The organism is Vibrio sp. Y10_XG_PY6 (genome assembly GCF_024181795.1).
In the GTDB taxonomy this organism is placed as follows: domain Bacteria; phylum Pseudomonadota; class Gammaproteobacteria; order Enterobacterales; family Vibrionaceae; genus Vibrio; species Vibrio diabolicus.
In genome coordinates this window covers 57,672-99,717 of record NZ_JAMZAQ010000007.1, presented here as the reverse complement: position 1 = coordinate 99,717, position 42,046 = coordinate 57,672, and the positions used below count along the sequence as shown (strand labels likewise).

Below are 42,046 nucleotides of genomic sequence, written 5' to 3'. Positions count from 1 at the left end.
AATTTAAGATTTTGTTCGGCTCAATGAATACTGAACATTACATAAAGTAATGTTTGAATTGACTGTGCTGAATCCGAAGATTCAATGGTCACTTCGTTTCATTGAAACCTAATTTGAAACCCCTCTTTATTAAGAGAAATTTCTAATTGGATTATCATCAACGAGTGCCCACACAGATTGATAGGTCTATATTGTTAAAGAGCTTGCTTATCGAGAAGTTTTTCTCTCAAAGCGGAGGTGCATTCTAGCGAGATAATTGAGAGTGTCAAACACTTTTTTCAACTAATTTTCGTAGAAGCTTTTCACCTCTTCGACCCTGCTGAAGCCTTGTGGCGTCTGCCGTGTCGATGGATGCGCATTATAGGGAGAAGATTTTCTTTGGCAATACTAAAAGTACATTTTTTCTAAAAAAACATGCCAAGTGGATACTTTCCATCCAACCCAAAAATTACCCCGAAATAACACTCAAGATTTCTACAGCTTACCCACAAAAACCTGTGGATAACTACTCATCACTATCGAAGAAGTAAGAAATGCGTGAACGCGGATTAAGATACTCTTTGATTTTCTCCGGCAATTTAGACGGATGAATCGCGTTAACTATCTTTATATCCTTTGCTGCAAGATCAATGATTGGCGCCTGCGTCCTTGGCACTGATGGGTCGTAAACCAATACATTTGGGAATAATAGATGCGATGCATTCACTGAGATAACCAAGCCCACCATATTATTGGAAAGCTGAACCACAGTGCCTGGAGGAAACACGCCCATAAACTTAATCAGGATATTCAGGTTTTCTTCTTTATATAGGTGTTTACAGTTCTTATATAAATGAGAGAGTGCGGTATAAGGAATTTTTTGCTCTGAGACTATAGGTGTATGACACAAGTTATCAAATGCGTTAGCTACAGCAATAATTTGAGCAAACTCGTTGATCTCATCTCCTTTCAGACCTTTGGGATAGCCAGACCCATCTCTTAGTTCATGGTGCTGTGCAATCACAACTCTCGCAACCTCGGGAAAACCTTCTATTTGACTCGCAAGGTCTACTCCATATTTGGTGTGCAACTTTAAGTAGTTAATTTCTGGTTCCGTCAGCGGTGCTTGCTTTCTTAATATTGCGGTAGGAATTTTTATTTTACCGATATCGTGGAATAGCGCTGAAAATGAAAGCTCTTTCAACTGCGCAGCTGAGTACCCGTTAGCACGGCCAATCATCATGGCGATAACAGCAACGTTCAACGAATGGAAATAAATATCTTCAAACTCATTTTTACCGTTCATCAGATGTAGAGTGACATTATCATCACACATTAACTTCTCGACGATATCTTCAATAAGAAGCTTTGCTTCATCAACGGCAGCTGTTGGACGATTGCGAATTTTCGTCATGACTGAGCGCATACGCGCAAGAGAGCGCTCAAACTCTTTTTCGCACTGAATAACGCGTCGACGATACGCACTTAACTTTTCTATGCGGTTTTGTTTTTCTTGCCAAAGTTTTTGAGTTTCATGATCTAGCGACGCTTCATTCGTTACTCTATCAGCTTGTATCTGGTCGACTGGAAGTGGTGCGGCATCACTTTGCTCTGGATTAAAGTAAACGAACTTTACACCGAGGTGACGGATCATCTCGACTTGTTCTTGATCTTTAATCTTAAAACTATTGAGTAGAAAAGGGTGATCGTTCCACTTTAGCGGAAGACGGATATGTAATCCGGGTTGAATACGATCGACCGTAAGTTTAATGGCTGCCACTTATTCACTACTGATTTACGTTGCCTAAGAGAGTTAGAATACTAGTAAATTTTGTGAATAAATTCATCAGTAAGTATCAAAACATCAGATGGTCATTTCTAATTACTCATTTAATGAGCAAAAGCAAGCTACTTTAAGGTTCGATCTGCTTTGCGTATTTTAAGCTGAGCCTCGAACGTTGGCTTATCTATTATTTCTTGACCTTTGACTAATCCCATTAATGTTTGTACCGCTACACGGGCCATATCACTGATAGGAAAGTGCACTGCCGACACTGTAGGATAAAGGCTTTCACAAAGGTCGACACTGTCAAAGCTAGTTAAAGAGATTTGCTCCGGTACTGAAATATTGTGCTCGTGTAAGTACTGCATTGCACCGACCGTCATTTCCTCACTGCAAGAAAAGACTGCAGTAACTTCAGGGTGTCGTTGTAAAATTGCAGCCATTGCATCATAACCACTTTGCCGACCATAATTCCCTTCTTCACACCAGCTTTCGTCAATATCGATACCTGCGTCCTTCATCGCGTCAACGTACCCAAGCTTTCTTAATAAACTATTATGACGTTGGGATGGACCGGTAATACAGGCGATTTTTCTATGACCACCAGCTAAAAGATGCTCGACGGCAATACGGCTTGCATGATGATGATTAAAAGTAACGCAACGCTCTTCTATTCCTTCAACATAGCGATCCAGAAGAACGAAAGGCGTAGGCTGTTTTGCTAATTCACGTAAATCATCATCTGACAAATAACGACTATGGAGGACATAGCCATCACAACGCAGATCATTAAAACGCTGAATGGCTTCCTTTTCACCTTCTGCAGAATGATGTCCTTGAGCGGTAATCAGAAACTTTTTATGAATATCCAGCTCAGTCTGAACCTGCTCCATCATCTCGCCAAAGAAGCCCCCCGTATAGTAAGTCACCAATAAGCCAACCATATTACTGGATGAGGTTGCGAGTGAACGAGCAATCGCACTCGGGCGATAATTCAGTTGCGCCATAGCTTGCTCTACTTTTTTTCGAGTTTCTTCGCGAAACTTCCCCTCCCCATTAATGATTCGAGAAACGGTAGAGCGATTTACACCGGCGAGTTCGGCGACATCTTTAATCCTTGCCATAATGCTATTGGGTCCAACTGCAATTGTTATTAAATATCCGTTTGTGTAGAACGGCTGCCAGCAATTCGTAAGGTGCTTATAGGGGGCGAAGCTGGCAGCCTTTAATCATACACCGACCATTTGATTGGTAGAAACGAGCTCAGAGTAATCCGTGACAGCTATACCATGTTGAGCTAACTGTTCTTTTAAAATGGGAGAGGTTAGAACTTGTAACTCTAGCTCTCGCTGAAGCGCATAACCACTCTTTAAAATCAGCGCTTGATCGGCCTCTGCCGGGTGGCACATCACCTCAACCAAATCATAGTTTGTCTTTAGACTCAATAAATGCGCCATCAAACCATCTAAACTTACTTTTTGATCGTAAAACTCGTCAGTAAAGACATACCTTGTTGTCATAGATTCTTGACACAAGCCAGTGCCCCGCAGTGGCACTCGGTATTCACTCGCTACTTCTTTAATAACGGGCAAAATTTGAGGGTGAGTATGCGCGTGATGATGGCTATCTAAGTGGCTTAGCTCTAACCCAAGCGATAAAAAATGTTCCACCTGAGCTTTTGCTTCGTCATAAATGACCTGAGTTTCGAAGTCCTGCTTACCCCACAGTTCGTCGTATTTGATAAAATGCGCTCGACCGTTGGTCAAATTAGGGTGCCCAGTTAGAGGCACTCCCGCTGTAAACCTAAGATGAACGCCAATTCTCAAGTCTGGATTATGGCGAGCCAACTCTAAAGCATGTTTCTCAGCATCCATACCGACCATCATGGTGGTTGAATGAACAACACCTTGCTGATGAGCTTTTACGATGCCGTTATTTACACCTCTCGTTAAACCAAAATCATCAGCATTAAAAATGACTTTCATTGGCGTCCTTCCTTAGTACTACAACGTCGTTAGTTTAAATTGAGGTAAATACGGAGCGTTCACCGCTAGAATATCATCCAGAATTGACTTGGCACGACCAATGTCTGGCACCAATGGGTTGTTGGTTAATGCCATGAGCGCTTTGTCATAATTACCTTCCACAGCAGCGTCTATTGTCAACTGCTCATATGCTTTGACTTGATAGAGTAATCCTTTGATATTGTTTGACAGCTCACCAACCGCAAGAGGTTTCGCGCCCCAACTACCAATCACCGCGCTACACTCAATCACAGCATCATCAGGGAGGCCGTTAATCGCTCCGTTATTTAAGACGTTAACAACATGAATACTATTACGATTGTTATAAATTGAATCAACCAAGTTTAGTGATGCATCTGAATAATAAGCCCCACCCCGCTCTTCTAACTCTTTCGGCTTATGATCGAGATTAGGATCTTGATAGAGCTTGAATAGCGCATTTTCTGTTTCCATTACCTGCTCAGCACGAGTGCCCTTTTCACCCGCGCTTTGTTTCTCTTCAGCGAGCATAGCATCGGTTTGATAGAAATAACGATGGTAAGGACATGGTATCGCCCCCAGCGCTTTTAGAAATGCTGGATCCCACGGTTCTTCCCAGATGTTCTTCATGCTGAAGTTAGCACCATCACCGACTTTCTCTAATACCGTTTGAGTAATATCTTCTCCATTGAGCCATGCTTTGTGCACCCAAACGAGATGGTTTAATCCGGCAAACTCCAGTTGTAGCTCTTTTGGCTCGCACTCCATCATTTCTGCGATCATCATTTCCATCGAAACCGGCACATTACATAAACCAATACTCTTTACTTTGGTGTACTTACTGACGGCTTCAGAGACCAAACCCGCAGGGTTGGTGAAATTGAGCATCCATGCATTGGGTGCCAACTCTTCAATATCTTTACATATATCAAGAATAACCGGGATGGTTCGCAGTGCTTTAGCAAAACCACCAGGGCCTGTTGTTTCTTGGCCAATGACGTCGTATTTAATTGGAATTCGCTCGTCATTAGCACGAGCAGCAAGGCCACCCACACGGAACTGCGTCATCACAAAGTCCGCATCTTTTATCGCAGCACGACGATCAAAGTCTGCTTTTATCTCAATCTTTGCACCTGCTTTGTCAACCATTCGCTGCGCTAGACCTTTGATAATCTCAAGCTTCTCAGCTCCTGACTCAATGTCCACAAAATGAATCTTCTTAACGGGTAAATATTCTAAGCGCTTAATAACCCCTTCAACCAGTTCAGGGGTATAGCTACTACCACCGCCAATAATGGCAAGTTTGATCGCCTCTCTAGACATTTTTCTCCCCTTATTTGTTCGAGATTTTTTTGTTCAGTGCAACGATTTCTACAGCCATTTCTTGAGCCAAAATCGTGGTCATTAAGTGATCTTGAGCATGTACCATCACTAACGTCATCGGGACTTTCCCTTCCCCCTGATCTTCCTCAATCAACTGAGTCTGAATTAAGTGGGCTTTGTTAATGCACTCTCTTGCTTGAGAGAGCTTCTCCTCAGCCGCATCAAAATCTTGTTCTCTAGATAAACGCAATGCCTCGTAGCTCAAACTTCTAGCTTCGCCAGCATTGCAGATGATCTCCATTACAACCAATTCTTGTTCCATCATTTTCTCTCCGAAAATCGGGCCGCGGCAATTACGGCCCATTAAGCACCGTTAAGCAGTAACACCTTCGCCTGAAGGTTGCGCCTCATCTTTAGTTTCTTTCGTCGTTGGTAGTTCTTGCTCCAACATTTGCTTCTCAAACATTTTGAAGAATGGAAAGTAGATAATTAGATCAAGAATCAATAAACCAATGACGAGCAATACTGGAGCAAAGGTCCAACCGCTACCCCACGAAGCACCTATCAGTGCTGGTGTTGTCCAAGGCGTTGTAGCGACACCCATACCCACAAAGCCAACATGCACAGCAAAGTACGCAATCGTAGCGTTGATGACTGGAGCGAAGACGAACGGGATAAACAAAGTCGGGTTCATCACAACTGGGCTACCGAAGATCACAGGTTCATTGATTTGGAAGAAGCCAGGCACCGCACTCATTCGACCAATACTCTTAAGGTGAACAGAACGGCTAAATGACATCAGCATAACAAGAGCAAGTGTTGCACCAGAGCCACCGATAAAGATGTAAAAATCCCAGAAAGGCTGAGTAAATACGTTTGGAATCGGTTCACCTGCAACAAAGGCTTCGATGTTGGCACCAATGTTGGTCAAGAAAATTGGAGAAAGCAGCCCCACAACAATTGCAGCACCATGGATACCCGCAAACCAAAGTAGTTGGCAAAGCAATAGAGCGCCAATAATGGCAGGCAATGAGTTAGACGCACTAATTAAAGGCTTAAAGACTGCCATGACCGCATCTGGAATCAGCATGTCGTACTGGGTTTGCACGAAAAGGCTAAGTGGATATAAGGTAATGAATATCGCTAAGACTGGTAACAGTACTTCAAATGATCGTGCAATCGCCGGTGGAACTTGCTCTGGCATGCGAATCGTAATGTTGTGTTTTTTCATAAAACGGTAGAGCTCTACCGAGAAGAATGCACACATCACAGCAGTGAAGATCCCTGTTCCTCCCATATGTGACATAGACAACGCGCCATCTTTAGCAGGGGCCGCGATGAGTAAAAAAGACATCAGCGACAATACAGCACTCGTGATCCCATCCATCTTGTAAGCCTTAGCTAAGCTATAAGCAACGCCGAGCGAAACAAAAATGGTCATGATCCCCATCGACATGTTGTAGGGCATCATTATGGTATCAAAATGTGTGGTGGCGAAATCGAGCCAAATTCGACCAAAAGTAAAGGTCGTGTCTTCGGCAAATGGTGGGAATGCAAAAATCAAAATGAAACTACCGACAATAATAAACGGCATTGCAACTATAAAACCGTCTCTCATTGCTCGAACATGGGGCTGATTCCCCACTTTTGCTGCTATAGGGGCTATATGCTTTTCGACTGCGCCTATAATTGCGTCATAAAGCTTCATAGAATCCATCCTTATTTTAGGAAAAAGAATCCCGCATCAAATATTTATATTTGATGTACAGTTATCTTTTTTAATTTAAAACTATGGTTTAGTTAATTAATTCTAATGCTTGCTCTAGTACTTCCTCTCCCTTCATCATTCCATAATGCTGAGGAGAAATCGCATCAATGTTTTTACCATGCTCTTGCGCCGTTTTTCTTAGCTCTTCTAGCTGAAAACGTACTTGAGGCCCGAGAAGACAAACATCGTACTCTTTAATTGCATCTTCAAATGCATTCACTGACATCGCATCAATTTTGCACTCAATTCCTTTATTTTCAGCAGCTTGCTCCATTTTTTTAACAAGCATACTGGTTGACATCCCTGCGCTACAGCATAAAAGGATCTTTTTCATAGCCTTACTCCCGTTGTGTAAATTTCAACCTGCAAAAACTGTAGCAAAAATAACCAAGACAAAAAAGCGCAACCGGTTGCATTATTCGTGAACACAATCCCAATTTAGAAAATACGACCTGTTTTTTAGTAATTATTTAGGTCTAGGATAAAAGTCAGGAAATAAATTAAGACACTACATTAGGTTTCAAATTATCAATATATTACTACTGACAACGTCGTTATTAATTTCTAAAAAGGAATAGAGAATGAAATTTAATAAATTGGCTATTGCAACGCTTGTAAGTGCCGCACTATCACAATACTCATTTGCTCAAACCGACTCTAAAGGCACCATTTATCTAACGTTTGATGATGGACCAATCAATGCTTCTATTGACGTTATTCAAGTACTTAACCAAGAAGATATCAAAGCGACGTTTTACTTTAATGCTTGGCACTTAGACGGAATTGGTGATGAGAATGAAGACCGTTCGCTAGAAGCCTTAAAGCTCGCATTAGACACTGGTCATATTGTCGCGAACCATAGTTACGATCATATGGTTCATAACTGCGTTGATGAGTTTGGACCTAATAGCGCAGCAGAATGTAATGCTACCGGCGACCACCAGCTTAACTCGTACCAAGATCCTGTTTACGATGCCTCAATGTTTACGGAAAACTTATCTGTGTTAGAGAAGTATTTGCCTAACATTACAAGCTACCCGAATTATAAGGCAACAGAGTTTGCTAGACTGCCCTACACCAACGGCTGGCGCGTGACTAAAGACTTCAAAGCAGATGGATTATGTGCAACGTCTGATGACTTTAAACCTTGGGAACCAGGCTACGTTTGTAATATCAACGACCCATCAAACAGTGTGAAAGCCTCAATTGCGGTACAAAACATTCTGGCTAATAAAGGCTATCAAACACATGGTTGGGATGTAGATTGGGCACCTGAAAACTGGGGGATAGCAATGCCAGCCAACAGTCTAACAGAGGCAGAACCTTTCCTAGGTTACGTAGATGCAGCATTGAACAACTGTGCTCCTACCACCATCAACCCTATCAATTCAAAAGCACAAGAGTTTCCATGTGGTACACCACTCCACGCAGACAAGGTCATTATTCTAACGCATGAGTTTTTGTTTGAAGACGGTAAGCGAGGAATGGGCGCAACCAAGAATTTACCTAAATTAGCGGAATTTATCCGACTAGCAAAACAAGCTGGCTATGTATTCGATACGATGGATAACTACACACCAAACTGGCAAGTTGGTCATAGCTACAACGCTGGCGACTACGTCCTACATTTAGGCACCGTTTACCAAGCAGTGACCAGCCATAACGCACAGCAGGACTGGGCACCTTCCCCAACCTCTAGCCTTTGGACCAATGCTGATCCGGCAACAAATTGGGAAGTGAATGTTTCATATAAAGAGGGAGATGTTGTGACGTACTCTGGCAAACGTTATCTCGTCAACGTGCCACACGTATCTCAAGCCGATTGGACACCTGACTCACAGAACACCTTGTTCACAGCTCTATAAGCTGTTCCCTACTATTATCATGTAGTAGCTTGCGCGAGGTAATCCCTCGCGCTTTTTTATTTTTAGAAAAGTAAAAATGGAAAGCAGTAAAGAGTGGACTGACTGGGCCTGGCATTCCTGACGCCACGCTGGATTTGAATTCACAAACCCTAGATACAACAAAGCCCCGACTTACGTCGAGGCTTTATCATATGAATTATGGTACCGGTGGGCGGACTTGAACCGCCACGCCCGAAGGCAACGGATTTTGAATCCGTCGTGTATACCAATTTCACCACACCGGCATCTTTGGGCTATTGCCCTTTGATGGTTGGCATTATACGGAAGCTTTTGACCTGCGCAAGCAGAAATACCTTAAATAACTATCGTTTGCTGATAATTTCGCCACAAAGTGTGACAAAGCTGTACTCATAAGAAACGTACACTCCATTTCCTACTACTGATCCAGGTGAAAATGAGTATACGCAACTCTTTTTAAATTCTATTCACTGTAATATCAGAAACATAACCATTCCCAATGCTCGACAAAGCCGTATGGAGCATCTCGGCAGCATCTTCCGCTTGCATGAAGTGACTCGTGTCCATCGTGTTGCCGCTTGTCTTCCAGAATTCCGTATCCATACCACCAGGATAAACCGCGATAATTTTCATCGGCTTTCCTTTTAACTCCAAACGAACCGACTCGATTAATCCTTTGACAGCCCACTTCACAGCACAATACGTAGACTCTTGCGCTTTTGGTTGTTGAGCGGCTGTGGACATGATCATGACCACTTTTATCGGTTGATCTTTGTAACGCTTTACTAACTCTCTTAACACATGAATCGCAGAATTCAGGTTATTATCAATCAGTTTTTGAATCTCTTCCGGCTCCTGCTCTTCCAGTTCGCCAAAATAACCACTTCCTGCACTATGAATGACCATTTCAGGCGGCTGTTTCATCCCATCAAATAGGTGTTTCACATCTTGATGCAGTGAGAGGTTGCAAGCTTGATATCCGACGTTATGAGAGAGTTGTTTAGCTAATGCGGATAGTTTTTCTGTGTTTCTTCCTATGATATACGTCTCTTTGTCTTCCGCATCATAACGCTTTGCCAGCTCTGCCCCTAAACCGCTACTTGCACCTGTAATTACAATCATAGCTACCTCTTTTCTATCACATACTTTTAATGTATCTATCAATTAAGGTAACAGAATCTTGGTAATTCACACCTCAAGAACACCGTTCTTTGAAGCAAGCGGCTTTCTTACTCTCATGATGCATGAAATTCCAAGTAGAACGAGGAAGATTTAACCTATGCTTAAGCAAGAATAACTTTCTGAATTTTCTATCGACTTTCGAGTAAGAGCCTAATAGGAGCATACGAATGACTGGGTCAAAATGGCAATGGTTACTGAAGCAAATGACGCGCAAATTGTGGGTTCGCACGTCACTTTATGCCTTACTTGCTGTCGCCACCGCCCTAATATCCATTGTTTTAAACAAGTTCATTACTCTGCCTCCTGCAATCAACGTCAGTAAGGATTTGCTTAACAACATATTAAATATCCTCGCGACTTCCATGCTTGCGGTGACCACATTCTCGCTCAATATAATGGTCTCAGCGTACAGTGCCGCTAGTGCAGGGGTAACGCCACGGGCCACCAAACTGTTGATGGAAGACAGCACAACGCAAAATGCTTTGGCAACCTTTCTTGGCTCTTTTTTATTTAGCTTGGTAGGCATTATCGCGCTAGGCATTGGTGCCTATCATCAACAAGCACAAATTTACCTATTCATCGTGACCATCGCCGTAATCGTGATGATCATACTCACTCTGCTACGTTGGATTCAGCACCTTTCCGTACTAGGGAGGGTCAGTGAAACCACGTCATACGTGGAGCAAGCCTTGTTAGATGCGATAAGAAAACGGGGCAAAGAGCGTTGGCTAGGCGCTCACCCATGGAGCCATCCAGAACATAAACCCAGAGGAAGCAAGCCTATTTTCAGCCAAGAAATTGGCTACTTACAGCATGTTGATATGCATCATCTAGATAGTATTGCTGAAGCAAACCAATGCACCATCTATCTTGAACGACAACCAGGAAGTTTTGTGTATGTGAGTCAACCATTGGCTTGGGTTTGTGGAGCGTTGCCAGACGAAAACGAAATAACTGCGGCCTTCACGATTCGAACGGAGCGTTCCTATGATCAAGATCCTCGTTTTGGATTAGTCGTCATGGCGGAGATCGCCTCACGAGCTCTCTCCCCCGCCGTGAATGATAACGGTACCGCGATTGATGTTCTTGGGCGTTCTGTACGAGCGCTTTCATTATGGGGAGAGTTACTCAGCGAGCCGCCTACCAAAACTCGATACCCTAGGCTATTTGTGCCCGCATTAAGCTGCCAGGATTTGTTTGATGATGTCTTTTTGCCAATCGCGCACGATGGTGCAGCGCAACTCCAAATACAGATTCGCCTACAAAAAGCCTTGCTGGCTCTTTCTAGTATGCACCCCAAGTTGTTTTTATCACCTGCAACCAAGCTATCAGAAAAAGCTTTAGAGCTCTCCTTGAGCCAGCATTATACCGAAGATGAGAAACACCAACTCTCTCATCTGTCTAATCTAGTTACAGACCAAAAAGCTAATGGTTAGACAAGTAAAGTTCAGTTGAAATAGATTACTGAAAGGCCTTGTACATCATGATATGTGTTCATAACACACTGCAGAAAAGTCACTTCGTTTATGCATAATTAAAGACTCTGTGCGTTAGGTCTCTTTTCTCTTGGTGAGGGAATCTATATTCTGACGCACAATTTTTAAAGGTAAGTGATGGAATAATGACAACGTCTACAACTCTTCCACCTGCTGGTCTCTTTCGTCGACTTGCAGCGTTGATTTACGACACATTGATTATTATCGCAATTGAAATGATGGCCGCAGGTATTGTTATGGCCATTGTGTTTGCACTAAATGCTGCAGGGCTGTTGAGCTATGGCGAGTACGCAGATGCCGCTGATATGCTCGGGAAGCACCCTGTATTAAGCCCTCTGTTTACACTGTATCTTGCGGTTGTGTGGATATACTTCTTTGTCTTCTTCTGGACGCGAGCAGGACAAACACTTGGGATGCGCGCTTGGAAACTTCGAGTTCGCAATGCCAAAGACGGCGCGCCGATTACAGTCACTCAAGCCCTGATTCGCATTGCAACATCTGGCTTTGGTTTGGCAAACCTGACTGTACCGATTGATCCCAAGAAACGTGGGTTCCACGACATTTGGGCAAAAACAGAGGTTGTTGTGTTGCCTAAGGCAAACTAACTTATCCGGGAATACAAAAAAGGAAGGCATAATGCCTTCCTTTTACATTTAGTCCGATGAAACATGGTTTATTCGGTGATACTTCAGCTACAGCTTTCTTCTCAGCAGCGCAATCGCAATGGCTAAGAACACCAGGCTCGGGGCCAATGCACCAAACACAGGGGATATGCCATACACCAAGCTTAATGGGCCAAAGAACTCACTGGATATATAAAAAGTAAACCCGGCAACCACGCCCGACAATACCCTTGCCCCCATGGTCACACTTCTGAGTGGACCGAAAACAAACGATAGCGCCATCAACATCATCACGGCAATTGAAAGCGGCTGTGTCAACTTACGCCAAAACGCCAATTCATAGCGAGACGCATCTTGCTCAGATGCTTTCAGATAGGTCACGTAATCATACAAACCGCTCAGTGACAGTTCTTCAGGCTTTACCGTCACCACAGCTAGCTTATCTGGAGCCAATGACGTATGCCATTCCATCTGTTCAATGTCTTGCTTCGAAATCACGTTTTCATTTTTCATATCCGTGATTTGTACGTCGCGCATCAACCAGTTGTTATCTTGTTGATAGTCGACTTCTTCGGCGAAAATAACTTTTTGTAGATTCTTATCATCATCAAAACGCCACATATTTAAAGCATAAAGCTTGTCGTCTTCGACTTTACCTATAAAGATAAAGTCGTTTGCGTCACGAGCCCAAACTCCAGAACGAACTGAGACAATACTACCTCCCGATATCGCAAACGCACGTAAGTCACGCGCCATTTTTTGTGCTTCTGGAGCGCCCCATTGCCCTAACGTCATAACGATAAGCATAAGTGGCACTGCCGTTTTGAGCACGGATAACCCGATATCCAACTTTGAGAAACCAGCAGCTTGCATCACCACCAGCTCAGAGCTTGACGCCAACATACCCAAACCAATCAGGGCACCGAGTAATGCCGCCATTGGGAAGAACATTTCGATATCACGCGGCACACTGAGCAACACAAAGTACAACGCATGAGTGAGGTCATACACGCCTCGCCCTACTTTACGTAACTGTTCTACGTATTTGATGATGCCCGATAAGCCAACAAACGTCGCTAAAACCAAGGCAGTGGTAGAGATGATGGTTCTACCGATGTAAAGGTCTAAGATTTTGAACACAGCTTACGCGAGCCTCTTCTTACGGAATTTGTCTTTTATTCGTCGAGCAGCAACGCTGTCCATCATATTTGCCATGATTGCGACAATCAGTAACATCGCATTAATAGGCCACATGCCGATTGCCGCCGGAATGTCACCATCTTCTAATGCAGATTTTGTTGCACTAATCGCCAGGAAATACGCTAGATAAATAAGAATCGCGGGCCCCATTTTGGCAAATCGTCCCTGACGCGGATTCACCGCTGACAAAGGAATAACCAACATCGTTAAGAGTGGAATACACACAAATAACGAAATTCGCCATTGCAGCTCTGCTTGCGCTTCTGGGTCTGGGTGTCCAATCAAATCGACCGTTGGGTACGCTTCCCAATCTCGCCCTTTCTTTTTGACCTCACGCTGGCCGATAACGCCTTCGTATTCATCGAATTTTGTGATCATATATTCAACGCGAGTAGGTACTCCTTCATAACGCGTGCCTTCTTTCATGGTGATGACCTGACGGCCGTCCGACAGTTCTTTTACTTCACCAGAAGACGAGAACATCACACTCGGTAACACTGAATCTCGAGGACGCATCTGCGCAACAAAAACATTGCTCAAGGTATTGTCTTTAATGTCATCAATGAACACAACCGATGAACCATCTGGCGTGCCTTGGAATTGCCCTTTCTTTAGCAAGTCAACGCTGTTTTCTGCTGCCACTTGTTCATAAAGTTGCTCTACACGGTCTTGAGACCACGGCGATAACCACAATGCATTAAAAGCCGCCACAGCAGAAGTAATCAGCGCTAAGTACAAGGCCGCTTGTACCAAGAATTTGTTACCAATACCTGTCGCGTTCATCACGACAATTTCGCTCTCTGCATACAGACGACCAAATGTGATCAATATGCCGATATACAGACTTAAAGGCAGCATTAATAGACCCATTGCTGGCATATTCAAACCAACAATCGAGAAAATCAATCCAGCAGGAATATCCCCATCAGAAGCATCAGCAAGAACACTTATGAATTTCTGGCTTACAAACACCAAAAAAAGTACGAAAAAAATCGCAAATTGGCTCTTGAGTGTTTCGCGGATCAAATATCTAACAATAATCACGCTGAAATTACCTATACAAAACTTGTTTTTTTGGTCGAATCACTATAGTTTCCCGTTGAACCATTTATTTTTTTAAAAATTATAAACTAGATGTTAGTCGCTTAATCAGCTCTGCATGTAAGCCTGGAGCTAAAATTCAACAAGTAAGCGATCATTATCTAACATTTAGAGCAATTTGTCTTCAGGATGTAGGAGTACGCATGGAGTTCAGTGTAAAAAGTGGCAGTCCAGAGAAACAACGTAGCGCATGTATCGTTGTTGGTGTGTTTGAACCACGTCGCCTTTCTCCAGTAGCCGAACAACTTGATAAAATCAGTGACGGTTACATCAGTTCACTACTTCGCCGTGGTGATCTAGAGGGTAAACCTGGTCAGATGCTGCTACTGCATCAAGTACCAGGTGTTTTGTCAGAGCGCGTTTTACTTGTCGGTTGCGGCAAAGAACGTGAACTTGGCGAGCGCCAGTACAAGGAAATCATTCAAAAGACGATCAGCACACTTAACGAGACAGGCTCAATGGAAGCGGTATGTTTCCTAACTGAACTTCATGTTAAGGGTCGCGATACATACTGGAAAGTACGCCAGGCTGTAGAAGCGACTAAAGATGGTCTATACACATTTAATCAATTCAAGAGCGTTAAACCTGAGACTCGCCGCCCACTGCGCAAGCTTGTTTTCAACGTACCAACGCGTCGTGAATTAAACTTGGGTGAAAAAGCAATCACTCATGGTCTCGCTATCGCATCTGGTGTCAAAGCCTCAAAAGACCTTGGCAACATGCCGCCAAACGTAGCTAATCCAGCTTACCTTGCTTCTCAAGCTCGTCGTCTAGCGGACGATTACGAAACCGTAACCACCAAAATCATTGGTGAGCAAGAGATGGAAAAACTGGGTATGACCTCTTACCTAGCAGTAGGCCGTGGTTCTAAAAACGAATCTATGATGTCTATCATCGAGTACAAAGGTAACCCTGACTCAGATGCAAAACCTATTGTGCTAGTAGGTAAAGGTCTAACCTTCGATTCAGGCGGTATCTCTCTAAAACCGGGCGAAGGTATGGATGAGATGAAGTACGACATGTGTGGTGCGGCATCGGTATTCGGTACAATGAAAGCGCTAGCGAAGCTAAACCTACCAATCAACGTTATTGGTGTTCTAGCGGGCTGTGAAAACATGCCTGGCAGCAACGCTTACCGTCCAGGTGACATCCTTACAACCATGTCTGGTCAAACCGTAGAAGTTCTGAACACGGATGCGGAAGGTCGTCTTGTTCTTTGTGACGCACTGACTTACGTAGAGCGTTTCGAACCAGACTGCGTGGTTGACGTTGCAACGCTAACCGGCGCTTGTGTTATCGCACTAGGTCACCACATCAGTGGCGTTATCTCTAACCATAACCCACTGTCTCACGAACTAGTGAATGCTTCCGAGCAAGCAAGTGACCGTGCATGGCGTCTACCAATGGCAGATGAGTACCACGAGCAGTTAAAGAGCCCGTTTGCGGATATGGCAAACATTGGTGGCCGTCCTGCTGGTACTATCACTGCGGGTTGCTTCTTATCTAAGTTTGCTAAAAAGTACAACTGGGCTCACGTCGATATCGCAGGTACCGCGTGGAAATCAGGCGCAGCGAAAGGCTCAACGGGCCGTCCTGTCTCAATGCTTGTCCAATTCCTTTTGAACCGCAGCGGCCAAGAGACAGAAGAGTAATTTCTGAACAAAATCTAAAAGGGCCGCAAGGCCCTTTTTTATTATCCTAATTTTCTAAAATGAAAATGGGATTTAAGATGGTCTTAGGAAGAGACCCAAGGCAAGTAAGAGAATGATGCAAACTGCAACCTTCTACATCATTAACGAAGAGAGCCCGCAAGCAACGGTGGCTGGCTTTGAAGAGTACATTGTGTTTTTGGCGCAGCACTTTGCCCGCCAAGGCGCTAAAGTGTATTTAAACTGCCAAGACAAACCACACGCCGAGCAGCTCGCTGAAGCCTTTTGGCAAGTTGATGCAGACAAGTTCATGGCACATAACCTCGTAGGCGAAGGACCGAAATACGCCACCAATATTGAGATCGGCCATAACGGTGTAAAGCCGTCTTGGAATCGTCAATTGGTAATTAATTTGGCGGAAAATGAGACAACCTTTGCGAACAAGTTTGCTCAAGTGGTAGACTTCGTGCCCTGCGAAGAAAAAGCTAAACAACTCGCAAGAGAAAGATATAAAATTTACCGTCAAGCAGGTTACCAGCTGCAAACGATCGAAATTCAATATCCTTAACGGTCAATCCTTATAGTTAAGGCGATCTTGTTAAGATCCCTCACTTATAAAGATTGACTAAGATTCAACCATCAACGTATCCATTAAAAGAGCGCTATGGAAAAGACATACAACCCAACTTCAATCGAACAAGCTCTGTATCAGACTTGGGAAGAGAAAGGCTACTTTAAGCCACACGGTGACACTACTAAAGAATCATACAGCATCATGATCCCGCCACCGAACGTCACTGGTAGCCTACACATGGGCCACGCGTTCCAAGATACGATCATGGATACGCTTATCCGTTGTGAACGTATGAAGGGTAAAAACACCCTTTGGCAAGTAGGTACTGACCACGCAGGTATCGCTACTCAGATGGTTGTTGAGCGTAAGATCGCAGCAGAAGAAGGCAAAACTAAGCACGATTACGGCCGTGATGCGTTCATCGACAAAATCTGGGAATGGAAAGGCGAATCTGGTGGCACAATCACTAAGCAGCTTCGTCGTCTTGGTGCATCTGTAGACTGGGATCGTGAGCGCTTTACGATGGACGATGGTCTATCTAACGCCGTTCAAGAAGTGTTCGTACGTCTATACGAAGACGATCTAATCTACCGTGGTAAGCGTCTAGTTAACTGGGATCCAAAGCTACACACAGCGATTTCAGATCTAGAAGTAGAGAACAAAGACACTAAAGGCAACATGTGGCACTTCCGCTACCCATTAGCAGATGGCGCTAAAACAGCGGATGGCAAAGACTACATCGTTGTTGCTACGACTCGTCCAGAGACCATGCTAGGCGATACGGGTGTTGCAGTTAACCCAGAAGATCCACGTTACAAAGATCTTATCGGTAAAGAAATCATCCTTCCTATCGTTGATCGTCGCATCCCAATCGTGGGCGATGAGCACGCAGATATGGAAAAAGGTACTGGCTGTGTGAAAATCACACCTGCGCACGACTTCAACGACTACGAAGTTGGTAAGCGCCACCAGCTACCAATGATCAACATTCTGACTTTCGACGCGAACATCCGCGACGCAGCAGAAGTATTCAACACTAACGGCGAAGCAAGCGACGCTTACAGCACTGAGCTACCAGCTAAATACCACGGTATGGAGCGTTTTGCCGCTCGTAAAGCTATCGTTGCTGAATTCGACGAGCTAGGTCTACTTGAAGAAGTGAAAGATCACGATCTACAAGTTCCTTACGGCGACCGTGGTGGCGTGGTTATCGAACCAATGCTAACTGACCAATGGTACGTACGTACTGCGCCTCTAGCGAAAACAGCAGTTGAAGCAGTAGAAAACGGCGACATCCAATTCGTTCCTAAGCAATACGAAAACATGTACTTCTCTTGGATGCGTGACGTTCAAGACTGGTGTATCTCTCGTCAGCTATGGTGGGGTCACCGCATCCCAGCTTGGTACGACAACCAAGGTAATGTTTACGTAGGTCGCACTGAAGAAGAAGTTCGCAAGAACAACAACCTAGAGTCAGTAATTGAGCTGCACCAAGACGAAGACGTACTGGATACATGGTTCTCTTCTGCGCTATGGACGTTCGGTACTCAAGGTTGGCCAGAGCAAACTGACGATCTGAAAGTATTCCACCCTTCAGACGTTCTAGTAACTGGTTTCGACATCATCTTCTTCTGGGTTGCGCGCATGATCATGATGACCATGCACTTCGTGAAAGACGAAAATGGCAAACCACAAGTACCATTTAAGACAGTTTACGTTACCGGCCTAATCCGTGACGAAAACGGCGACAAGATGTCGAAGTCGAAAGGTAACGTACTTGACCCAATCGACATGATCGATGGTATCGACCTAGAGTCTCTAGTAGAGAAGCGTTGTGGCAACATGATGCAGCCTCAGCTAGCGAAGAAGATCGAGAAGAACACGCGTAAGACGTTTGAAAACGGTATCGAAGCATACGGTACAGACGCACTGCGTTTCACCCTTGCAGCAATGGCATCAACAGGTCGCGATATCAACTGGGATATGAAGCGTCTTGAAGGTTACCGTAACTTCTGTAACAAACTATGGAACGCAAGCCGTTACGTAATGATGAACACAGAAGAGCAAGATTGTGGTTTTGGTGAAGGTGAGATCGAGTACTCACTAGCAGACAAGTGGATCGAGTCTCAGTTTGAACTCGCAGCGAAAGCGTTCAACAACCATATCGACAACTTCCGTCTAGATATGGCTGCAAACACGCTATACGAATTCATCTGGAACCAATTCTGTGACTGGTACCTAGAGCTAACTAAACCCGTTCTATGGAAAGGTACTGAAGCGCAACAGCGTGGTACTCGCCGTACACTAATCACGGTACTTGAGAAGACGCTACGTCTAGCTCACCCTGTGATTCCTTACATCACAGAAACTATCTGGCAAAGCATCAAGCCACTAGTTGACGGTGTTGAGGGCGAGACAATCATGCTACAAACTCTGCCTCAGTTTGACGAAGCGAACTTCCACCAAGAAGCGCTAGACGACATCGAATGGGTGAAAGCGTTCATCACTAGCATCCGCAACCTACGTGCTGAGTACGACATCAACCCTGGCAAGCCTCTAGACGTTATGCTGAAAGCAGCGAATGAGAAAGACGCCTCTCGTCTAGAAGCAAGCAAACAAGTATTGATGTCTCTAGCGAAGCTAGAAGCAGTACGCGTGCTTGAAGCTGGCGAAGAAACCCCAGCGTGTGCAACGGCACTGGTTGGCAAGTCTGAGCTGATGATCCCAATGGCGGGTTTGATCGACAAAGATGCAGAGCTTGCTCGTCTAGATGGCGAAATCAAGAAGACGCACGGCGAAATCAAGCGTATCGAAGGCAAACTGGGCAACGAAGGCTTTGTAGCGAAAGCACCTGAAGCGGTTGTTGCTAAAGAGCGTGAGAAGCTTGAAGGCTACAAAGAGACACTAGCTAAGCTAGAAGAGCAGAAGACAACGATCGCTGCACTTTAAGCCTCAGTGAAAGAGAAGAACTAACACTTCTCACTTTGAATCCAAAGGTTGTCCATCATGGTCAACCTTTTTTGTATATCTTTCACCAAAAACCATCATCAATAGCTTTCCCCTATCGCAACAATACTCATCATCCATTAGCGTTAATGGGAATTATTATCAATAATAAACTCATCGAAACAAACACGATTGAGTAATTATCATGAAAAAGACACTAACTTTCGCAGCACTGCATTTTACTATCGCATTTAGTGTCGCTTACGTACTCACAGGCGACGTTTTAATTGGTAGTTTAATTGCCATGATTGAGCCTTCAGTGAACACCGTAGCCTTCTACTTTCATGAAAAGGCATGGGCAAAAGTCCCAGCACTTAAAGCTCGTCAGTGGATGACCAAATTAAAAACCGCAAGCTTTGCGACCGTGCACTTCAGCGTCGCTTTTACCGTGGTTTACTTACTAACAGGTGATGCATTTGTCGGCGGCGTAATGGCGATGCTAGAGCCGAGTTTGAATACGGTGGCTTACTACTTCCACGAGAAAGTATGGATGCGTAAATCATCAGCAAAAACTCCAGCACCGCAGTTTTGTTTACATCACCACGCTTAAACATGGAGGCTCACTACATCTCCTAACGAGCCAAATGACATTTATCATTGACAAAGTTGCGCACCGCAATTAATTTAATTGCGGTGCGCAACTTTATTTTTAGAGGTAAGTGATAATGAACGCTCGTCAACTCCGACACTACTCCCGTCAAGCCGTCCGATTGCTTGGTATGCTCGATAAACAATGCGGCGATGTCGCTCTTACCCCGGTACAAGCGCACGCGTTAGGTGAAATCCAATTGCAGCCATTGACCATCAACCAACTGGCGCAGCAGCTTAGTGTCGACAAGTCCAATGCAAGCCGCACCATTACTGGTTTGATTAAATTAGGTTTGGTTGAGAGCATCGAAAACCCGAAAGATAAACGAAGCCAACTCGTAGCACTCACAATTCAAGGACAGCAGGCGTTAGCGCAACTAGACCAACAACAAAACAGCTTTTTTGAGCAGTTACTTACACAACTTGATGACTGTGAGCAAGAACAACTCAAACTTGGTTTAGAGACTTACCTAAAAGGGCTAACAAAAGTGTGTCAGGCAGAGGAATACACCCTTCGACCTCTTACCAAAGCAGACAATCCGCAAGTGGCAGACGTAATTCGTAAAGTCTCCGCAGAATACGGCTTAACCGCAGACAGAGGTTATGGTGTGGCAGATCCAACGCTTGATGATATGTATTCGGTGTATAATCAAAACGGGGCCGCCTATTGGGTCATTGAACATCGCGGAGAGATCGTTGGTGGCGGTGGCTTTGCCCCTTTAGCTGGTGAGCCAAATGTGTGTGAGCTGCAAAAGATGTACTTCTTACCTCAAACACGAGGACACGGTTTAGCCAAACGCATCGTCGCATTGAGCTTACAACTGGCGAAACAGCTTGGGTATCAGCAGTGCTATTTAGAGACAACAGAATGTCTAAGAGAGGCGGTAGGCTTGTATGAAAAGCTAGGCTTTGAGCATCTCGATGCCCCGCTTGGGCAAACAGGGCATGATGCATGTGAAGTCGTAATGCTTAAGGTACTGTAATAAAAAATATTATCAGACGTTAAAGCACAACATGGGTAACGCAAAGCTCCTGGCTCAATGCAACAGTGAAGTTTTGGCGTTGTCCATCCAATTCAACAGACAACTGATAGAGATCATTTGGAGCAGGGTCATTAAGATCAGCATACTTTGGCGCTTCAATCTGAAAGAGTGCGCTGGCGTGATCTGCACGAACGTCAATTGGGATATGGTAAGTCATGCCATTAAACTTTACCGCTGCTGACACTAGCCCTGGTGCAAATGTCTGGTAATACAAATCGACCTTAAATTCACACCCGCCACCATGGTGCCAAATCTGCTCGGTTGCCACGCGCTCTAAACGCACGTTGCGAATAAACTGCAAGTACGGTTCTTGCCACACGCCCAGTCGCTCATCACTTTTCTTATATTGATGTTCAGAAAGCGGGCACAGCTCTGGCTTATCCTCATCGAATAAAAGATCTTCTTCTTCCTCTAGGAACAATATCTCAAAGCGATTACGCCCCATTTGCATGTATGGGCGAATGTCTTTCTTATACACACTTTGCGAGCCATCACAATCAAACACAGCCACGCCGTTCAAACGTACCTCCGCATGGTAATCAACACCACCCATTACCATTTCCACTGCAGGAAATGCCATCATCGCCTCATCCACTTCAATGTCATGCATCAGGTGCCATTCTTGTTGACGGATCGCTTCCTCCGTCAATTCATCAGGCAGGACCAGACTTAAAGGGGCGGGAAAAGTGATGTCATCCTGTGGAATCGAGAGGTCCGTCAGTGGAGAGACTTGCCATAAACCGGCGAGTGAGAGTTGCATATACACCTTGCGCTAGATCAATTTTCACGCATTATAGGGAGAAATCCCCTATAAACTCAATGTGAATTATTTATCACCTCCACATTCATCTGTTGTTGGATGCCATTTTCAAGGTATAAAAAAACCAGCGTTAAACGCTGGTTTTTCTAAAAGAGGTGAGCTTTGATTACTCGTCGTCTTCATCTTCTTCAGGGTAAAGCGCATCTTCGCCTTCGTAGTACGTACCCCAACCGTCGTAGATGATGTCGTATTTTTCTGCCAAGTGAATCAGTTTTTCAACTTGCGCATCAATGGCTTCTGCGTCTAATGCTGATTCCATGGTTGCGTCACAGCAAAGCAACTTGTTGCCATCTTCATCTTCAGTTTCTTCCGCTTCAAGCACTTCAAAGCCCATCTTGAATGCTTCAACTACCGCTTTTTCTAGCGTGTCAAAATCTTCTGCAAACAGGTGGTGCTCGATTTCGTATAGCGAATCTGGATCGCTGCCATCTTCTAGCAATGCTGCAATGATATCGCGAGTCTCTTCCTTTTGAATCTCAATTAATTCTTCTACTGATAGATATTCATCTTCGTGAGACATGTTTTGGCTCCAGATTAGTTACTTGATAGAAACACTATACCCGATACTGAGTATGCTGATCCGGTGAAATATGGCATGGATTGCGATGAAAAGCCACAAACAAACATCATACCACCGCGATTCTTATCGGTTATTTGAATATAAAGATTAAACCGACCACGCAAAGAAACAAAAAATTAACAAAAAATGGCATTTTTTAATATTCAGAACATCCTAACTGACACTTAATGCGGTTATTTTCTCTGTCTGTGCGTGTTTATGGCGCTTTCTTGAATACACTCACGTGTAAAACGAAGAAGCATAACGAATAAATTCACTTTAATAATGCATAATTGAGAATAAAAATGCACGTTTTATGCACTATGCATGTATTCTTTCTCAACGGGGAAATTAGAATAAAAACGCACGCTCTCCACATTTCACAAAATAGAATTTAAACCTAAACCAAGACTTCATAAGAAAAATATCCAAAACTAAAATCTAAAAAATAATAAAAACTCAGAATATAGACAAAGTCTAGTGATTTGCATCTTTCTAGGAAGCTTGTCATAACTAACGGCTGGAAAATTTGTAAGGATACAAAATGAGCAAGCTGTACGTTGGATCAGAAGTTGGTCAACTTCGACGAGTTCTATTAAATCGCCCAGAGCGCGCCCTAACCCACTTAACTCCATCAAACTGTCATGAATTACTGTTTGATGATGTTCTTGCTGTAGAAGCGGCAGGTGAAGAGCACGATGCGTTCGCACGCACGCTACGCGATCAAGATGTAGAAGTGCTTCTCCTCCACGATTTACTGGTCGAAACCCTCGCCGTTCCAGAAGCAAAACAGTGGCTGCTAGATACTCAGATTTCTGACTTTCGTTACGGGCCAACCTTTGCGCGAGACCTACGCCAATATTTTTCAGAAATGGATGATGAACACCTTGCCAGCATCTTTTTAGGTGGCTTAGCTTACTCAGAGCTACCGATCACCTCATCTTCTATGCTGCCAAAAATGAAGCGTCCGCTGGATTTTGTTATTGAGCCGCTACCTAACCACCTATTTACGCGTGATACCTCATGCTGGGTTTATGGTGGTGTATCGCTCAACCCAATGATGATGCCTGCACGCCAACGTGAAACAAACCACTTACGTGCGATTTATCGTTGGCACCCAATTTTTGCTGGCCAAGACTTTATCAAATACTTCGGTGATGATGATCTGCATTACGATAACGCGAATGTCGAAGGCGGTGATGTGTTGGTTATCGGTAAAGGTGCGGTGCTTATTGGTATGTCTGAGCGCACGACCGCGCAAGGTGTAGAAAACCTTGCAGCGAGCCTGTTTAAGGCAGGACAAGCGACCGAAGTGATTGCGATTGATCTGCCTAAACACCGTTCATGCATGCATTTAGACACCGTTATGACCCATATGGATGTGGACACGTTCTCTGTTTACCCAGAGATCATGCGCAAAGATCTCGACACATGGCGCTTAACACCAAAAGGCAATGGTGAAATGCATGTTGAAGCATCTCATAACTACCTACATGCGATTGAATCTGCTCTTGGCTTAGATCAGCTGAAAATCATCACCACGGGTGGTGACAGTTATGAAGCTGAGCGCGAACAATGGAATGACGCCAATAACGTTCTTACCGTAAAACCGGGCGTTGTGATTGGTTACGAACGCAATGTATACACCAACGAAAAATACGACAAAGCTGGTATCAAAGTACTGACAGTCCCAGGTAACGAGCTTGGCCGTGGCCGTGGTGGCGCCCGCTGCATGAGTTGTCCGATAGAACGAGACGATATATAACCAATTCGTCCTTTTACATTAAATGAATAAAAACTAAGGTTGATGTGAATGCATCAACCTTTTTTAGTTTTACGTAAAAATAATAATTCACAAATAAAGCATTTATATGCTTTAATGCATTCTATTAATTCAATCACACGTACTAAGGGACGAGCTATGGCTTTCAATTTACGTAACCGCAACTTTTTGAAGCTATTGGATTTCTCAACCAAAGAAATCCAGTTCTTGCTCGAACTGTCTGCAGAGCTAAAAAAAGCAAAATATGCAGGAACAGAGCAGAAGACACTTCAAGGTAAAAACATTGCACTCATCTTTGAGAAATCTTCGACTCGTACCCGATGTGCGTTTGAAGTCGCAGCTTTTGATCAAGGCGCTCAAGTCTCTTACATCGGCCCTTCTGGTTCTCAGATTGGCCATAAAGAATCAATGAAAGACACCGCGCGCGTACTTGGCCGCATGTATGATGGCATCGAATACCGCGGTTTTGGCCAATCCATTGTTGAAGAGCTTGGCACTTATGCTGGTGTTCCAGTGTGGAATGGTTTGACTGATGAGTTCCACCCAACCCAAATCCTTGCCGATTTCCTGACCATGCAAGAGCACGGACGCGGTAAGCAACTGCATGAAATGACCTTCGCTTACCTAGGCGATGCACGCAACAATATGGGCAACTCGCTCATGGTGGGGGCCGCTAAAATGGGCATGGATATTCGCCTTGTCGCGCCAAAAGCGTTCTGGCCTGAAGAAGGTCTGGTGGCAACTTGCCAAACTATCGCGCAGCAAACTGGTGCAAAAATCACATTAACCGAAAGCGTGGAGGAAGGCGTGAAGGGTTGTGACTTCCTTTACACCGATGTTTGGGTATCTATGGGTGAATCCGCTGAGGCATGGGATGAACGTGTGGCTTTAATGACACCATATCAAATCAATATGGACGTGATTAAACAAACGGGTAATCCACATGTGAAATTCATGCACTGTCTTCCGGCTTTCCACAATGATGAGACCACCGTTGGCAAAGAAGTCGCTGAAAAATACGGCATGAAAGGCCTTGAAGTAACAGAAGAGGTATTTGAGTCAGAATACTCCATCGTATTCGACGAAGCTGAAAACCGTATGCACACCATCAAAGCCGTGATGGTAGCGACATTAGGAAGCTAAACTAGCAAGCCAAAACAGCCGCTAAAAACCATGATGTAATCGCTTGCGCTCACGAAAGTTAAGCGTATAATGCTCGGCAATTTGTCTGAGGATTAAGAAATGACCAAGCTAATTGCCGACATGAAAACGCGATTTGCTCTAGCTAAGCGACTACGCTTACGTGGTGTTATTTTCGTTAATTCTATTGAATTTTAAAACCTCCCCATTTGGGGAGGTTTTTTTATGTCCAAAATTCCTTTCGGCAATTTGGATGTAGTCATCAATGTTATAGGGAAGAAGATCATGGCGAACTCGCTTTACCAGAAGCACATCATCTCTATTCCAGAGCTTTCACGTGAAGAGCTGGAACTTATCGTAGAAACAGCAGGCAGCCTTAAAAAAGCACCTCGACCAGAACTGATTAAAAACAAAGTCGTTGCCAGTTGTTTCTTTGAACCATCAACGCGTACTCGCTTGTCGTTTGAAACAGCGATTCAACGCATTGGTGGTGACGTGATTGGCTTTGATAATGATGGTAATACCTCTCTGGCGAAAAAAGGCGAAACACTCGCAGATTCAGTGCAGGTCATCTCTTCTTACGTCGATGCCTTTGTGATGCGCCATCCACAAGAAGGCGCCGCTCGCTTGGCCTCTGAATTCTCAAATGGCGTGCCAGTGATCAACGCTGGTGACGGTGCAAACCAACACCCAACTCAAACGCTACTCGACCTATACACCATCGCGGAAACACAAGGTCGTCTAGACAACTTGAACGTCGCGTTCGTCGGTGACCTAAAATATGGCCGCACGGTGCACTCTCTGACTCAAGCATTAGCGAAGTTTAATAACATCCGCTTCTTCTTTGTTGCACCAGAAGCATTGGCAATGCCAGATTACATCTGCGAAGAGCTAGACGAAGCTGGCATTCAATATAGCCTACACACGGACATGGAGAGCGTGATTCCTGAACTAGATATTCTGTACATGACACGAGTACAGAAAGAACGTTTTGACGAATCGGAGTACGCGCACATTAAATCGGCGTATATTTTGACAGCGGCATTACTCGAAGGGGCGCGCGAAAATCTAAAAGTACTCCACCCACTACCACGTGTGGATGAAATCACAACCGATGTTGATAAAACGCCTCATGCTTATTTCTTCCAGCAAGCTCAAAATGGCGTATACGCTCGCCAAGCACTGTTGGCGCTTGTTCTAAACGAAACACTGTAATCGAGGAGAAAACCCATGGCTAAAGAAACTCAATTGCAGGTAGAAGCAATCAAAAATGGCACGGTCATCGACCACATCCCTGCGCAAATCGGCATCAAAGTACTAAGACTGTTCGATATGCACAATTCATCACAGCGCGTTACTATTGGTCTGAACTTGCCATCATCAGCACTCGGTCATAAAGATCTACTCAAAATCGAAAATGTGTTTATTAATGAAGAGCAAGCGAGCAAGTTGGCGCTGTATGCTCCTCACGCGACCGTGAACCAAATCGAAAATTATGAAGTGGTGAAAAAGCTCGCATTAGAGCTTCCAGAGCGCATTAACGATGTCTTCGAATGCCCAAATTCAAACTGTATTTCTCACAATGAACCAGTAGAAAGCAGCTTTAGCGTATTCGAAAAGAAACAAGAAATCCGCCTAAAGTGTAAGTACTGCGAGAAAGTGTTCTCACGTGAGATCGTAACCGAACGATAAACACACCGTACGACTAGGCGTGATACGTTTAAAATACCCCGCAATGCCGGGGTATTTTACTCTTTACCTACCACGGGTTTAGAGGCAAACTGAGAATCTTTATTCCCTACAACTGATGGAAAAATCAAATGACGAAAGTACTTCACACTGAATCTGCACCAGCAGCAATCGGTCCTTACGTTCAAGGCGTAGATCTAGGTAACATGGTTCTTACTTCAGGCCAAATCCCAGTAAACCCAGCGACAGGTGAAGTGTCTGCTGATATCGCAGAGCAAGCTCGTCAGTCTCTAGAAAACGTAAAGGCTGTAGTTGAATCTTCAGGTCTTAAAGTATCTGATATTGTAAAGCTAACGGTTTTTGTTAAAGACCTAAACGACTTTGGCACAGTGAACGAAGTTTACGGCAAGTTCTTTGATGAGCACGGCGTAGCAAACTACCCTGCACGCTCTTGTGTAGAAGTGGCTCGCCTACCAAAAGATGTTGGCATCGAGATTGAAGCAATCGCTGTTCGCAAATAATTGCACTTGCTGACAAACATAAAAAAACGGGTAGCTCAGGCTACCCGTTTTTTATTGTCTTTTCGTGATGATATCGCAGTAAAACTTAAGCAGCGTTGCGCTGTTTGACTTCTTCATCTAACGATTCAAGCTTCTCTTTCATCTGTTCACGACAGATATTTGCTAGCTCGCGAATGCCCTCTTTACCATAGCCTTCAGTGCTGATTGGAGGTAGCATTTCAACAATCACATGACCATTGTTCCAACGGTTCAGCTTAATTTTATTCGTCGAGCTACATACGATAGGAATGATTGGTACGCCTGCTCCAATTGCCGCATGAAAAGCACCTGTTTTGAATGGCAGCAAACCACGTCCACGAGAACGCGTGCCTTCAGGGAACATCCACACCGAAACATCACTTTCTTTCATGCTGCTCACTACCTGATCGATAGTACCTTTTGCTTTCGAGCGATTCGCTCGGTCAATCAGAATGTTACCCGTAAGCCAGTAAAGCTGACCAAACAGTGGCATCCAAGCCAAGCTCTTTTTACCTACTGTCACAACTTTCGGAGTCACAGCAGCAGAAACAGTAAACATGTCCCAGTTGTTCTGGTGGTTAGCAATGTAAACATGTTGTCCGCGTGAATACGCATCTTCAGGGATACGCAGCTCTAACTTAATCCCAAATACACGAGACATCTTGGCAAACAAGCGGCCAAAAGTGAAAACGTGCTTAGGGTTTCGGGGGCTTAATAGGCAGTAACCACAACCACCAATAAACATAACAATCGCAAAGATAGCGACAGCAAATACACGTAACAGTGCAATCATTCTTGTTCTCCAGGAACCGGCTTTTGCCAGATACAGCTATTAATTTCTCTCTTTCCATAAAGGATAACTATGGTCATGAGAGTGATATAAAAAAGCCGAAACTCAGGTTTCGGCTCTCTTGATATCCAAGTTACCTGCGGTGCAGTTTAACTTGCCTCGCTCACTCGCTCAATATTTGCGCCAAGTGCAGCCAGTTTATTTTCGATTTTGTCGTAACCGCGGTCGATATGGTAAATACGATCAACGATGGTTTCGCCTTTAGCAATACAGCCCGCAATTACCAAACTAGCCGAAGCTCGTAGGTCGGTTGCCATGACTTGAGCACCACTTAATGACTCAACATCACCACAGATAACGGTGTTGCCTTCAATCTCGGCTTTCGCGCCCATACGCATCAATTCTGGTACGTGCATAAAGCGGTTTTCAAAGATAGTCTCTGTGATCACGCCGCCGCCTTTCGCCATCATGTTTAGTAGCGTAAATTGCGCTTGCATATCGGTAGGGAAGCCTGGATGCGGCGCTGTACGTACACTCACTGCTTTCAGCTCGCGATCAGTCATATCAACTGAAATCCAATCTTCACCCGTTTCGACAAGCGCGCCAGCTTCTTCTAGCTTGGCTAAAACCGCTTCAAGCAAATGAGCGTTAGTATTACGACATACTACTTTACCGCCAGATACCGCAGCAGCGACAAGGAATGTTCCTGTCTCAATACGGTCGGCAACCACGTTGTGTTTACAACCACCTAGGCGCTCAACACCTTCAATCGTGATCGTATCTGTGCCTGCACCAGAAATTTTTGCCCCAAGCTTATTTAGGAAATCCGCTGTATCTACAATTTCAGGTTCACGCGCCGCGTTGTCTAGCGTTGTAGTGCCTTCAGCAAGTGCTGCAGCACACATGATGGTGATCGTCGCGCCTACGCTGACTTTATCCATCACGATGTGCGCACCTTTTAGACGACCATCAACCTCAGCTTTAACGTAACCATCTTCAAGCGTAATCGTTGCGCCAAGCTGCTCTAGGCCAGAAATATGCAGATCAACAGGACGAGCACCGATAGCACAACCGCCAGGTAGAGAAACCTGACCTTGACCAAATCGCGCTACGAGCGGACCCAAAGCCCAAATAGAAGCACGCATGGTTTTCACTAAATCATACGGTGCGCAGTATTCAGTAATGCTACTTGGATCGACGTGAACAGAACCATTACGGCTTACTTTCGCGCCTAAACGCTTAAGCAGTTCCATGGTTGTATCGATATCACGAAGGTGTGGCACGTTTGCCACTTCTACAGGCTCTTCCGCCAAGATAGACGCAAATAAAATCGGCAGTGCTGCGTTTTTTGCACCGGAAATGGTCACTTCACCAACGAGTGGTTTATCTGACCCAATAACTCGAAACTTTTCCATCAATAAACCTTAAAGCGACATCAGTTTCTTATCACGAGCCCACTCTTCTGGTGTGAACGCTTTAATTGATAATGCGTGAATGTCGTTACGCTGGATGTATTCCATCAGAGGACCATAAATTAACTGCTGCTTCTTAACGCGGCTCATTCCATCGAAACAAGCATCAACAGCAACCACCTCATAGTGGCTACCTTCACCTTTTACATGCACTTCTTGAAGGTTTAGTGCTTCTTCTAATAACTGTTGTACTTTTGCGCTATCCACAATTTACCCCTGATAATTCTGTATGTGTTTGGCCACTAAAGATTCAACATTGCTCAGTTGAAACAAAGTGCGCAGTTGCGCCGGCACGAAACTGAGCATTATATGACAGTTTTGCTTTTTTGCATGCTCTAATAAGTGGATTAACATCACCATTCCTGCAGAGTCGACGCGCTCTATCTCTTTTAACGAGCATTCCAGCTCAGCTTGAGCTGGTTGCCATTGCTGAGCATACGCCCACAATGAGGGCACTGTATCTCTATCAAGTGCCCCTGTTAGCTTAAGAATGTTTTGATCTAATTGCCACTGAGCGGGAGTCTGGGCCATTATTTCTTCGCCTCAAAGCGAATCGGTTCCGCAGCTAATTTTTCTAGATCTTTCGCGACAGATAGAATGCCTTCTTGACGAATTTTGCTATTCCATTCCGACTGTTTGCTAGAGAGTAAACTAATGCCTTCCGCAATCATATCGAACGCTTCCCACTCACCAGATTTGTTGTCTTTACGCAATTTGAACTCTAGCTTGATGTTTGGACGCGGCGTATCGATGATATCAACTTTAATGCTGGTGATACGCTTAGAGTCATCAATGCTAGGCTCAGGACCAAATTCAATTTGTTGGTCACTGTATTGCGTTAGCACTTGAGCATATGAAGCAATTAAGTACGCGCGAAATGCATCGATAAACTCAAGTACGTCTTCACGTTTCGCTCCTTTTAGGTTTGGACCTAGGAGCTTTAACCCAGCATAGCGGTAGTTGACGTAAGGCATTAGCTCTTCTTCAACAATCACCTTGAGTAAATCTGGGTCTTGTTTGATTTTCGGCTGCTCAGCTTTTAATCTTTCGAACGTGACTTCAGCCACTTGTTTCATCATCTTATAAGGTTCAGTTTTATCCACTTCTGCTGCACTTGTACCAAACGCGCTAAACACAGCACAAACTGAAAGTAATAATCTCGCTAACATAGTTATTCCTTACTTGAATCGTCTGAACCACCTACGCTGTAAAGCACTTGACCAATTAAGTCTTCAAGCACGAGCGCTGATTTGGTGTCTTCGATGGTATCGCCATCGACCAGCATGACTTCATCGTCAAAAACAAAGCCTGGCACTAAACCAATGTATTGCTCACCAATCAAGCCAGACGTCAAAATTTGTACGCTCGACGTTTCTGGGAATTGATTGTATTTGCTATTGATCGATAGAGTTACAACAGGTAATAAGTTATCTGGGTTAAGCGAAATATTGCTTACCCGGCCAATCACAACCCCACCCACTTTTACTGGCGAGCGAACTTTTAAACTACCAATATTATCGAACTCAGCTTTGAGGGTGTAAGTATCACCAGAGCCAATGCTTTTTACGTCAGCAACTTGAAAAATCATCACAAGAATCGCGCAAATTCCCGCTAATACAAAGCTGCCAACCCATAATTCAGTTTTACGTGTTTGTTGCATGATTAATTCCCAAACATCAATGCGGTCAGTACAAAGTCTAGTCCTAGTACTGCTAAAGAAGAATGCACAACAGTGCGCGTAGTTGCTCGGCTGATCCCTTCCGAAGTTGGAATAGCATCATAACCATTAAATAGAGCGACCCAAGTAACCGTAATTGCAAACGCAAAGCACTTGATCATACTGTTACCAATATCCTGTCCTAGTTCAACTGAGGACTGCATCGCTGACCAAAAACTGCCATGGTCAACACCTTTCCAGTCAACACCAACAAGCTGGGCGCCCCAAATACCCACTGCCATGAAAATCATAGCCAGCAATGGCATTGAAATAGCACCAGCCCAAAAACGTGGCGCGATCACTCTTTTCAAAGGATCTACCGCCATCATTTCAAGGCTAGAGAGTTGCTCCGTCGCTTTCATCAAACCTATCTCTGCAGTTAACGCAGAGCCTGCGCGACCAGCAAACAGAAGTGCAGTGACAACGGGCCCTAATTCACGTAGCAATGAGAGCGCCACCATTTGCCCCAAACTGCCCTCTGCGCCGTAATCCACCAGCACAACATAGCCTTGTAGGCTCAAGACCATACCAATGAACAACCCAGATACGACGATAATCGCCAGAGACTGGACGCCTACGGAATAAAGTTGTTTAACGAGCAGAGGAAAGCTTTTAAGCGGTTGTGGCTTAGTAAACAGTGCCCCAATCAGCATGAAAGTCGCACGACCAAATGCTCCGCAGATGGAGAGCGTTCGTCTACCTAGTGAGGCGACAAAATGCATAAAGTTATCGACCATCAAATAAGTCCTTTTCGATACTTTGAGAAGGGAAGCGAAACGGTACAGGACCATCAGCATCACCTTGTAAGAACTGCTGAACGCGAGGGTCAGGATTCTGATTAAGCTCTTCTGGTGTGCCAAAAGCGATAATTTTGCCATCGGCCATCAGATAAACCCAATCGGCAATACTCATCACTTCAGGCACGTCGTGAGAAACGACTATAGAAGTTAAACCTAACGCTTGATTTAGATTACTAATGAGCTCAACCAAGACACCCATGGTGATTGGGTCTTGTCCGACAAATGGTTCATCATACATGATTAAATCAGGATCCAGGGCGATCGCACGCGCCAACGCAGCGCGTCTAGCCATGCCACCCGATAGCTCGCTCGGCATCAATTGTGCCGCGCCGCGTAGACCGACGGCTTCAAGCTTAAGCAACACCATGGTACGAATCAGCTCTTCAGATAAATTCGTATGCTCTCGCAATGGGAAGGCGACGTTATCAAAGACATTCAAATCAGTGAATAAAGCTCCTGATTGAAACAACATGCTCATTTTCTTTCGAGCATGGTAGAGTTTTTTACGCGAGAGAGAGGGAATATTGTCGCCATCAAACCAGATCTCTCCTTGCTCGGGATACAACTGACCACCAATTAAACGCAGCAGTGTAGTTTTACCTATTCCCGATGGTCCCATAATGGCCGTCACTTTGCCCTCAGGAACATGCAGATCAATACCATCAAAGATCTTGCGCTCTCCCCGTGAAAAAGTGAGGTTGTTCACGGTGACTAAATCGTTGTTCGACATATCATCTCTTCTACTGTCGGAGCGTTGCAACTCACGGCATCATCAACCAGACACACAACGGAGTTGAATTTCACGTTTAATAAAGTAACGTCGGTACATTTATTAGGCTGCAATCATAAGCACATTGGCTTTGAATTTAAAGCACTGTTCAATTAAATAAAGTCGAGTATATACCTGCAATTTTTTGTGGATTACGATCAAATCAGCGCAAAGTGTTTAAATCCTAGACAAGAATTGCTGATTTAAATGAACGACATTTGCATACATTTTCGTTACTAACCTTTAATTTATTCGTCGTTTATCTTCCATTTTAGGCCGCAAAAGGTCAAAATTAGCGGTTATTCATTTTACTTATTTAATACTTAGGAATTCTCATGCTCGAAGCCGTAGCGTTGCTTATAGTCGGTCTTGTTTTGCTCGTATGGAGTGCAGATAAACTTGTTTTTGGTTCTGCAGCGATAGCCCGCAACGTCGGTATTTCACCTCTTGTCATCGGCATGACAATCCTTGCGATGGGCTCTTCTGCGCCAGAGATGATGGTTTCTGCAACCGCAGCCTGGGACGGAAAAACCGATACTGCAGTGGGTAACGTTTTAGGCTCAAACATCGCGAACATCGCGTTAATCCTAGGTATTACAGCACTCATCAAGCCTCTGTCGATTAGCTCCGCGGTCATCCGCCGGGAACTGCCATTAATGATTGCTGTAACAGTACTCGCCGGTATTCTGCTTTGGAATAGCCATCTCGGTTTTTATGAAGGTGTCTTATTGTTTGTACTCTTTGGGGCATTTTTATTTGCTATGTTGCAGATCAGCCGCAAAGAACAAAAATCAGGTGATGTTTTTCTTGATGACCAAGAGTCAGAGATCCCAGAAGGCGTCAGCAACCCTAAAGCGATCATGTGGGTGGTTATTGGCCTGATACTGCTTCCTTTGGCAGCAAGCATGCTAGTGGATAACGCGGTGATTATTGCAAAGTATTTTGGCATGAGCGATCTTGTCATCGGTCTGACTATCATTGCCATCGGCACTAGTCTACCTGAGCTCGCAGCATCGCTTGCTGGTGTTTTAAAAGGTGAAGACGACATGGCCGTCGGTAACATTATTGGCTCGAATGTGTTTAATATTCTGGCCGTAATGGGCATTCCTGGCATCATTAATCCATCGGTACTGAGTGAGTACGCGATGGGACGTGACTTCTGGGTCATGTTAGGCGTTTCACTGTTACTTGTCGCGATGTGTTTGGGTAAATCACGCAGCATTAACCGTATTGAAGGTGCAATCTTGTTTGCATGCTTCCTAGGTTATCAAGTGTACTTATTCGCAAACATGGCCGCTTAATTACCACGATAAATAAGTAGAGAACTGATATGTCCAATCAATTTGATTTTCGCGCTGCTGCTAAACAAGTTCTTGATATCGAAGTTGCTGCTCTGCAAGAGCTGGATACCTACTTTGATGAACAATTTGAGAAAGCGTGCGAACTGATCCTTTCCAACAGCGGCAAAGTAGTCGTTATGGGTATTGGCAAGTCAGGCCACATTGGTAACAAGATTGCTGCGACTCTGGCAAGCACGGGGACTTCTGCGTTTTTCGTTCACCCTGGCGAAGCAGCACATGGCGACTTGGGCATGATCAGCCCTGGAGATATTGTGCTCGCAATTTCTAACTCTGGTGAGTCAAACGAAATTCTGTCTCTATTTCCAGTATTAAAACGCCTGAACATCAAGATAATTAGCATGACAGGCAAGCCAGAATCCAATATGGCAAAACTGTCTGACTTGCACCTGCAAATCACGGTACCTCAAGAAGCTTGCCCACTAGGGTTGGCACCGACCAGCAGTACCACGGCCACATTAGTAATGGGAGACGCATTAGCCGTGGCCCTACTTCAAGCGCGTGGTTTTTCTGCCGAAGATTTTGCTCTATCTCATCCAGGTGGCGCGTTAGGGAGAAAACTGCTGCTTAAGTTGTCTGATATTATGCACTTTGGAGAAGCATTACCTAAAGTTTCTCCAAACGCATTGATTCGCGATGCCCTGCTTGAAATTTCAGAAAAAGGGCTAGGCATGACCGCTATCGTCGATGAGCACGATGCTATGCTTGGTATATTCACCGATGGTGATTTACGTCGCACCTTAGACAAACGCATTGATATTCATACGACCGCGATTGGCGAAGTCATGACGACAAATCCAACCACAGCGCACCCTGATATGCTAGCGGTTGAAGGTTTGAACTTGATGCAGAATAAAAATATTAACGCTCTGATTTTATGTAAAGACGAAAAAATTGTGGGCGCACTGAACATGCACGATTTACTAAAAGCTGGCGTGATGTAATATCAGCACAAACATTTAAATCATTTATTACACAAATAAAGGCAATGGTCAGGGAAGTACTGAGCTAAACGATAGGCCTTCATTATATGAGTTTTACTCGCCTTATTTATTTGCTCTTGATCTTCGTTGTCGCATGGTGCGGTTATTACCTACTGACCCCAAAAGGCAACGACGCAATTCAAGTAGCACCAGATTCTGAACTGCCCATGTTCAGTGGTACTGGACTGGAAAACATCACCTATGGTGAAGATGGTGTCCGCAGTTACATCATCCGCTCCACGAACTTAGACCATTATGCTAAGAGTGGAGATACCATTTTTAATAACCCGACTTTGATGGTTTACCGTGAAGGTAGCGTCATTGAATGGAAGGTGACGGCCACAAGAGCCGTGTTAGATGAAGACCAAGTTTTGACTTTATATGACAAGGTCTTAATGCAAAATCTTCTGCCTGGTGCGAGTTTTGATACCATGGCAACAGACAAGTTAGTCATTAATCTAACCAATCGTGATTTTAAAGCTGATCAACAGGTCATGTTGGTTGGGCCACAATTTGAAACTACTGGAGGCGCAATGCAAGGCAACTTAAAGCAGCATACCGCAACTCTGACAGACGAAGTTCAAGGTCGATATGAAACCGTTACACCTTAGCCTACTGGCACTGGTATTGGCGGCGCCTCAAGCGCTGGCACTTAAGTCGGATACTCAACAACCGGTTTACATTAACTCTGACACCCAACAAGTGGATATGAAGAGTAACCAGGTTATTTTTAAAGGCGATGTATCTCTTAAGCAAGGTAGCATCAATATCGATGCTGATAGAATCGTGGTAACGCGCGATCCTAAAACCGAAGCCATCAAACAGATTCAAGCATTTGGTAAACCTGCCAAGTTTTCTCAACTGATGGACGATGGTAAAACACTGAGTGGTCAAGCTGTGGAGCTGGATTACCGTATTTCTACAGACGAATTGACCATGAAAGGTCAAGCGCAACTGGCACAAGACAACAACACCATTAAAGGTTCTTCGATTCGTTACCAAATTGGTAAACAAAAGCTAGTCGCTGATAGCTCTAAGGAAGAGCGCGTTACGACCATTTTGCAACCCAATCAGATAGAGAACTAATATGGCAGTACTGAGTGCGAAAAACTTGGCGAAAAGCTACAAAAAGCGCAAAGTCGTAACCGATGTTAGCTTGGAAGTTGAATCTGGTCAGATTGTTGGGCTGCTAGGCCCAAACGGCGCAGGTAAAACCACGTCGTTTTATATGATTGTCGGCTTGGTGCCACGAGATGAAGGCACCATCACCATTGATGATAAAGACATCAGTATTCTGCCGATGCACAGTCGTTCGCGTCTCGGGATTGGCTACCTTCCGCAAGAAGCGTCGATTTTCCGTAAGCTGTCGGTGGAAGATAACATCATGGCCGTACTCGAAACTCGTCAAGAAATGACACGTGAAGAGCGCCAAGATAAGCTGGAAGATTTGTTGGAAGAATTCCACATTCAGCACATCAGAACCAGTGCTGGTATGGCACTATCAGGGGGTGAGCGACGCAGAGTGGAAATCGCTCGCGCTTTAGCAGCCAACCCTCAATTCATTTTGTTGGATGAACCTTTCGCAGGTGTTGACCCAATCTCGGTTAATGACATCAAGAAAATCATCGAGCATCTACGCGATCGCGGCCTCGGAGTGTTAATCACTGACCATAACGTGCGTGAAACACTGGACGTATGCGAAAAAGCCTATATCGTAAGCCAAGGGCACCTAATTGCATCGGGAACTCCGGCAGAAGTTCTCAATAATGAACAGGTGAAACAAGTTTATCTCGGCGAACAATTCCGTCTATGATTATATTAGGAACGGTAAGATTCTGAGCATTACAAGGTAAGTAACACTGAATGAAACCTTCATTACAACTCAAGCTAGGTCAACAGTTAGCCATGACGCCACAGTTGCAACAAGCGATTCGCTTACTGCAACTGTCGACACTCGATCTTCAACAGGAAATCCAAGAAGCCTTGGATTCAAACCCATTATTGGAAGTTGAAGAAGGCCAAGATGAGCCTGTAGCAAACGGTGAAGATAAATCAGCGGTCGAGGCTGCTGATAGCAACAGTGCTAACGAACCAGCAGACATTGACGTTCCAGACAGTTCAGACGTAATTGAGAAGTCAGAGATCAGCTCTGAACTTGAAATCGATACCACTTGGGATGACGTCTACAGCGCGAATACCGGTAGCACTGGCTTAGCTCTTGACGATGATATGCCCGTCTACCAAGGCGAAACCACGGAATCATTGCATGACTACCTAATGTGGCAGCTTGACCTGACACCATTCAGTGAAACCGATCGTACGATTGCATTAGCGATTATTGACGCTGTTGACGACTACGGTTACCTAACCCTATCTCCTGAAGAAATTCATGAGAGCTTCGATAACGAAGAGATTGAGTTAGACGAAGTAGAAGCCGTTCGTAAACGTATTCAGCAGTTCGATCCGCTCGGTGTGGCATCACGCAACTTACAAGAGTGCCTACTGCTACAGCTGGCGACTTTCCCAGAAGACACGCCATGGCTTGCTGAAGCCAAAATGATTCTTGCGGATCATATTGATCACCTGGGGAACCGTGATTACAAGCTCGTCATCAAAGAGACTAAGCTGAAAGAAGCCGATCTCCGTGAAGTCCTCAAACTTATCCAGCAGTTAGATCCTCGTCCCGGTAGCCGTATCACACCGGATGATACCGAGTACGTAATTCCAGATGTGTCCGTTTTTAAAGACAACGGCAAATGGACTGTTTCTATCAACCCAGATAGCGTTCCAAAATTAAAAGTTAATCAACAATATGCTCAATTAGGCAAAGGCAATAGCGCGGATAGCCAGTACATCCGCAGCAATTTGCAAGAGGCAAAATGGTTAATTAAGAGCTTAGAGAGTAGAAACGAGACGCTACTCAAAGTTGCAAGATGTATTGTTGAACATCAACAAGATTTCTTCGAGTATGGTGAGGAAGCCATGAAGCCAATGGTACTAAATGATGTAGCCTTGGCAGTGGACATGCATGAATCCACGATTTCTCGTGTAACAACACAAAAATTCATGCATACACCACGTGGCATTTTTGAATTGAAGTACTTCTTCTCTAGCCATGTTAGTACTGACAACGGCGGAGAATGTTCGTCAACAGCAATTCGCGCACTCATTAAAAAACTGGTCGCAGCAGAGAATACTGCTAAGCCATTGAGTGATAGCAAGATTGCTGCTCTTCTGGCTGACCAAGGGATTCAGGTCGCAAGACGTACGATAGCCAAATATCGAGAATCCTTGGGAATTGCCCCTTCAAGTCAGCGTAAACGCCTATTATAAGGCACTAACTGAAAAGGAAAGTCTATGCAAATCAATATTCAAGGCCATCACGTTGATCTTACCGATTCAATGCAAGACTATGTAAATTCTAAGTTTCAGAAGCTCGAAAGGTTCTTCGACCATATCAATCAAGTACATGTTGTACTAAAAGTTGAAAAAATCACTCAAATCGCGGAAGCTACGCTTCATATAAATCAAGGCGAAATCCACGCATCAGCTGATGACGAAAATATGTATGCCGCGATCGATTCGCTGGTAGATAAATTGGTTCGCCAACTCAATAAGCACAAAGAAAAACTAAACAGTCATTAATCATGCAACTGAGCGAAATACTGTCATTGGACTGCACCAAGAGTGCGGTCCACTGCACGAGTAAAAAACGCGCCCTTGAAATGATCAGCCGCATCGTGGCTGATCAAACGGGCCAAGATTCTACCGAACTGTTCGAGTGCATGCTCAACAGAGAGAAAATGGGCAGTACTGGTATCGGAAACGGTATTGCGATCCCACACGCTAGAATGCAATCGAGCGACAAGGCTATTGCTGTCTTGCTGCAATGTGATGAAGCAATTGAATTCGATGCGATTGATAATCGACCTGTCGACCTTCTTTTTGCGCTCCTTGTACCAGAAGAACAGTGCAAAGAGCACCTCAAGACTCTATCCTCTATGGCAGAACGTCTGAGCGATAAGCAAGTATTGAAACTACTGCGCAATGCTCAGAGTGATGAAGAACTTTACGACATCATGATTCACCAATAAGCAGGACGGACATCATGCGACTAATCGTGGTTAGCGGGCACTCAGGTGCCGGTAAGAGTATTGCGCTGCGCGTACTGGAAGACTTAGGTTATTACTGTGTTGATAACCTCCCAGTGAATTTGCTGGACGCATTTGTTCACTCTGTTGCTGACAGCAAGCAGAATGTTGCGGTAAGCATTGATATTCGCAATATCCCTAAAAAGCTAAAAGAACTGACTGGTACACTGGAGCAGTTGAAAACAGAGCTTGATGTGACCGTGCTTTTCTTGGACGCCAATAAGGAAACGCTACTCAAACGCTACAGCGAAACACGCCGAATCCACCCTTTATCTTTAGGTGGCACCTCTCTCTCCCTTGACCAAGCCATCGAGCGTGAGAAAGAAATTTTAACACCACTTAAAGCGCATGCCGATCTTGTACTGAACAGCAGCGGACAATCTTTGCATGAGTTGAGTGAAACCGTGCGTATGCGTGTTGAAGGCAGAGATCGCAAAGGGCTTGTTATGGTATTTGAGTCTTTTGGCTTCAAATATGGCCTGCCTTCCGATGCCGATTACGTATTCGACGTTCGCTTCTTGCCCAACCCACATTGGGAACCAGCGTTGCGCCCACTTACGGGTTTGGATGCTCCTATCGCCGCATTTTTGGAGCAGCACCAATCGGTGTTAAGTTTGAAATACCAAATTGAAAACTTTATAGAGAATTGGTTACCTCTGCTCGAGAAAAATAACCGCAGCTATTTGACCGTTGCAATAGGTTGTACCGGAGGTAAACATCGTTCGGTGTACTTAACTCAGCAAATCGGTGAGTACTTCGCCAATAAAGGACACCAAGTGCAAATTCGTCATACCTCACTAGAGAAAAACACTAAGGAGTAGCTGTGGAGTTAAGTCGTAAAGTATTGATTCAAAATCGCCTTGGCTTACATGCTCGCGCAGCCGTCAAACTGGTCGAACTGGCCCAGAGCTTTGAAGCGGTCATCACTATCGACAATGAAGAAGACAAAACCGCCACAGCAGACAGCGTAATGGGTTTATTAATGCTTGAGTCTGCTCAAGGACAGTACGTCACAATCCACGCTGCGGGTGAGCAAGCAGAAGAAGCACTGGATGCCGTTTGCCACTTAATCGAAGATAAATTTGATGAAGGCGAGTAATTTACTCGCTTTTTTATTAGCTCTCACTCCCCCTCCCCTCACTGCGCCAATAAATAAATTTGCTTAGTATCATAAGTTGTTATTAAAAGGCGCCTAGAATTAAGTTATTATTCAACGCATTGTAAATATCAGGAATTGGGAGGAATGAATGGCAGAGCAAATTGAATTCGACCAAGCTCACCAAGCCCTCCAAGAAGTCACAGAAGCGCTAGAAAATGGCCGCTTCGTCCATGTTCGTCGTCAGTTACAGGACATGGAACCTGAGGATATCGCTCACCTTTTAGAAGCCTCTCCACGCAAAAGCCGTGAAGTTCTCTGGCAACTCACCGACCCTGAAGACTACGGTGAAATCCTCGACGAACTGAACGAAGACGTCAAAGATAGTCTCGTATCCAAAATGGCACCAGAAGCGCTTGCAGAAGCGACAGAAGGCATGGATACCGATGACGTGGCTTATGTACTGCGTAGCTTGCCAGACAACCTGTCACGCGAAGTCCTGTCGCAAATGGACTCCTCTGACCGTCTGCGTGTCGAAACCGCCCTGTCCTACCCAGAAGACACCGCAGGTGGGCTGATGAACACCGACGTTATCACGATTCGTGGTGACGTAGATGTGGACGTGGTTTTACGTTATCTGCGTATGAAAGGTGAACTACCAGAAGCAACGGATGCACTTTATGTCATTGATGAAGAAAGCAAACTGATTGGTGAACTACCCATTACTCTGCTGATCACGACCCAGCCTGATGTCAAAATTGTCGACATCATGGAAGATGCTGACGAAGCGATCACTGTCGATACCAGTGATTCAGATGTTGCTAGTCTGTTCGAACGTCGTAACTGGGTCTCTGCTCCTGTCGTAGACGAGAATCAGCATCTCGTTGGCCGTATCACTATCGATGACGTAGTTGACGTTATCCGTGAAGATGCCGAACACTCTATGATGAGTATGGCAGGTATGGACGATGACGAAGATACCTTCGCACCCGTTGTAAAATCAGCTCGCAAACGCAGTGTCTGGCTTGGGGCTAATGTGTTGGCCGCACTCGCCGCCGCTTCTGTTTCTAACATGTTTGAAGCTACGCTAGACCAGATGGCGGCCATTGCCGTATTGATGACGATTGTTCCTTCCATGGGTGGTGTCGCTGGTAACCAAACCGTCGCACTAGTGATTCG

The 42,046-nt window shown here is 44.7% G+C and carries 45 protein-coding genes and 1 tRNA gene (1 of these 46 running past the window's edge); 25 read left to right on the top strand and 21 right to left on the bottom strand.

Features of this window, described 5'->3' with window-relative positions; translation table 11 throughout:
- Positions 1-505: 505 nt before the first annotated feature.
- From NL644_RS22085 to NL644_RS22055, 7 genes are all read right to left on the bottom strand, one after another.
- On the bottom strand, positions 506-1,759 hold the full coding sequence (locus NL644_RS22085) for an HD-GYP domain-containing protein (protein ID WP_253658799.1): 1,254 nt from the start codon (positions 1,757-1,759) through the stop codon (positions 506-508).
- Positions 1,760-1,887: 128 nt separating this feature from the next.
- Positions 1,888-2,886 (bottom strand): LacI family DNA-binding transcriptional regulator, encoded by a 999-nt coding sequence (locus tag NL644_RS22080; RefSeq protein WP_006742369.1) that lies wholly within the window; start codon positions 2,884-2,886, stop codon positions 1,888-1,890.
- 105 nt (positions 2,887-2,991) lie between these two features.
- Complete coding sequence (gene chbG, locus NL644_RS22075; protein WP_006742368.1) at positions 2,992-3,747, bottom strand: chitin disaccharide deacetylase; 756 nt, start codon at positions 3,745-3,747, stop codon at positions 2,992-2,994.
- Between the two features lie 18 nt (positions 3,748-3,765).
- Positions 3,766-5,088 carry a 6-phospho-beta-glucosidase gene (locus NL644_RS22070; protein ID WP_005397437.1) on the bottom strand — a complete coding sequence of 441 codons (1,323 nt, stop codon included), beginning with the start codon at positions 5,086-5,088 and terminating at the stop codon, positions 3,766-3,768.
- Between the two features lie 10 nt (positions 5,089-5,098).
- On the bottom strand, positions 5,099-5,410 hold the full coding sequence (locus tag NL644_RS22065) for a PTS lactose/cellobiose transporter subunit IIA (protein WP_031780628.1): 312 nt from the start codon (positions 5,408-5,410) through the stop codon (positions 5,099-5,101).
- 51 nt (positions 5,411-5,461) lie between these two features.
- On the bottom strand, positions 5,462-6,796 hold the full coding sequence (locus NL644_RS22060) for a PTS sugar transporter subunit IIC (protein ID WP_005397441.1): 1,335 nt from the start codon (positions 6,794-6,796) through the stop codon (positions 5,462-5,464).
- A gap of 88 nt (positions 6,797-6,884) precedes the next feature.
- Positions 6,885-7,190 (bottom strand): PTS sugar transporter subunit IIB, encoded by a 306-nt coding sequence (locus NL644_RS22055; protein WP_025767645.1) that lies wholly within the window; start codon positions 7,188-7,190, stop codon positions 6,885-6,887.
- 247 nt (positions 7,191-7,437) lie between these two features.
- Between NL644_RS22055 and NL644_RS22050 the strand changes: the two genes are divergently transcribed.
- On the top strand, positions 7,438-8,721 hold the full coding sequence (locus NL644_RS22050) for a carbohydrate-binding protein (protein ID WP_046873617.1): 1,284 nt from the start codon (positions 7,438-7,440) through the stop codon (positions 8,719-8,721).
- A gap of 199 nt (positions 8,722-8,920) precedes the next feature.
- On the opposite strand, the gene NL644_RS22045 is transcribed toward NL644_RS22050, so the two are convergent.
- Positions 8,921-9,005: transfer RNA gene (locus NL644_RS22045), tRNA-Leu, on the bottom strand.
- A gap of 190 nt (positions 9,006-9,195) precedes the next feature.
- Entirely contained in the window at positions 9,196-9,861 is a 666-nt protein-coding gene (locus NL644_RS22040) for an SDR family NAD(P)-dependent oxidoreductase (protein ID WP_104969819.1), read from the bottom strand.
- A gap of 227 nt (positions 9,862-10,088) precedes the next feature.
- Between NL644_RS22040 and NL644_RS22035 the strand changes: the two genes are divergently transcribed.
- Positions 10,089-11,357, top strand: coding sequence for a DUF2254 domain-containing protein (locus tag NL644_RS22035; RefSeq protein ID WP_253658798.1), 1,269 nt, complete (start codon positions 10,089-10,091; stop codon positions 11,355-11,357).
- 185 nt (positions 11,358-11,542) lie between these two features.
- Positions 11,543-12,022 (top strand): RDD family protein, encoded by a 480-nt coding sequence (locus NL644_RS22030; protein WP_046873615.1) that lies wholly within the window; start codon positions 11,543-11,545, stop codon positions 12,020-12,022.
- A gap of 87 nt (positions 12,023-12,109) precedes the next feature.
- On the opposite strand, the gene lptG is transcribed toward NL644_RS22030, so the two are convergent.
- Together lptG and lptF are read right to left on the bottom strand one after the other, a co-directional pair.
- Positions 12,110-13,180 (bottom strand): LPS export ABC transporter permease LptG, encoded by a 1,071-nt coding sequence (gene lptG / locus NL644_RS22025; RefSeq protein WP_046873614.1) that lies wholly within the window; start codon positions 13,178-13,180, stop codon positions 12,110-12,112.
- A 3-nt stretch (positions 13,181-13,183) separates the two neighbouring features.
- Positions 13,184-14,284: an LPS export ABC transporter permease LptF gene (gene lptF / locus NL644_RS22020; RefSeq protein ID WP_006742363.1), complete on the bottom strand. Its 1,101-nt coding sequence runs from the start codon at positions 14,282-14,284 to the stop codon at positions 13,184-13,186.
- A gap of 200 nt (positions 14,285-14,484) precedes the next feature.
- On the opposite strand from lptF, the gene pepA reads away from it, so the two are divergent.
- The 5 genes from pepA to NL644_RS21995 all read left to right on the top strand — a co-directional run bounded on the left by pepA (position 14,485) and on the right by NL644_RS21995 (position 21,141).
- A complete protein-coding gene (gene pepA / locus NL644_RS22015) occupies positions 14,485-15,993 on the top strand; it encodes a leucyl aminopeptidase (RefSeq protein ID WP_005397459.1) in 1,509 nt (502 codons plus the stop codon).
- A 115-nt stretch (positions 15,994-16,108) separates the two neighbouring features.
- Positions 16,109-16,558 carry a DNA polymerase III subunit chi gene (locus NL644_RS22010; protein ID WP_046873623.1) on the top strand — a complete coding sequence of 150 codons (450 nt, stop codon included), beginning with the start codon at positions 16,109-16,111 and terminating at the stop codon, positions 16,556-16,558.
- A 96-nt stretch (positions 16,559-16,654) separates the two neighbouring features.
- Positions 16,655-19,513, top strand: coding sequence for a valine--tRNA ligase (locus NL644_RS22005; protein WP_253658797.1), 2,859 nt, complete (start codon positions 16,655-16,657; stop codon positions 19,511-19,513).
- A 202-nt stretch (positions 19,514-19,715) separates the two neighbouring features.
- Positions 19,716-20,120: a DUF2061 domain-containing protein gene (locus NL644_RS22000; protein WP_203346900.1), complete on the top strand. Its 405-nt coding sequence runs from the start codon at positions 19,716-19,718 to the stop codon at positions 20,118-20,120.
- 115 nt (positions 20,121-20,235) lie between these two features.
- The gene (locus tag NL644_RS21995) at positions 20,236-21,141 is read left to right on the top strand and encodes a bifunctional helix-turn-helix transcriptional regulator/GNAT family N-acetyltransferase (RefSeq protein WP_253658796.1); all 906 of its coding nucleotides are present in this window, start codon (positions 20,236-20,238) and stop codon (positions 21,139-21,141) included.
- A 19-nt stretch (positions 21,142-21,160) separates the two neighbouring features.
- Here the strand turns inward: NL644_RS21995 and NL644_RS21990 are convergent, their stop codons facing one another.
- The gene (locus NL644_RS21990) at positions 21,161-21,961 is read right to left on the bottom strand and encodes a hypothetical protein (protein ID WP_104970979.1); all 801 of its coding nucleotides are present in this window, start codon (positions 21,959-21,961) and stop codon (positions 21,161-21,163) included.
- Between the two features lie 166 nt (positions 21,962-22,127).
- Positions 22,128-22,541 carry a ribonuclease E inhibitor RraB gene (rraB, locus tag NL644_RS21985; protein WP_005381081.1) on the bottom strand — a complete coding sequence of 138 codons (414 nt, stop codon included), beginning with the start codon at positions 22,539-22,541 and terminating at the stop codon, positions 22,128-22,130.
- 583 nt (positions 22,542-23,124) lie between these two features.
- Between rraB and arcA the strand changes: the two genes are divergently transcribed.
- The 6 genes from arcA (at position 23,125) to NL644_RS21955 (ending at position 27,713) form a co-directional block, all read left to right on the top strand.
- Positions 23,125-24,345 (top strand): arginine deiminase, encoded by a 1,221-nt coding sequence (gene arcA, locus NL644_RS21980; protein WP_006742359.1) that lies wholly within the window; start codon positions 23,125-23,127, stop codon positions 24,343-24,345.
- 156 nt (positions 24,346-24,501) lie between these two features.
- Positions 24,502-25,506, top strand: a complete 1,005-nt coding sequence (locus NL644_RS21975; RefSeq protein WP_253658795.1) for an ornithine carbamoyltransferase — start codon at positions 24,502-24,504, stop codon at positions 25,504-25,506.
- A gap of 99 nt (positions 25,507-25,605) precedes the next feature.
- A complete protein-coding gene (locus NL644_RS21970) occupies positions 25,606-25,701 on the top strand; it encodes a hypothetical protein (RefSeq protein ID WP_031780631.1) in 96 nt (31 codons plus the stop codon).
- Between the two features lie 87 nt (positions 25,702-25,788).
- Positions 25,789-26,718: an aspartate carbamoyltransferase gene (pyrB, locus tag NL644_RS21965; RefSeq protein WP_005397473.1), complete on the top strand. Its 930-nt coding sequence runs from the start codon at positions 25,789-25,791 to the stop codon at positions 26,716-26,718.
- 15 nt (positions 26,719-26,733) lie between these two features.
- Positions 26,734-27,195: an aspartate carbamoyltransferase regulatory subunit gene (gene pyrI, locus NL644_RS21960; RefSeq protein ID WP_005381086.1), complete on the top strand. Its 462-nt coding sequence runs from the start codon at positions 26,734-26,736 to the stop codon at positions 27,193-27,195.
- Between the two features lie 128 nt (positions 27,196-27,323).
- Entirely contained in the window at positions 27,324-27,713 is a 390-nt protein-coding gene (locus tag NL644_RS21955; RefSeq protein WP_005381087.1) for a RidA family protein, read from the top strand.
- An 85-nt stretch (positions 27,714-27,798) separates the two neighbouring features.
- Here NL644_RS21955 and NL644_RS21950 read toward each other — a convergent pair whose 3' ends face one another.
- The 8 genes from NL644_RS21950 to mlaF form a co-directional block, all read right to left on the bottom strand.
- Positions 27,799-28,524 (bottom strand): 1-acylglycerol-3-phosphate O-acyltransferase, encoded by a 726-nt coding sequence (locus NL644_RS21950; protein WP_005381088.1) that lies wholly within the window; start codon positions 28,522-28,524, stop codon positions 27,799-27,801.
- Between the two features lie 146 nt (positions 28,525-28,670).
- On the bottom strand, positions 28,671-29,936 hold the full coding sequence (gene murA / locus NL644_RS21945; RefSeq protein ID WP_046873610.1) for a UDP-N-acetylglucosamine 1-carboxyvinyltransferase: 1,266 nt from the start codon (positions 29,934-29,936) through the stop codon (positions 28,671-28,673).
- Between the two features lie 9 nt (positions 29,937-29,945).
- Entirely contained in the window at positions 29,946-30,200 is a 255-nt protein-coding gene (gene ibaG / locus NL644_RS21940) for a BolA family iron metabolism protein IbaG (protein WP_005396230.1), read from the bottom strand.
- Between the two features lie 3 nt (positions 30,201-30,203).
- Positions 30,204-30,524 carry a lipid asymmetry maintenance protein MlaB gene (locus NL644_RS21935; protein WP_005396231.1) on the bottom strand — a complete coding sequence of 107 codons (321 nt, stop codon included), beginning with the start codon at positions 30,522-30,524 and terminating at the stop codon, positions 30,204-30,206.
- Complete coding sequence (mlaC, locus tag NL644_RS21930; RefSeq protein ID WP_046873609.1) at positions 30,524-31,162, bottom strand: phospholipid-binding protein MlaC; 639 nt, start codon at positions 31,160-31,162, stop codon at positions 30,524-30,526. Before mlaC ends, NL644_RS21935 begins: the two co-directional genes overlap by 1 nt.
- Before the next feature lie 2 nt (positions 31,163-31,164).
- On the bottom strand, positions 31,165-31,653 hold the full coding sequence (mlaD, locus tag NL644_RS21925) for an outer membrane lipid asymmetry maintenance protein MlaD (protein ID WP_012841383.1): 489 nt from the start codon (positions 31,651-31,653) through the stop codon (positions 31,165-31,167).
- Between the two features lie 2 nt (positions 31,654-31,655).
- Positions 31,656-32,447, bottom strand: a complete 792-nt coding sequence (gene mlaE, locus NL644_RS21920; RefSeq protein ID WP_005396234.1) for a lipid asymmetry maintenance ABC transporter permease subunit MlaE — start codon at positions 32,445-32,447, stop codon at positions 31,656-31,658.
- Positions 32,437-33,240 carry a phospholipid ABC transporter ATP-binding protein MlaF gene (gene mlaF, locus NL644_RS21915; protein WP_005396235.1) on the bottom strand — a complete coding sequence of 268 codons (804 nt, stop codon included), beginning with the start codon at positions 33,238-33,240 and terminating at the stop codon, positions 32,437-32,439. The genes mlaE and mlaF overlap by 11 nt, the downstream gene beginning before the upstream one ends.
- A 374-nt stretch (positions 33,241-33,614) precedes the next feature.
- Between mlaF and NL644_RS21910 the strand changes: the two genes are divergently transcribed.
- The 11 genes from NL644_RS21910 to mgtE form a co-directional block, all read left to right on the top strand.
- The gene (locus tag NL644_RS21910) at positions 33,615-34,580 is read left to right on the top strand and encodes a calcium/sodium antiporter (protein WP_005396236.1); all 966 of its coding nucleotides are present in this window, start codon (positions 33,615-33,617) and stop codon (positions 34,578-34,580) included.
- A 29-nt stretch (positions 34,581-34,609) separates the two neighbouring features.
- Positions 34,610-35,581 carry an arabinose-5-phosphate isomerase KdsD gene (gene kdsD / locus NL644_RS21905; protein WP_253658794.1) on the top strand — a complete coding sequence of 324 codons (972 nt, stop codon included), beginning with the start codon at positions 34,610-34,612 and terminating at the stop codon, positions 35,579-35,581.
- A gap of 86 nt (positions 35,582-35,667) precedes the next feature.
- Entirely contained in the window at positions 35,668-36,231 is a 564-nt protein-coding gene (gene lptC / locus NL644_RS21900) for an LPS export ABC transporter periplasmic protein LptC (protein ID WP_005396238.1), read from the top strand.
- Entirely contained in the window at positions 36,212-36,706 is a 495-nt protein-coding gene (gene lptA / locus NL644_RS21895) for a lipopolysaccharide transport periplasmic protein LptA (RefSeq protein WP_005396239.1), read from the top strand. The genes lptC and lptA overlap by 20 nt, the downstream gene beginning before the upstream one ends.
- Position 36,707: 1 nt before the next feature.
- The gene (gene lptB, locus NL644_RS21890; protein ID WP_005396240.1) at positions 36,708-37,433 is read left to right on the top strand and encodes an LPS export ABC transporter ATP-binding protein; all 726 of its coding nucleotides are present in this window, start codon (positions 36,708-36,710) and stop codon (positions 37,431-37,433) included.
- Between the two features lie 50 nt (positions 37,434-37,483).
- A complete protein-coding gene (locus tag NL644_RS21885; protein ID WP_006742354.1) occupies positions 37,484-38,953 on the top strand; it encodes an RNA polymerase factor sigma-54 in 1,470 nt (489 codons plus the stop codon).
- A gap of 24 nt (positions 38,954-38,977) precedes the next feature.
- Positions 38,978-39,265: a ribosome hibernation promoting factor gene (gene hpf, locus NL644_RS21880; RefSeq protein ID WP_005381114.1), complete on the top strand. Its 288-nt coding sequence runs from the start codon at positions 38,978-38,980 to the stop codon at positions 39,263-39,265.
- Positions 39,266-39,267: 2 nt separating this feature from the next.
- Positions 39,268-39,714 (top strand): PTS IIA-like nitrogen regulatory protein PtsN, encoded by a 447-nt coding sequence (gene ptsN, locus NL644_RS21875; protein ID WP_005381116.1) that lies wholly within the window; start codon positions 39,268-39,270, stop codon positions 39,712-39,714.
- 14 nt (positions 39,715-39,728) lie between these two features.
- Positions 39,729-40,592 carry an RNase adapter RapZ gene (rapZ, locus tag NL644_RS21870; RefSeq protein WP_006742353.1) on the top strand — a complete coding sequence of 288 codons (864 nt, stop codon included), beginning with the start codon at positions 39,729-39,731 and terminating at the stop codon, positions 40,590-40,592.
- Positions 40,593-40,594: 2 nt separating this feature from the next.
- Positions 40,595-40,870, top strand: a complete 276-nt coding sequence (locus NL644_RS21865) for an HPr family phosphocarrier protein (protein ID WP_005396244.1) — start codon at positions 40,595-40,597, stop codon at positions 40,868-40,870.
- A 148-nt stretch (positions 40,871-41,018) separates the two neighbouring features.
- Positions 41,019-42,046, top strand: partial view of a magnesium transporter gene (gene mgtE, locus NL644_RS21860; protein WP_253658793.1) — the 5' portion only. 331 nt of this gene lie beyond the right edge of the window; 1,028 of the gene's 1,359 nt are visible here — the first part of the coding sequence; the start codon lies at positions 41,019-41,021; its stop codon lies beyond the right edge, outside the window.

What these genes read in the sequence shown, in the direction of transcription:
- NL644_RS22065 (WP_031780628.1), bottom strand. Translation starts at nt 5,410, where the DNA reads ATGGAACAAGAATTGGTTGTAATGGAGATCATCTGCAATGCTGGCGAA.
- NL644_RS21990 (WP_104970979.1), bottom strand. Translation starts at nt 21,961, where the DNA reads ATGCAACTCTCACTCGCCGGTTTATGGCAAGTCTCTCCACTGACGGAC.
- NL644_RS22050 (WP_046873617.1), top strand. Translation starts at nt 7,438, where the DNA reads ATGAAATTTAATAAATTGGCTATTGCAACGCTTGTAAGTGCCGCACTA.
- lptC (WP_005396238.1), top strand. Translation starts at nt 35,668, where the DNA reads ATGAGTTTTACTCGCCTTATTTATTTGCTCTTGATCTTCGTTGTCGCA.
- arcA (WP_006742359.1), top strand. Translation starts at nt 23,125, where the DNA reads ATGAGCAAGCTGTACGTTGGATCAGAAGTTGGTCAACTTCGACGAGTT.
- lptB (WP_005396240.1), top strand. Translation starts at nt 36,708, where the DNA reads ATGGCAGTACTGAGTGCGAAAAACTTGGCGAAAAGCTACAAAAAGCGC.
- NL644_RS21995 (WP_253658796.1), top strand. Translation starts at nt 20,236, where the DNA reads ATGAACGCTCGTCAACTCCGACACTACTCCCGTCAAGCCGTCCGATTG.
- NL644_RS22070 (WP_005397437.1), bottom strand. Translation starts at nt 5,088, where the DNA reads ATGTCTAGAGAGGCGATCAAACTTGCCATTATTGGCGGTGGTAGTAGC.
- NL644_RS21910 (WP_005396236.1), top strand. Translation starts at nt 33,615, where the DNA reads ATGCTCGAAGCCGTAGCGTTGCTTATAGTCGGTCTTGTTTTGCTCGTA.
- NL644_RS22000 (WP_203346900.1), top strand. Translation starts at nt 19,716, where the DNA reads ATGAAAAAGACACTAACTTTCGCAGCACTGCATTTTACTATCGCATTT.
- rraB (WP_005381081.1), bottom strand. Translation starts at nt 22,541, where the DNA reads ATGTCTCACGAAGATGAATATCTATCAGTAGAAGAATTAATTGAGATT.
- lptA (WP_005396239.1), top strand. Translation starts at nt 36,212, where the DNA reads ATGAAACCGTTACACCTTAGCCTACTGGCACTGGTATTGGCGGCGCCT.
- NL644_RS21975 (WP_253658795.1), top strand. Translation starts at nt 24,502, where the DNA reads ATGGCTTTCAATTTACGTAACCGCAACTTTTTGAAGCTATTGGATTTC.
- NL644_RS21950 (WP_005381088.1), bottom strand. Translation starts at nt 28,524, where the DNA reads ATGATTGCACTGTTACGTGTATTTGCTGTCGCTATCTTTGCGATTGTT.
- mlaD (WP_012841383.1), bottom strand. Translation starts at nt 31,653, where the DNA reads ATGCAACAAACACGTAAAACTGAATTATGGGTTGGCAGCTTTGTATTA.
- ptsN (WP_005381116.1), top strand. Translation starts at nt 39,268, where the DNA reads ATGCAACTGAGCGAAATACTGTCATTGGACTGCACCAAGAGTGCGGTC.
- NL644_RS22080 (WP_006742369.1), bottom strand. Translation starts at nt 2,886, where the DNA reads ATGGCAAGGATTAAAGATGTCGCCGAACTCGCCGGTGTAAATCGCTCT.
- NL644_RS21935 (WP_005396231.1), bottom strand. Translation starts at nt 30,524, where the DNA reads ATGGCCCAGACTCCCGCTCAGTGGCAATTAGATCAAAACATTCTTAAG.
- NL644_RS22005 (WP_253658797.1), top strand. Translation starts at nt 16,655, where the DNA reads ATGGAAAAGACATACAACCCAACTTCAATCGAACAAGCTCTGTATCAG.
- NL644_RS22055 (WP_025767645.1), bottom strand. Translation starts at nt 7,190, where the DNA reads ATGAAAAAGATCCTTTTATGCTGTAGCGCAGGGATGTCAACCAGTATG.
- pyrI (WP_005381086.1), top strand. Translation starts at nt 26,734, where the DNA reads ATGGCTAAAGAAACTCAATTGCAGGTAGAAGCAATCAAAAATGGCACG.
- NL644_RS22010 (WP_046873623.1), top strand. Translation starts at nt 16,109, where the DNA reads ATGCAAACTGCAACCTTCTACATCATTAACGAAGAGAGCCCGCAAGCA.
- NL644_RS22040 (WP_104969819.1), bottom strand. Translation starts at nt 9,861, where the DNA reads ATGATTGTAATTACAGGTGCAAGTAGCGGTTTAGGGGCAGAGCTGGCA.
- pepA (WP_005397459.1), top strand. Translation starts at nt 14,485, where the DNA reads ATGGAGTTCAGTGTAAAAAGTGGCAGTCCAGAGAAACAACGTAGCGCA.
- pyrB (WP_005397473.1), top strand. Translation starts at nt 25,789, where the DNA reads ATGGCGAACTCGCTTTACCAGAAGCACATCATCTCTATTCCAGAGCTT.
- NL644_RS21885 (WP_006742354.1), top strand. Translation starts at nt 37,484, where the DNA reads ATGAAACCTTCATTACAACTCAAGCTAGGTCAACAGTTAGCCATGACG.
- rapZ (WP_006742353.1), top strand. Translation starts at nt 39,729, where the DNA reads ATGCGACTAATCGTGGTTAGCGGGCACTCAGGTGCCGGTAAGAGTATT.
- NL644_RS21970 (WP_031780631.1), top strand. Translation starts at nt 25,606, where the DNA reads ATGACCAAGCTAATTGCCGACATGAAAACGCGATTTGCTCTAGCTAAG.
- mlaF (WP_005396235.1), bottom strand. Translation starts at nt 33,240, where the DNA reads ATGTCGAACAACGATTTAGTCACCGTGAACAACCTCACTTTTTCACGG.
- kdsD (WP_253658794.1), top strand. Translation starts at nt 34,610, where the DNA reads ATGTCCAATCAATTTGATTTTCGCGCTGCTGCTAAACAAGTTCTTGAT.
- hpf (WP_005381114.1), top strand. Translation starts at nt 38,978, where the DNA reads ATGCAAATCAATATTCAAGGCCATCACGTTGATCTTACCGATTCAATG.
- chbG (WP_006742368.1), bottom strand. Translation starts at nt 3,747, where the DNA reads ATGAAAGTCATTTTTAATGCTGATGATTTTGGTTTAACGAGAGGTGTA.
- NL644_RS22030 (WP_046873615.1), top strand. Translation starts at nt 11,543, where the DNA reads ATGACAACGTCTACAACTCTTCCACCTGCTGGTCTCTTTCGTCGACTT.
- mlaE (WP_005396234.1), bottom strand. Translation starts at nt 32,447, where the DNA reads ATGGTCGATAACTTTATGCATTTTGTCGCCTCACTAGGTAGACGAACG.
- NL644_RS22060 (WP_005397441.1), bottom strand. Translation starts at nt 6,796, where the DNA reads ATGAAGCTTTATGACGCAATTATAGGCGCAGTCGAAAAGCATATAGCC.
- NL644_RS21955 (WP_005381087.1), top strand. Translation starts at nt 27,324, where the DNA reads ATGACGAAAGTACTTCACACTGAATCTGCACCAGCAGCAATCGGTCCT.
- murA (WP_046873610.1), bottom strand. Translation starts at nt 29,936, where the DNA reads ATGGAAAAGTTTCGAGTTATTGGGTCAGATAAACCACTCGTTGGTGAA.
- mlaC (WP_046873609.1), bottom strand. Translation starts at nt 31,162, where the DNA reads ATGTTAGCGAGATTATTACTTTCAGTTTGTGCTGTGTTTAGCGCGTTT.
- NL644_RS22035 (WP_253658798.1), top strand. Translation starts at nt 10,089, where the DNA reads ATGACTGGGTCAAAATGGCAATGGTTACTGAAGCAAATGACGCGCAAA.